The following is a 57,671-nucleotide window of genomic DNA, read 5'->3' as shown; positions in this document are numbered from 1 at the left end:
GCCACCAGCGTGCCGGGGCCGACCCCGCGCTGGCCCAGCAGCGCGGCGAGCCGGGTGGCGGCGGCGTCGAGCTGGGCGTACGTCAGTGTCCGGTCACCGTCGACCAGGGCCGGCGCGTCCGGTGCGGCGGCGACCCGCGCGGCGAACAGGGCCGGCACCGTCACGGCGGGGTACGCCCGCCCGGTGGCGTTCACGGCGCGGGTGACCCGGTGGAGTTCGTCGTCGGGCAGCACCGGCAGGTCCGCCACCGGGCGGTCGGGGTCGGCGGCCACGGCGGTCAGCATGGTGCGCAGGTGCCCGCCGATCCGCCGTACGGAGTCGGAGTCGATGGCCGCCGGGCTGTGCTGGAGGCTCACCGTGACGCCCGTCGGGGCAGCCACGATCTGCACGTGCAGGGCGTTGCGGGCGGCGCCGCAGAACAGCGTCCACTCGACCTCGCTGGCCACGCCGGGGAACACCGGTTCCGCGCCGCGCCGCCGGTACGCGACGCTGACCGGGGTCAGTGCCGGGGCGGGCCGCAACCCTGACACGGCGTGGGCCAGCGGCACCGCGCGGTGCCGGTACACCTCGCGCAGGCGGGCCCGGACGGCGCGGGCGTGATCGCGGAACGTGCCCCGTGCCGGGGCGACCGCGACGGGCAGCTCGTTGACGAACAGCCCGACCCGGGCGGCCTGGTCCGGGGTGCGGGTCGACAGGGCCACCCCGACCGGCGCGCCCCGGTTGCCGTACCGCTCCAGCAGGGCGTGCAGCACGGCGAACAGCAGCTCGAAGCGGGTCACCCCGATCGACCGGGCGGCCCGGTCGACGCCCTCGACCAGGTCGGCGGGCAGGTCCAGGGGCACGGCTTCGCCGGGTTCCGCGCCGGTGGGCAGCCGGCGCAGGCCGGGCAGGACGACGTCACCGGGGCCGGACCAGTGCCGTGCCCAGTGGTCGCGGGCGGCGGGCAGGTCGGCGGCGACGCGTTGCTGCTCGGCGGCGGCGAGACCGGCGTACCCGTCGGCGCGTGACGGCGGCGCGGCCGGACCACCGGCGCGGGCGGCGGCGTACGCGGCGGCCAGGTCGCCGACGAGCACGTCCTTGGACATGCCGTCGAAGGCCAGGTGGTGCGCGGTGACCAGCAGCAGGTGGGTGCCGTCCGGGCCGGTCAGCAGGGTGAACCGGGCCAGCGGGCCGGTGGTCAGGTCGTGCGGACGGGCGATCTCCTCGGTGACCCGGGCCTCGGTCCACTCCCCCACCGCGACCACCGGGCGGCTGTCCGCCGGAGCCAGCTGGGCAACGCCGTCGTCGTCGGTGACGATCCGGGCGGCCAGGACCGGATGTTGTTCGGTCACCGCGGCGCACGCCGCGACGAGGGCCCGTCGGTCGAGGTCGGCGGCGAACCGGACAGCAACCGCCATGTGGTACGCCGTGCCGGCCACCCCGGCCTGCTCGGTGAACCAGACGGCGTGCTGCGCGAAGGTCGCCTCGGCGGTGCCCACATGTGCTCCTCTGGTCGTGCTGGTGGTCAGTTGTCGAAAAGGTCGGTGAGCTGCCGCTTGAGCACCTTGCCGCCCTCGTTGCGGGGCAGCCGGTCCAGCAGCAGCAGCCGGGCTGGCAGCTGGTGGTCGGCCAGCCGGTCGGCGAGGAATCCGCGCAGCACCGGCAGGGACAGCCCGGCCGGGCCGGCCGGCGGTCGGGGCACGACGGCGGCGGCCACGGCAGAGCCGAGCACCGGGTGCGGTACGCCGACGACGGCCGCCTCCGCCACCAGCGGGTGCTCGTGCAGGGCGGCCTCGACCTCGATGGTGGAGACCTTGAACGCGCCGGTCTTGATGACGTCCTGGTGCCGGTCGGTGAGGTACAGGTAGCCGTCGGCGTCCATCCGGCCGACGTCGCCCATCCGGACCCACCCGTCGCGGAACGTCGCCCGGTTGGCCGCCTCGTCCCGGTAGTACGCGCGGGGGTGACGCGAGCGCAGCCACACGTCGCCGGTAGTCCCGGCGGGCAGTGGGTTCCCGTCGGCGTCGGCGACCATCAACTGCCCACCGACCGGCCGCCCGACGGCGTCCCGACGGGACGGGTCGTAGATCATCGTGGTCTGGGCCGGGGCCGCCTCGGTCGAGGTGTAGTAGTTGACCACGGTGGCCTGCGGGAACGCCTCGGCCAGCCGGGCCGCGACCGCCGGGGCGAGCGGGGCGGCGGTGGAGCCGACGAGCTGGACGCCGCTGGTGTCGCGCCCGCCCAGCGCCCCGGAGTCGAGCAGCTCGACGGCGATCGACGGGACGACGAACACGGTCCCGGTGCCGGGTGCCTCGACCAGCCGGGCGAACCGCGCCGGGGTGAACCGGGGCAGGGTGAGCGCGGCGGCCTTCGCGGTGAGCGCGTTGACCAGCATGGTCTGTCCGGCGTTGGTGCCGATCGCGAACGCGTGCAGGAACCGCCGCGAGTGGGCCAGCGCCAGCCGGCGCGGGTGGGTCGGCGCGCCCACGGTGAGGTTGGCGTGGCTGGCCGCCACCCCCTTCGGGCGGTCCGTGGTGCCCGAGGTGTAGAGGATCTGGGCGAGGTCGCCCGGGCGAGGCCCGGCGGGGGCGAGAGCGGATCCGGGACCGGCGAGCAGGTCATTGGCCGTCCAGGTCGGCACGCCGGGCGGGACCGGCGGGGCGGGGGTGGCGTCGCCGTGCACGACGGCGCTGGCCGCGCAGTGGGTCAGGGCGTACCCGAGTTGCCCGGCGGCGAGCCGGTCGGACAGCGGCACGGCGACACCGCCGGCCCGCAGCACCCCGCAGTACGCCACGGCGAACCGGGTCCAGTCGCGGGCGCCGAACAGCAGCCCGACGCGGTCGCCGTGGCCCAGTCCCCGCTGCCGCAGCGCGGCGGCGACGGCGTTCGCGCCGGCGGACCACTGGGCGAAGGTCAGCGTCGCCACGCCGTGCACCTCGACCGCGACCTGGTCGGGGTGCAGGCTGGTACGCCAGTCGAGCAGCTCGGGCAGGGTACGCGGCGCGGGTGCGGCCCCGCCGGTGACCGTCGCGGCAGCCATGTCAGGCGGCCTCCCGTCCCGCCGTGGCGGCCGGCACCCGGCGGTCCGGGGCACCGGCGACCCGGGCCCGGCGCTCCTCGATGCCGACCAGGTCGTCCGGCGGCGCGTCGGGCACCTCGTCGTCGAACCGGGCGAGGGTCGGCGTGAGCAGCGACACCAGCGCCGTCAGCACGATGCACAACCCGAACAGCACGTACAGCAGGCCGTGGCCGCGCCCCGGACCGACGCCGATCACCACGCCGACCGTGGTGGCCAGCGCGCCGTCGGGCAGCAGCGTCGGCTCGGCGACCCGGGCGGCGAACGGTGCGACGACACCCCAGCCCAGCGGCAGCGTGGACTGCGCGACCATCTGGTTGAGCGCGAAGACCCGACCGTGGACACGCGCCGGCACCTTGGTCTGGATGATCGTGTGGTAGACGCCGTTGACGATGCCGAGGGCCAGGTACATGCCGAACGCGCCGGCACCGATGAGCAGCAGGTTCGGTCGCAGCCCGGTCAGCACGGCGGCAGCCCCGATGCCGCAGGTGCCCAGCAGCACCCCGCGCATCCGGTGCCGGCGGGGGCCGCCCCAGACCAGCATCACCAGGCCACCGACGGCCGCACCCACCCCGCCGGCGAGCGCGACCCGGGCCACCTCGGCCAGGTCGGCGAAGCCGAGCACCAGCGGGGAGAGCAGGAACAGCACCGGGAACAGGAAGAAGTTCAGCGCCGCGAAGAACGCCAGCATGGCGCGGAACTCCGGGCGGCGCAGCGAGTAGCGCAGGCCGGCGACGATCTCCGCGCCGATGCCCTCGCGCCGTCGCAGCGCCAGGGTGCGCGGGAACCGCACGACCGCCAGGACCCCGATCGCGAACAGGTACGACGCCACGTCGATGAGCAGGATGCCGCGCAGTCCGACGGCCTGCAACAGGGCCACGGCCAGCAAGGGCACGGTGAACTGGGTGAGGCCGACGGCGGTCTGGGTGAGACCGTTGGCATGGCCGAGGTAGCGCTTGGGCACCAGTTGCGGCACCGCCGAGACGAACGCGAGGCGCTGGAACGCCAGCGCCACCGACAACCACGCCGTCAGTGGGTAGAACTGCCACACCTCGGCCCGGTCGGCCAGCACGAGCCCGACCATCACCGCGTTGGCGCCGCCGGCGGCGGCGTTGGCCAGCAGCAGGACCCGCCGCCGGCTGGAGCGGTCGACCAGCGCCCCGGCCAGCGGCGCGACGAGCAGGCCGGGCAGCAGGCTGAGCACGGCGAACAGCGCGAACCGGGCGAGCGACCCGGTCTGGGTGTAGATCCACAGTGGGATCGCGAAGGTGGTCAGAGCGGTGCCCAGGCCGGAGACGATCTGCCCGGCGGCAACCAGCCCGAAACGGCGCATGCTGGGCGGCGGCGCGGCGTCCGCCGGGGTGTCGGTGCCCGGTGGCGGAGGGCCGGCGGGCCGGCGGGAGACGGCGGCGAGCTGCCAGGCGGGCCGGGTGGCGTCCGGGTCGGTCGGCGCGGGTGGCGGCCCGTCGAGCCGCCGGTGCACGTCGGTGACGATCTCCGCCAGTTCGGCGGCCCGGTACTTGAGGAAGTAGTGCCCGCCCTCGTCGACCACCGCCAGCGCGGTGCGGTCGGTGAGGAAGTGCCACTCCCGGTACCGTTCCTCGTGGTAGTCGGTGCTGCGGTCGCGCTCGCCGACCACCGAGATGACGGGAGCCCGCAGCGGGGTGACCCGCTGGCGTGTCAGCTCGGTGAAGTAGTCCTCGGAGACCTCGGCGTCGTGCCGCATCGCCCGGATCAGGAACCGGACCTCGTCGGGCGCGAGCGACCCGACGGCGGTGCCCTGCGCCTGCAGCCAGGTGCGGTAGATGCGGTCGCTGCGGAGGCGTTCGGCCAGTCGCAGCCGCAGCAGCGGGCCTAGCGGCCCGCCGGCCGGTCGGGCGAACGGGAAGACCGCGCCGAGGTACACCGCCAGCAGGTCCCGGCCGGCGGCCTCCAGCCGGCGGGCGACCTCCACGGCCAGCGCGCCGCCGGGGCCGCAGTGTCCGTAGAGGATCAGCGGGCCCGCCACCCGGGCCAGGATCTCCGCGACGACGTCGGCGGCGACGTCGGCGATGGGCGCGGGCTCGTCGGCGAGGCCGATGTCGTGGCCGGGCATGGCCACCGACAGCAGCCGGTACCCGGCCGGCAGCGCGTCGGCCAGCGGTTGGTACACCACGGCGCTGCCCCCGCCGTACGGGACGCAGACCAGGGTGGCGACCCGCCCGGCGGGCGGCGCCGGCGGGGTCAGTTCGTGCAGCAGCCCGCCGGGTCCGGCCTCGGCCCCGGCGACGAGGGCGGCGAGCTCGCGTACGGTGCGGTGGCGGAACAGGTCCATCACGCTGACCGCCGGGGCGTCGACGCCGACCACGGCGGGCAACTCCCGGCGCAGCCGGGCCACCACCCGGGTGGCCAGCAGCGAGTGCCCACCCAGGTCGAAGAAGTCGTCGGTGGCGCCGACGTCGGCCACTCCCAGCACGCTCTGCCAGATGCCGGCCACCAGGGCCTCCACCGGCCCGGCCGGGGCCACCCGCTCGCCGTCCGGCGGCGCGTCGCCCGGCTCGGGCAGGGCCCGCCGGTCCACCTTGCCGTGCTCCTGCAACGGCAGCCGGTCCAGGACCATCCAGCGGGTCGGCACCATGTGCTCGGGCAGCCGGTCGGCGAGGTCGCGGCGCAGGCGTGCCGGCTCCGGGCGGTTCGCGCCGGGCGCCGGCTCCAGGTACGCCACCAGCCGGTCGTCGCGCAGCAGCACCGCCGCCTGCCGTACGCCGGCGCAGTCCCGCAGGGTGGCTTCGATCTCCCCCAGCTCGACCCGGTAGCCGCGGATCTTCACCTGGTGGTCGTGCCGGCCGAGGAAGACCAGCTGCCCGTCGGCGTTCCAGCGCCCCCGGTCGCCGGTGCGGTACAGGCGGGCGCCCGGGGGGCCGTACGGGTCGGGCACGAACCGTTCGGCGGTGAGGTCGGGCCGGTTCAGGTAGCCGCGGGCGAGCCGGTCGCCGCCGAGGTACAGCTCACCGGGCACGCCGACCGGCACCGGACGCATCCGCTCGTCGAGCACGTAGACGCGGGCGTACGGCAGGGGCCGCCCGATCGGCACCGGGCCGGCGCGCGGGCCGTCGGCGACCACCTCGTAGGTGGCCACGCCGACGGTGGCCTCGGTGGGGCCGTAGTGGTTGAAGACCCGGACCCCACCGACGGCGGCGAGCGGAGCGACGCGCTCCAGGTCGGACGCCTCGCCGCCGAGGATCAGCGCGCGGGCGGGCAGCAGCTCGGCCGGCTCGGCGTCGGCGGTGAGCGCCGCCAGGTGCGAGGGGGTGATCTTCAGGTAGTCGATGCGCCCGGCGCGCAGCCGCGCGGCCAGTTCGGCGCCGGTGCCGCGGCGCGGCAGCAGGTGCACCGCGCCGCCGGTGGCCAGCGCCAGGTAGAACAGGGTGACGCTGAAGTCGAACGACATGGACTGCATCAGCCCGTACCGGGCGGCCGGAACGACACCGAACCGGTCGGCCACCCCGTCGAGGTAGCGCAGCACCTGTCGGTGCGCCACCGCGACGCCCTTCGGCGTGCCGGTGGACCCGGAGGTGTAGATGACGTACGCGAGGTTCTCGCCGGTCGTCCCGGCCTCCGGTGGGGTGTCGGGTGCCGCCGCGGCCTCGACGGCGAGCCCGTCGAGGCACACCGCCGGGGCGTCGGCGGGCAGCCGCTCCCGCAGCTCCGCGTCGGTGAGCACCACCGTCGGGCGGGCGTCGGCGAGCATCACGGCCAGCCGGGCGGCCGGCTGCTCCGGATCCAGCGGCAGGTACGCGCCGCCGGCGCGGAGCACTCCGAGCAGCGCCGCGGCCAGGTCGACGGACTGCTCCAGCAGGACCCCGACCAGCCGGTCCGGACCGACGCCCCGGGCGCGCAGCAGGTGGGCCAGCCGGTTCGCCCGCCGGTCGAGCTCCCGGTAGGTGAGCGTGTCCGCCCCCCGGACCACGGCCGGCGCGTCGGGCGTGGCGGTGACGAAGGGGGTGATGAGGTCGGCCAGGGTGTCCGCCCGGCCGGTGACACCGGCGCCGGCGGGTGGATGGTCAGCCTCGGCGTCACCCCGCCCCGACCGGGCGAGCGCGAGCATCCGGTCCCGCTCGGCGGGGCCGAGCAGGTCCAGGTCGACGACGGGCAGGTCCGGCCGGGCGACCGCGGCACGCAACAGCGTCTCGAAGCTGTCGGTCAGCTGGCGAACGGTCGCGGCGTCGAACAGGCCGGTCTGGTAGACGACCATGCCGCGCAGGCCGTCCGGGGTCTCGCTGACGTAGAACGACAGGTCGAAGCGGGCGGTGGCGGCGTCGGTGCCGACGCCCTCGGCGTGCAGGCCGGCGGGCCAGTGTTCGCCACCGCGGGCGTAGTTCTGCAGGGTGAACAGCACCTGGAACACCGGGGAACGGCTGACGTCGCGGGCCACGTGCAGCTCCCTGACCAGCCGTTCGAACGGGATCTCCTGGTGCGCCAGGGCCCGGACCACGGTGGTGCGGGTGCGCCGCAGCAGGGCCGCGAAGCTGGGCTCGGTGGCCGGGGCGTCGGCGGTGGCCGCGACCGGGGAGAGGTCGGCACGCAGGGCGAGGGTGTTGACGAAGAGACCGACGAGGTTCTCCAGTTCGGGCACCACCCGGCCGGCGACCGGGGACCCGATGGCGAAGTCGCGCTGGCCGCTGTACCGGAACAGCACGGCCTGCAAACCGGTGAGCAGGGTCATGTAGAGGGTGGCCCGGTGGACGCGGCTGAGCCGGCGCAGGCCGTCGGTGAGCTCGGCGTCGAGGGTGAAGCGGTGGGTGTCGCCGGTGTACGACTGCACGGCCGGCCGGGGCCGGTCGGTGGGCAGCTCCAGCGGGGGCACGCCGACCAGCGCACCGGTCCAGTACGCGAAGCCCTCGCCGGTGGCCGGGCCGTCGAGCCGGTCCCGCTGCCACGCGGCGTAGTCGACGTAGCCGACGGCCGGTGCCGCAGGCGGGGCGCCGCCGTCGCGCAGCGCGGCGTAGGTGGCGGCGACCTCGCCGAGGAGCAGGTTCAGCGACCAGCCGTCGCTGACGATGTGGTGCGTCGCGAGGTGCACGAGGTGCTCCTCGTCGCCGAGCCGCACGACGAGGACGCGCAGCAACGGGGCGTGGTGGAGATCGAAGGGGGTGGCGACGGACGCGGCCACCAGCGCGCGGGCGGCGGCCTCCGACGGCGCCGCGGTGACGGTGACCGGCACCCGCACCCGCGGGAGCACGTGCACGACGGGTTCCCCGTCGGCGTTCTCGGTGAACCGCATGCGCAGGCTGTCGTGCCGGTCGGCGGTGGCGTCGAGGGCTGCGCGCAGCAGGTCGACGTCGAGCGGCCCGCGCAGCCGGGTGGTCGAGTGGATGACGTACGCGGCGGTGCCGGGGGTGAGCTGTTCGGTGAACCAGATCCGTTCCTGGCCGAACGACAGGCGGGGGTCTGCGGCAGGCCGGGTCGCGGTCGGCGCGGGGGCGGGGCTCCGCGGCGGTACGTCGACGTTGGTCACGCGGTACCTTCTCGGTGCGGTGACGGACGGGAGCCAGTAGTGTGCATGCCGCAACCAACGCAATGGATCGGCTGATCGGTCCACTGTGGAAGACATGATCGAGCGATCCGGCCGGGGCGCCGGCCGTCGTACGGTCGGGAATGCGATTCACCGACGTGGTGGTGCCCGCCGAGTGGGCGTCGGCGGCCCTCGTGCCCGCCGAGTTCACCGGCGCCGGGGCCCAGACGGCGCCGCTGACCTGGGCACAGCAGGTGCTGTGGCGGTCGATCAGCCGGTTCGGTTCCAACCACCGCTTCCTCAACCTGCGGCGGACGGTGGCGCTGTCCGCGCGGGCCGGCGTGGACGTGGCCGCCGCGGCCCGCGCGGTGGGCGAGCTGGTCGGCCGCCACGGCGCGCTGCGCACCCGGCTGCGGATCCGCGACGGCGAGCCGCGCCAGGAGACGGCGGTGGCCGGGGTGCTGCCGCTGCTGGTGCACCCCGGTGTGGAGGACGGGTCAGGGGCCGCCCGGGAGGCCGCCGGCCGCCTCGGCGACGTCGCGTTCGACCATGCCGAGGAGTGGCCGCTGCGCGTCGCGCTGGTCACCGTGGACAGCCGGGTACGGCAGGTCGTGGTGGTGTTCAGCCACACCACCGTGGACGCGCACGCCGCCGAGGTGGTGCTCCGCGACCTGCGGCTGCTCCTGCTCCGGGGCGCCCTGTCCACGCCACCCGGCCCGCAGTCGGCGGAGGTGGCCCGCCGCCAGCACGGGGCCGACCGGCGCCGCTCGGAGCGGGCCGTGGCGTACTGGCTGCGGGAGTTCGCGCGCCTGCCCGACCAGCCGTGGGCCCCGACCGGGCCGGGGCTCGACCCCCCGCTGCGCCGGGGCGTCCTGGTCTCCTCCGCCATCGGCGCCGCCGCCCGACTGATCGCCGCCCGGCGGCGGGTCAGCGTGTCGGCGGTGCTGCTAGCCGGGTTCGCCGCGGTGGCGGCCCGGGACTCGGGCCGCGAGCTGTGCGGCCTGTTCCCGATGGCCCACAACCGGTTCCGTGCCGAGTACGCCGACGCGGTCGCCAACCTCGGCCAGATCGGCTTCTGCGTGGTGGACCTGACCGGGCGTCCCGACTTCGGCGAGCTGGTGTCCCGTGTGTGGGCCGCGTCCCTGGACGGTCTGCGGCACGCCTACTACGAGCCGTCGGCGCTGCGCCACGCCTTCGCGGCCCGGGGCGTCGACATCGACTCGGCGTTTCGGCCGTACTACTACTTCAACGACGTCCGGCTGCCCACCGGCGGCGCCGACCGGGCGCCTCGGGCGACCCGGGAGGAGCTGCGGGCCGCCATGGCGGGCAGCACCTTCTCCTGGACGGCCGGCCTGCACCAGGCGTCCTGGCACCTGCTGACCCACGTGGTCGACGAGCCGGCCGGGGTCGGTGTCACGCTCACCGCCGACACCCGCCACCTACCGATGGACGCCGTCGAGCCGTTCCTGCGCGGGCTGGAGGAGCTGCTCGTCGAGGCGGCCTTCACGGTGGTGCCGTGGCCGTGGTCGGCCGCCCCCGCCGGGGTTCCGGCCGCCGCCGGCCCGGTCGCCCCCGACACGACGGGCGCCGAGCAGGTGGCGTACGCGCCGTTCCACCACGGACGCGCCGCGAGCGCGCCGCTGACCTGGGGGCAGCGCGCCATGTGGCGCACCGTCGAGGAGTTCCGTTCCCCCGCCGCGTACCGGGTGCTGGGCCTTTCCCGCACCCTGGCGGTCGCCGCACGGGCCGACGTCGACGTGCCCCGGGCGCTGCGTGCCGTCGGCGCGCTGGTCGCCCGGCACGAGTCGCTGCGTACCCGGTTCCGCCTTCGTGACCGGGAGCTGCACCAGGAGGCGGCGGCGACGGGCCGGCTGCCGGTCCTCGTCCATGCCGTGGCTCGTCCGGTCGACGACCCGGACGGCGGGCGTGCCGCGGCCGCGCTGACCGCCAGGCTGCGCGAGCCGCGTTTCGACCACGTCGCCGAGTGGCCGCTGCGGGTCGCGCTGGTCACGGTCGACGACCAGGTACGGCAGCTCGTCGCGGTGTTCAGCCACTCCGTGGTGGACCTGCACGCCGCCGACACCGTGCTGCGTGACCTGCGGGTGCTCCTGCTGCGCGGGACGTTGGACACGCCGCCCGGCCTCCAGTCGCTGGACCTCGCCGAACGGGAACGCCACGTCGGGGTACGGCGCTCGCAGCGGGCGGTGGCGTACTGGGTCCGGCAGGTGGCCGGCCTCACCGGGAACCTGGCCGAACCGGAGCAGTCCTCGGCGGCGGCCCGGCACCTACGTGGTTCGCTGGTGTCCGTGGCGCTGCGCCACGCGGCGGCTCTGGTGGCGGCCCGGCACCGGGTGAGCACCTCCGACGCCCTGCTCGCGGCGACCGCCGCCGGGTTGGACGCGGGCGGGCGGGACGCCTGCGGGATCGTCGTCATGGCCAACAACCGCTTCCAGCCCGACCACGACCGCGCCGTCGGCACCCTGAACCAGATCGGGTTCTGCCGGGTGGACCTGGCCGGCCGGCCCGGCTTCGCCGAGTTGCTGTCCCGCGCGCGACGCGCGGCCCTGGACGCCTACCGGCACGCCTACTACGACCCGGCCGGGTGGGAACGCGCGGTCACCGACCTGGGCCACGATCACCGGAGCTTCCTTGCCCCGTTCTGCTACCTCAACGACGCCCGGTTGTCGCGCCCCGCCCGCCCCTCGACCGCCGGCCCGGACGAGGCCGGCGTGCGGACCATGGTGGCCCGCAGCGTCTTCCGGTGGTTGCCGGAGCTGGCGGACTTCCCCTGGCGCTGCCGCCTGCAGGTGCGCGACGCCCCCGGCGCGGTCGAGCTGGTCGTCACCGCCGACACCCGGTACCTGCCGGAGGCGCGGGCCGAGGGGCTGCTGCGTGGCGTCGAGGCGCTGCTGGTCGAGGCGGCCTTCGGCGATGTGCCCTGGCCGTGGTCCGCGGGCACGGCGACCTCGGCGTCGGCGGGGCCGTCGGGCCGGTGACGCCGAACCGGCCGGCCGGTTCGCTGGTCGGTGGCCCGAACGCCGACGCGACCGTCCCGGGCCGCCGGTCGCGGCCTGTCGAGGGGGTCGGTCAGGCGCCGACGTAGGCCGCGAGGTGCTCGCCGGTGAGGGTGGAACGGGCGGCGACCAGGTCGGCCGGGGTGCCCTCGAAGACGATCCGGCCGCCGTCGTGGCCGGCTCCGGGACCGAGGTCGATGATCCAGTCCGCGTGCGCCATGACCGCCTGGTGGTGCTCGACGACGATGACCGACTTACCGGAGTCAACGAGGCGGTCGAGCAGGCCGAGCAACTGCTCGACGTCGGCGAGGTGGAGGCCGGCGGTCGGTTCGTCGAGGACGTAGACGCCACCCTTGGCGGCCATGTGGGTGGCCAACTTGAGCCGTTGCCGCTCGCCCCCGGAGAGTGTGGTGAGCGGCTGCCCGAGGCTGAGGTAGCCGAGCCCGACATCGGCGAGCCGGTCGAGGATGGCCGACGCGGCCGGGGTGCGGGCCTCGCCCGCACCGAAGAACCCGGCGGCCTCGGTCACCGACATCGCGAGCACCTCGCTGATGTCGCGGCCACCGAGCCTGTACTCCAGCACCGCCGCCTGGAACCGCTTCCCCTCGCACTCCTCGCAGACCGTCGCGACACCGGCCATCATCCCCAGGTCCGTGTAGCTGACGCCGGCGCCGTTGCAGACGGGGCAGGCACCCTCGGAGTTCGCGCTGAACAGTGCCGGCTTCACGCCGTTGGCCTTCGCGAACGCCTTGCGGATCGGGTCGAGCAGTCCGGTGTACGTCGCCGGGTTGCTGCGACGCGAGCCCCGGATCGTACCTTGGTCGACCGACACCACCCCCGCGCCGGCCGGGATCGACCCGTGCACCAACGAACTCTTGCCGGATCCGGCGACGCCGGTGACGACGACGAGCACCCCGAGCGGGATGTCGACGTCGACGTCGCGCAGATTGTGCGCGTCGGCGCCGCGGATCTCCAGGGCTCCGGTGGGCTCGCGTACGGTGGCCTTGAGGGTGGCCCGGTCGTCGAGATGGCGGCCGGTGAGCGTGCCACTCGCCCGCAACCCCGCGACGGTGCCCTCGAAGCAGACCGTACCGCCCGCCACGCCGGCGCCGGGGCCGAGGTCGACGACGTGGTCGGCGATCCCGATCGTCTCGGGCTTGTGCTCCACGACGAGCACCGTGTTGCCCTTGTCGCGCAGCCGTAGCAGCAGGGTGTTCATCCGCTGGATGTCGTGGGGGTGCAGGCCGATGCTGGGCTCGTCGAAGACGTAGGTGACGTCGGTGAGCGAGGAGCCGAGGTGGCGGACCATCTTGGTGCGCTGCGCCTCGCCGCCGGACAGGGTGGCCGACGGCCGGTCGAGCGAGAGGTAGCCCAGCCCGATCTGCACGAACGAGTCGAGGGTCCGCCCGAGCGTGGCGAGCAGCGGCGCCACCGACGGCTCGTCGAGGCCGCGCACCCACTCGGCCAGGTCGCTGATCTGCGTCGCGCAGGCGTCGGCGATGTTGACGCCGCCGATCCGCGACGACCGGGCGGCCTCGCTGAGCCGGGTGCCGCCGCACTCGGGACAGGCGGTGAAGGTGACCGCCCGGTCCACGAACGCCCGGATGTGCGGCTGCATCGCCTCCCGGTCCTTGGTCAGGAACGACTTCTGAACCTTGGGGATCAGCCCCTCATAGGTGAGGTTCACGCCCTCGACCTTCACCTTGGTCGGCTCCCGGTGGAGGAAGTCGTGCATCTCCCTCTTCGTGAAGGCGCGGATCGGCTTGTTCGGGTCGAGGAAGCCGGACTCGGCGTAGATCCGTACGGTCCAGAAGCTGTCCGTCTTCCAGCCGGGGATCGTGATGGCCCCCTCGGCGATCGACTTGGAGTCGTCGAAGAGTTGGGTGAGGTCGATATCGGAGACCGCGCCCCGGCCCTCGCAGCGCGGACACATGCCGCCGGTGACGGAGTAGGTCTTCCGCACGGTCTGGCGGTCACCGCGCTCGACGGTGATCGCGCCGCTGGCCCGTACCGAGGCGACGTTGAACGAGAACGCCTGGGGTCCGCCGATGTGCGGCTGCCCGAGCCGGCTGAAGAGGACGCGCAGCAACGCGTTGGCGTCGGTGGCGGTGCCGACCGTGGACCGGGGGTCGCCGCCGATCCTCTCCTGGTCGACGATGATCGCGGTGGTCAGCCCTTCGAGGACGTCGACCTCGGGCCTGGCCAGCGTCGGCATGAAGCCCTGCACGAAGGCGCTGTAGGTCTCGTTGATCATCCGCTGCGACTCCGCGGCGATGGTGCTGAACACCAGCGAGCTCTTGCCCGAGCCGGAGACACCGGTGAACACCGTCAGCCGGCGCTTCGGAATCTCGACGCTGATGTCCTTGAGGTTGTTCTCCCGTGCGCCGTGCACGCGGATCAGGTCGTGGCTGTCGGCGTCGTGCGGCGTCGACGACCCCGGGTCCGGCCTCGTGGCCATGCTCATCGTGTCTCCATCTGTGTTACGCGGGCCACTGTGGCGGTCTCCGTCGGCCTCACCCGGGCCGGTCCTGGACGTTGCGCGCGGTGCGTCCGGTTGTCGGCGCGGTCGCGGCGATGATCCGCCGTCCGACTGGTCACCGGACCGCTCAGCGCAGCTCCTGGATGCGGATCAAGTTACCCGCGGGGTCGCGGAAGGCGCAGTCACGGATGCCGTACGGCTGCTCGGTCGGCTCCTGGACGACCTCGGCGTCGCCGGCCTGCACCTTCTCGAAGGTGCCGTCGAGGTCGCGGGTGGCCAACAGGATCCAGCCGTAGGTGCCCTTGGCCATCATCTCCGCGATGGTGCGGCGCTCATCCTCGGTGACGCCGGGGTCGGTGGCCGGCGGCGCCAGGAGGATGGACGTGTCGGGCTGACCGGCGGGGCCGACCGTGATCCAGCGCATCCTGCCCTGTCCGACGTCGGCGCGGACCTCGAAGCCGAGGGTGTCGCGGTAGAAGGCCAGGGACGCGTCCGGGTCGTCGTGCGGCAGGAAGCTGGTGTGAATGGTGATGTCCATGGCGGTCAGGCTAGGTGCGGGCGCGTGCCCCCCGCTTCTTGATTCCTGATCGGTCTGGTCACCTGTTTCGCCACGCACGACGGCATGCCCGCCGTGGCACGGGCCGCCTCCCGCCGGTAGGTGCTCGGCGGCACACCGACCAACTCGGTGAAGCGGGTGCTGAAGGTGCCCAGCGACGCGTAGCCGACCGCGAAACAGACCTCGGTGACGCTGAGATCGCCCCGGCGCAGCAGCGCCATCGCGCGTTCGACGCGCCGCGTCATCAGATAGGCGTACGGCGACTCACCGTAGGCGAGCCGGAACTCGCGACTGAGGTGCCCGGCCGACATGTTCACCCCGCGGGCGAGCGCCTCGACGTCCAACGGCTGCGCGTACTCCCGGTCGATCCGGTCGCGGACGCGGCGCAGCCGCGCGAGGTCGCGCAGGCGCTGCGCCTGCGCCGTAGGGCCCCTGCTGGTCACCCGCGACATCGTGCCACCTCGTACCGCCATCGCCCGCGCCCCACCCCGCACTGTCACCCGCGCGTACGGCCTCCCCGGTGGCCGCGACACTCGTGTCGCGGCCACCGGGGACGCCGTCGTCAGGCCGTGCCGGCACACGGGTTCCGGTCGTGGTGACCCGGTGGGCGCGTCAGTGCCAGGTCGCTGATCCACACGTCCCGTGGCGCCGGTGCGCCCTCACCGGTTCCACCAGCGACCTGGGGCTCATCAGGCAGGTGGCCCACCTGGTGCCGCGGTGGTGCATGAACTCCACCGGCTCCCGCCAGCCCCGGTGCGTGAACAGCACGGTCGTGTGGTCGCCGTCCTGGCGGAGGTCCCCGCCCTTCGTGTCGTCGGTCCACCAGCCGGCGAGGCCCCCGACGGTCGTCAGCGCGTCGTACACCTTCTCCGGCGTCGGGTCCTGGCCCCCACCCTGTGCCGAATGTCCGGCATCCCTACTCTCCCCGGTCCGGTCGGTCTCGCTGTTGGTCCTGCTGGCTGCGCTGGATCGCCTCGGCGATCCGCTTGATCCGCCGCAGCCGGGCATCCCACGCCGACCCGACCGACGACAGCTGCGCCGCCGCGCGGGCGAGCTGCGCCTCGTCCACCCGGTACCGCTTCTCCCGGCCCGCCGGCGTCGCCCGGACCAGGCCGACCCGGTCGAGGACGCCGAGGTGCTTGGCCACCGCCTGACGGGTGACCGGCATCTGCTGACTCAGCGTGGTCGCGGTCCCGGCACCGTCGACGAGCAGCAGATCGAGCACAAGCCGCCGGGTCGGGTCCCCGATCGCGGACCAGAGGTCGTCGTCGACCTTCTCCGCCACCGCGGGGCTCACCGCCGCACCTCCAGGGTCGCGACGTACGGCGCCAGCCGCGACAGGTAGAAGTCCCAGCCGGTGAGGTGCCCCTGGTACTCCTGCTCCAGGACGGCGACCTCCCAGCCCATCTCGCGGAAGCCGGTCTCGGTCATCCTCAGCAGCGTCCCACCGCCCGACGGGGTCAGGTCGAAGGTGACCAGCAGGGAGTTGCCCTCGGCGGCGACCTCGTCGGCGGGGTGGGTCCAGCGGAAGGAGAACGTCCTCGGCGGTCGCGCGTCGACGACGGTGAACGGCACCACCGTGCCGCCGGCGTCGCGGTCGCCGAAGACGATCTCCCCCACCGACCCGGGCGTCGGGTCGTACCGGGCGTCGTCCGGCCACCACCGCTTGAGGTGGTCGGGGCTGCTCACCACCTCGAACACGATCTCGGGTGAGGCCTCGACGTAGATCTCGCGCTCGATGCTCCCGAACTCCATGACACCCTCCTGCAACGTTTGGTTGCTCATGACCGTACCCGGAGAACCGACCTAGAGCAACCATCGGTTGCACATTCACCTCCGTCAGCCGTCCGTGGCGAGTGCCTCCATCGGGCTCAACCGCGCGGCGCGGCGGGCCGGAAGCAGTCCGGCCAGTGCGGTGAGAGCAGTCAGGACCGCCACGGTGGCGGCGAGCTGACCGAACGGAATCTCCACCGGCACGGTGCTGTCGAAGGTCTTGATCGACATCGCGGCGTACGGCAACCCCAGCAGGACGCCGAGCGTGGCGCCCAGCACGCCGTACAACGCCGCCTCGGTGGTCAGCATGGCGGTGAGCCCGCCCCGGGACATGCCGACCGCCCTCAGCAGCCCGGACTCGCGGACCCGCTCCACCACCGACAACGCGGCGGTGATGCCCACGCCGACGACCGCCACGGCCACCGTGAGGCTGATCAGGGCCAGGAGAACCAGGATCAACACGTCCGTCTCCTCGCGCGTCTGGTCCCGCTGGTCGGCGAGCACCGCCAACCGGAGTCCCTGATCAGCCGGGCTGATGGCCGCCAACGCCTGGTAGGCCGCGGTGCGGCCCTGCTCCCCGGGGCGTGCCGCGTCGGCCAGCAACCCGGTGGGGCCGCGCGGGACACCGAGCTGGTCCAGGTCGGTCGGGCTGACGATGATCCCGGCTCCCAGCGGGGTGGCGTCAAGGATCACGGCGACCCGGACGTCGAGCGTGCGTTGGCCCAGCATGATGGTGACGGAGTCGCCGGACCGTACCCCTGCCGCCCGGGCCACCGCCTGGTCCATCGCGACACGTCGTGAGCCGACCGTATCCGGCGCGTCCGTCGCCGGTCGGGCCTGCGGCTGGCCCGGCTCCGAAGCGGGTCGCGGCTCCGGCTGCGGTCCCCGGGCCCCGAGCTGACGCAGGTCGAGGTCGGTGGCCATGACATCGGACCTCGACGCGCCGACCCGGACCGTGGCGGTGCGGTACGGCACCACAGCGGTCAGTTCCGCACGCGCCCGCGCCGCCTGGATGACGCTGTCCGGCACGACGGCGCCGTCGTCGGCGACCACGTTGAAGTCCTCGGGGGCCACCGAGGCGGCCTGCCGGTCCGCCGCCGCCTGCGTGGTGGCCCCGACGACCAGGGTGAGGGCGATGAGGGCGACGCCGAGCGCGACGACCGTGCTGACGGCCGCGGCGCGGCGCGGCGCGGCGCCCACCCCGCTGGCGGCCAGCCGGCCGGTCGCTCCCCGTTGCCGCAACGGCCAGCTCACCACCGCGAGCACCGGCCGTACCACCACCGGCCCGAGCGCGATGAGGGCCAGGAACGCCAGGACGAACGAGCACAGCACCAACATCAGCACCATCGTGCCCTGGCCGGGGCTGCGGCTTCCGTTGAGGGAGGCCGCGGCGACAGCGCCGCTGAGAACGGCCCCGCCGGCGAGGAGCGCGCCGACGACGGCGCGGACGCCGCCGATCCCCCGCCGGCCGGCGGTCGTGCTCGCCGTGCGCAGCGCTTCCAACGGCGCGACGCGGGCCGCCGCGAACGCGGGCGCGAGCACGGTGAGCATCGTGACCAGCACCGTGCCGGCCACCACCGCGACGGCGGTGCCGACCGGGAAGCCGGGCCGGGGCACGTCGATGCCGAAACCGCGCAGCACCAGGGGCACGAGCAGCCCCAGCGCCGAGGCGGCGAGCACCCCGAGCACCCCGGCCACCATCCCGGTGAGGGCCCCCTCGGCGGCGAGGGCCCTGGCCAGCACGCGACGGTCCGCGCCGACGGCCCGCAGCAGCGCCAGCTGGCGCAGGCGCTGGGCGAAGACGATGCGGAACGTGGAGGCGGTCACCAGCGCGGCGGCGATGACGGCGAGCACCACGAACAGCGACATGGCGACGAAGACGACGTCGATGTCGACCAGCGTCTCCTTCTGCTCCCTGACGCGGGCCTGCGCACCCGTGACGATGCTGTCGCTCGCGTCGGAGTCGACCACCGCCGCCAGGCCCGCCCGCACGGCGTCCAGGGACACCCCGGGCGCGACGCGCACGTCGATCTGCCTCCACCGGTCCACCACCGCCAGCTGGGCGGCGAAGGCATCCGTGGTGTACGCCGCCTCCAAGCCGTCGTCAGCCGCCTCCACCAGGCCGGTGACGGTCGCCCGTACGCTCCTGCGCGGAGCGTCGGGGTCACTGGTGTCCGGGGCATCGAGCCGCAGGCTCACCACCGTCCCGACGGGCAGCTTCAGCCGGTCGGCGGCACGCCGGGTCACCGCCAGCTCGTGAGGCGCGCTCGGATACCTGCCCCGCGTCAGGCGCACCTTGGCCAGCGGGCCGCTGCCCGGGTCGGCGTTGACCTGGAGGTAGGCGGACGAGATCCGCTCCAGTTCGACGTAGCCGTCCACGCGGCCGACCGCCTCGGCCACGCCCGGCACCGCGCGGACCTTCCGCAGCGTGTCGAGTGTCGGAGTGGCCGTCACGACCAGGTCCGTCGTCGCGGGGGTCTGGCTGAGCCGCTCCACGGCCACCTGCCGCACGACCTGATGCGACAGGGCCGTACCGAAGACGGCGCACGCCGCGATGGTCAGCGCCATACCGGTCAGCAGCGCCCGGGCGGGGCGGCGCGCAAGTGCGCTCAGTTGGGTACGCAGAATCATGCCGGCACCGCCAGCCGGCGCAGGGCCTCGGTCACCGACCGCGGGTCCGGACTGTCGATCTCGCCGGCGATTCGGCCGTCGGCCAGCACGACCACCCGGTCCGCGTACGCCGCGGCGCCCGGATCGTGGGTGACCATCACGACGGTCTGGCCGAACTGCCGGACGGACCCGCGCAGCAGTTCGAGCACCTCCGCTCCCGTCCGGGAGTCCAGGGCACCGGTCGGTTCGTCGGCGAAGACCACGTCGGGCTCGGCGACCAGCGCGCGGGCCAGCGCCACCCGCTGCTGCTGCCCGCCGGACAGCTCGCTGGGCCGGTGACCCAGCCGGTCGCCCAGGCCCAGCGCGGTGACGAGGTCGTCGAAGCGGGCCGGGTCCGGCCGTCGCCCGGCCAGGTCGAGCGGAAGCGTGATGTTCTGTCGCGCGGTCAGCTGCGGAAGGAGGTTGAACGACTGGAAGACGAACCCGACCCGTTCGCGGCGCACCCGGGTGAGCACCCGGTCGGGAAGAACGGTCAGGTCCGTGCCACCGAGCAGCGCCTGCCCCGACGTGGCCTGGTCGAGCCCGGCCAGGCAGTGCATGAGCGTGGACTTCCCGGATCCGGAGGGGCCCATGATGGCGGTGAACCGGGCTCGGGCGAAACTGACCGTGACGCCGTCCAGCGCGCGCACCGCCGTCTCTCCTACGCCGTACACCTTCACCAGATCGACCGCCGCGACGGCGACGGCCGCGCCGGACCGGGCCGACGGGACTTGCTGAAACGACTCGGTACGCACCGTTCCTCCGTATCCTCGGGTTGTGTCGCCAGTAGCCTGCCGGCCGGTGCGCCGCACCCACATCCGTCGACAGGCAGGACCGGACCCGGCCTCCCTCTGCCTTTTGGCTGATCCACGAGCCGACGCACGGTGCGTACGCTGACCCGGCGATGGCACGTGATGACGGCAGGACCTGGCTGTTCTGGCTGACCCGACTGGCGATGCTGCTGATCGGCGCGGCTCTGATTCGGCACGACGTCGAGCAGCGGTCGCTGCCGCTGATGCCCGCCTCCCTGGGGCTCGCGGCGGCCGCCACGCTGGTGTGGGTGCCGCGCCACCAGCACCACGCCCGACGCCTGTCGGTGCGGGCCCTGCTGTTGTTCGGCGGCTCGCTGGCGGTCACCGCGCTCTCGCTCCTGCCCGGCCTGCGGGGGGTGGGCGGATTCTGGGGCGCCGCCGAGGCGGTGGGGCTCCTGCTCTCCCTGCTCGTGGTCACCCGCCGGGGGGCCGGGCGGCTCACGCTGGTGGCGGTCGTCGCCGGCGTGGCGGCCATCGCGGCCCAACCGTTGCGGGTGCCCCAACCGGAGTTCGTGAACAGCTTTGACTACAACATCGACTACGGGATAATCGCCATGGCGGTGGTCGGCGTGGGCAGCTACCTGCGTTCCCTGGACACCGAGCGGAGACGCCGGCTCGTCGACGTGCTCCACCGCCAGCGGGCGGAGTTCGCGCGCGACCTGCACGACTTCATCGCGCACCACGTCACCGGCATCGTGGTACAGGCCCAGGGCGCTCGTCTGATCGTCCGCCAGGACCCGGATCGGGCCGCCCACGCGTTGGCCCAGATCGAACAGGCCGGCGCGGAGACCATGTCGGCCATGCGCCGGATGGTCGGCGTGCTGCGCAACTGCGACGACCGGAACAGCCGTGGTGTCGCCAGCCGGGACGACCGCGACGCGTCGCCGATCACCCCGCTGGCCCGGACCGCGGACCTGGCCCCGCTGATCGAACGGTTCAACGCCTCGGGCGGTCCGCCGGTCCGGCTGCGGGTGGACGGAGCCCTGGACGGGCTTCCGGTGGACGCGGACTCCTCCGCCTACCGGATCGTCCTGGAGGCGCTGACCAACGTACGCCGGCACGCCAGCGGCGCGAGCGCGGTCGACGTGTCCCTGCACCGTACGCCGGACTGGCTCCTGGTGGAGGTGACGGACAACGCGGCGGCGTCGGGCCGGGCCGGGCCCGGCGGTTTCGGCCTCCTCGGCCTCGGCGAGCGGGCCCGGGCGCTCGGGGGCCGGCTGCACGCCGGGCCGGGCGTGACGGGAGGGTGGACCGTGGAGGCTGCGTTGCCGTTGCACGCCCGGCGGGGCACATGACGATCCGGGTACTGGTCGCCGACGACCAGGCGATGGTCCGCGCCGGCTTCGGAATGATCATCGGCGCGCAGCCGGACATGGAACTCGTCGGCGAGGCCGCCGACGGCGTCGAGGCGGTCGCCCTGGCCCGCCGGTTACGCCCCGACGTGGCACTGCTGGACATCCACATGCCCCGAATGGACGGCCTGGACGCGTTGCGGCTGCTCACCGGCCCCGGCGTCGCCGACCCGATCCGGGTCGTCGTGGTCACCACCTTCGACCTCGACGAGTACGTTCACACCGCGCTGCGCAACGGGGCGTGCGGGTTTCTCCTCAAGGACTCGGGGCCGGCGTTGCTCGTCGAGGCGATCCGCGCGGCCGCGTCCGGCGAAGCCATGATCAGCCCTTCGGTCACCGTGCGTCTGCTCGCCCACGTCAACCGGTCCACGCCGCGCGGCGGTGACACCGGCACCCTGTCCCCCCGCGAAACCGACGTGGTGAAGCTCGTCGCCCGCGGCATGACCAACGCCGAGATCGCCGCGCAGTTGTTCATCTCCGTCGGCACGGTCAAGACGCATCTCGCCAGCGTGCAGGCCAAACTACCGGCCCGGAACCGGGTGGAGATCGCCGCGTGGGCGTGGGAGCGGCGCCTCGTCGGGTAACCGGCAGGATCCCGCAACGACGCTGACCAGACGTGCGACTTTCGCCGACGTCGAGGCGCTCCGCGCCGTGCACACGCCGCCTTCGCCGGGCGGACGCGTCGGACGCCGTACCCGTGGAAGATGGCCGGCGATCCCGTCGCCGCCGGTCTCGGCCCGCTCGGCGTGCCGCCCGGACGGCAGCGGCACGGGCCGGCCCCGCGCATGCACGCGGTGCTCGCCGCGAGGCGGCCGGGGATGCGCGGGAGTTCGGGTACGCCCCGGGTGTTCCGCGACCTGCAGGACGTTAGGGCAGGTCAACGTGGTGGCGGTGGGCCGCCATGCGAACATGTGTTCGTGTCGACCGAGGCCACCATCCTGCACGCCGACCTGGACGCGTTCTACGCGTCGGTCGAGCAGCGCGACGACCCCCGGCTGCGCGGCCGGCCGGTCATCGTCGGCGGGGGCGTGGTGCTGGCGTGCAGCTACGAGGCGAAGGCGCGCGGGGTGCGCAGCGCGATGGGCGGGCGGCAGGCCCGACGGCTCTGCCCGGACGCGGTGGTCGTACCACCCAGGATGGCCGCCTACACGGCGGCCAGCCGGGCCGTGTTCGAGATCTTCCGGCGCACCACGCCGGTCGTGGAGGGGCTCTCCATCGACGAGGCGTTCCTGGACGTGGGCGGGCTGCGCCGGCTGGTCGGCCCGCCGCTGGAGATCGCGGTAGGGCTGCGGGCCGAGGTCCGCGAGCGGGTCGGCCTGCCGATCACGGTCGGGGTGGCCCGGACGAAGTTCCTCGCCAAGGTGGCCAGCGGCGTCGCCAAGCCGGACGGGCTGCTGCTGGTGCCGCCGGACGGTGAGCGGGACTTCCTGCACCCGCTGCCGGTGGAGCGACTGTGGGGCGTCGGCCCGGTCACCGCGGCGAAGCTGCGCGAGCGGGGCATCCGTACCGTCGGGCAGGTCGCCCGCCTCGGCGAGGCGACGTGTGTGTCGCTGCTCGGCGGCGGCGCCGGGCGGCATCTGCACGCCCTGGCGCACAACCGGGATCCCCGACCGGTGCAGGTGGGCCGCCGCCGGTCCTCGATGGGCGCGCAGCACGCGCTGGGCGGCGGGCCGAGGACCCCGGCCGACCTGGACGCGATCCTGTCCGGCCTGGTCGACCGGGTGGCCCGGCGGCTGCGGGCCGCCGGCCGCTCCGGTCGCACGGTGGTGCTGCGACTGCGGTTCGCCGACTACACCCGGGCGACCCGCTCGCACACCCTGGGCAAGGCCACCGCCCAGACCGCCACCCTGCTCGACACGGCCCGGGCGCTGCTGCGGGCCGCGTTGCCAGAGATCGACCGCCGGGGCGTCACGCTGGTCGGCGTCTCGGTCGGCAACCTCGACGACGCCCCGGTGCAGCCGGAGCTGCCGTTCGCGCCGGATCCCACCGTCGACCTCGACGCGGCCGTCGACGCCGTGCGCAACCGGTTCGGGTCGGCGGCGCTGACCCGGGCCGCGCTGCTCGGCCGCGCCCCCGGGCTGGAGATGCCCCGCCTGCCCGACTGACGCGACCTTTCCCCGCGACCTGCCCTCGGGCATCCTTGGTGGATGGGAGAGGTGCTGCCGATGCCGGGCTTCGGTGACCTGTTCACCGACCTACGGGCCGACGATCGGACGATGCGGGTCAGCTTCCACCCGGAGCGGGCGGTTGTGGTGCTGTCGCTGTGGCGCGGGGCCGTCTGCCGGGGCTCCTTCCGGATGGCCGTCGAGGAGGCGGGCCGGCTGCGGGCGCTGCTGGAGGCGATCGAGGCCGCCGCCGGGCCGACGGCCGACGGAACCGTCGGGGGCGAGGAGGCAGCGGAGGCGACGGAGGTCGTCCAGACCGGCGACATCGCGGGTACGGCGCGCCGGGTCGCGTCGCCGGTCGTGCCGGTGCCCCGGGTCGCCTGACTCCGGCGCACCACCGTCCCGCCGCCGCGCCGGGGTGTGACCGGCCGCCGCCGTGCGGCGACCGTCAGCGGCTGCTCCGCCGGGTGCCGAAGGACTCCATGGTGGTGGCCTTCTTCGCCGGCGTCCGGCTGGCGGTGGTCCGCGCGCGGGCCGGTGTGGCCTTCTTCGCCGGCGTCTTCTTCGCGGGCGCCCGCGTCGCGGGCGCCTTCCTGGCACGCGCGGGGGTCGCCGTGGCGGCCACGTCCTTCTTCCGCGCCGCCCGCGCCGTCGTCGTGGTGGGCTTCTCCCCCGGCGACCTGGCCGCGCTCGCCCCAGTGGCCCGCCTGGTGGCGGTCGCGGTCTTCTTCGCCGCCGCCGCGCGGTTCGTCGGGGCCTTGCGCGCGCCGGTGGCCTTCCGGGCGCCGGTGGGCCGGCTGCCGGCCGCGGTCGCGTTCCGTCGCGCGTCGGCCATCGTCGTTCCTCCTCGGTGTGTGCCTGCCGGGGTGCCGGCCGACGGGTTCGTCCGCCGCCCGGCGCCGGTGTCTTCCCCCACTCCCGCCAGCCAAACGCGCTGCTGGTCGGGGCAGGTGCGCGGTGCTGCGCTGGTGGCCGGGGTTGTCCTGGCCGGCCCCGGAGGCCGGTGGCGGGTCCGGTGGTGTGCTGGCCACCACCGGACCCGCCGGCCCGCCGCCCGGGGGCGCGGGCGGGCCGGGATCACCGCCGGAACTGCACCGACCAGGTGCGCGAGCGGGAACCGTCCTCACTGGTGACCGTCACGGTCGCCGTCCGGTTGCGGACGTCGGCCTGGCGCACCGTCACCTCGGCGTACGGGTCGACGGTCACCGCGCTGACCGACGGCAGCGCCCCCTTGGCCACCACGTAGACGGTGTTGCGGTCGGGGTCGAACCCGACGGCCGGTTTGCCGTCGAGCAGGATCGCGGAGGCGCTGGCGTCCGACGACGTGCCGGGCCCGTGCGCGTAGGTCTCGATCTCGCTGATGGTCATGTGCCGGTTCGGGTACGCGGTGAGCACGATCCGGTACGCGTCGGTGAGGGTGGGCGGCACCGGGGCCTCGACCACGGGCCCGGTCGGGGTGCCGGTCGGGACGGTGACCGGGTTCCCGGCGTCGACCCAGTTGCCCTGCGGGTCGCGGACCTGCACCCGCAGGCTGTCGGGGTAGCTGTCGCCGCCGTCACGGTAGAAGTGGGTCACGACCCGGGTGAGGGTCTTCCGCTCCGGCAGGGTGACGGTGAGCGTGTCACTGGTGTTCTTGTTCTCCGGCTTCCAGTTCGACCAGGCCTTGTCGGCGAGGTTGCCGTTGGTCAGGCCGGCCGTGGAGTAACCCGGCTCGGTGAAGGTGGCGGTGACCGTACCGGTCGGGGTCTTCCGCTCGACCGGTACGGTGACCTGGACCCGGACGGTGGCCGGCAGAATACGGCCGTCACCGGCGTCGGCCTGCCCCTGGACGGTCACGACGCCGAGCTTGTCGTACGCCCCGGCGGGCGGGGCCTGCCAGGTCACCGGGCGGTCGACGGTAGCGCCGCCCCGGGCCACCGCGGTCACCGTCGCCGGCAGCTCCGGTTGGCCCCCGGGGATGGTCTTGGCCCGGGTCGGTTCGGTGCTGACGAGGGTGTCGACGACGACGGTGGCCAGGGCGGCGTGGGTGCGCCCGAGCACGTCGGTGGCCTGCCCCCGGACGGTGACCGTGCCTGGCTTCTGCCAGGTCCAGGCGGCGGGGAGCCGCCACCTGACGGGAAGCGTGCCACGGGAACCGTCGCGGTGGATCGGGACGACGGTTGCCGGCAGCGTCGGCACGGTGCCCGGCACGGTGAACGCCCGGGTGGGTTCGATCCCGAGGACGGTCTCGTCGACGATCCGCCACCGCTGGTTGGCTCCCGAGTTGGCCAGCCAGGTGGACACGGCCGCGCCGTCCTGGGTGGCCTGGCCGCCGACCTCCAGCAGCCGCCGGGTGGCGACGTTGACCAGGGTGTACGTCCCGTCACCGGTGGTGGAGAGGATCCACTGGGCCGCCGGCGCGGGTTCGGCCAGCGCGGGGACGAGGGTGACGGCCCCGTCGACGACGGCGGCCTGCCGGTCGCCCCGGGCGGTGGTGAGGGCGTAGCGGTCCCGGTTGCCCTGTCCCTGGGTGAGCTTGGTGAGCCGCCACAGCTGGTCGGCGTTGCGCGGGTCGTCGGTGCGGATCACCGCGCCGGAGGTGCTGCCGGACGGGGCGAGGGACCGGCCGCTCTGCACACCACGGAGGCGGTAGACGTGGCCGTCCTGGACGAGCGCGGCGTCCTTGGCGACGCCGGACACCCCGGCGACGAGGAACGTCGTCACGGACTGGGCGGGCACCTCCAGCCGGGCGGCACGGTCGCGGACGGCGACCGGGGCGCCGGTACGCAACGCGCCGTCGGCGCTGGTGACCACCGGGGTGACGGTGGCGTCGGGGGCGACGGTGCCGAAGGCCGACAGGTCGAGGTGGACGGTCCGGGCCTGGGTGCCGGAGTTGACGTGCACGACGGTGGCCCGCTTGCCGGCGGAGACGGCGGCGATGCTGGCGGTGTCGCCGACGGCGATCAGCCGGTCGCCGGGGCGGATGTGGTGGGTGAAGTTGCGGACCGTGTGGAACTTGGTGTTGGTGTAGATCGGGCAGGTTTCCAGGGTGTCCGTGGAAGTGCAGTCGAACGACAGTTGGATGCTGCCCCAGTTGGACCCCTGCGGGAACTCGCCGCCGGGTTTCATGTTGTCGTAGTCCTCAACCGGCTGCCAGAACACCCAGGCCGACGGCTCCAGTTCCCGCAGGTCGTCGATGATGTGCTGGGCCATGCCGAGACCGGGGGCCATGTTGGTGAGGCTGTGCCCGTTGCCCCAGGAGCCCTCCACCTCGCTCATCCACAACGGCTTGTCCTCGCCCTTGGCGATGTCCCGTACGGCGGTGCGCTGCCCGGTGCCGTAGGTGTGCACGTTGAGCTGGGCGACCTGGTCGCGCACGTCGTCGCCGTAGGCGTTCCAGTTCGTGAGGAACGTGCCGGGGTTGGTCTCGTCCATGGCGGAGATGATGGTGTCGCTGCCGGCGGCCCGCAGTTTCTCCGCCAGCGCGCGAATCACCTGTTGTTGCAGTTCGGGGCCGGCGTGCGCGCCCTCCTGCCGGCCGCCGACGGGGTTGCCGTCGGCGCCGAGGCGGGTGCCCCAGTAGTTGGTGTTCGGCTCGTTCAGCGGATCGATGGTGTCGACCGTGATGCCGTGCGCGTCTTCGAGGTGCTCGGTGACCCGGACCAGGTAGGTGGCGAAGTCGTCGACCTTGTCGGCTCTGATCTGGTCCTTGCTGGAGTCGAACCCGCCGGAGACGTACCCGCTGACGGTCTGGAACCACGGGGGCGAGTTGCTGAAGGTCTCCCAGTGGGTGATGTCGGCCTTGATCCGGTCGATCCACCAGCGTTGCGTCCGGTCGGCGTCCCAGTTCCAGTGGTTGGGGTCGTCCGGGTTCCACCAGTCCTTGTCGGCCCGGGTGGTGCCGGCGGGGGCCTTCCACCAGCCCTGCACGGCCCCGCCCCGGCGCAGGTAGTCGGGGACGTCGGGGGCGTTGCCGCCGCCGACGTTGTAGCGTGCGATGTTCAGGTTGAGACCCTGCGGGCCGAACACCAGGTCGGCCAGCTTCTCGCGGACCTCGTCGGGGTAGTCGCCGGTGGCGTTGGCGAACCAGATCAGGCTGGTGCCCCAACCTTCGAACTCCTGCCCCTGGTACGAGGGGTCGGGTCGGACGGTGACCGTCGGGTTCTGCGCGGCGGCACTCTGGGCGGCGCCGACGGCGGGGGTGGTGACGGCACCGGCGGTGAGGGTGCCGGCGGTGACGATGACGGTGGTGACGGCCGCGGCGAGCCGTCGGACCGATGGGTGTCCCTTCACGGTGGGCGGGTCTCCTTCGTTGTGCGGAGCGCCGGTGGCCGACGGCCGGGCGGCCAGATGTTCGCGCAAACATCACGACCGGAGGAGGAGGTGCCAGGAGGGTCTCAATGGACACCGACCGGCAATGTTTACGTAAACATCGGTGCCGGGATAGTGTCAGCCGACTACCGGCCCGTCAAGACGTCACCGCCACGCCGATTTCCCTGGCGGACCGGCCCGGACCGTGAGGAGGCGACGGGGGGATGAGCACGACCCGGCCACCGGAGACGTCGTCCGGTCCACCCGGTACCGGCCCGCCCGCACCGCCGCGTCGTCGACGCGTCTCGATGGCCGACGTGGCCCGCCTGGCCGGTGTCTCGTCACAGACCGTCTCGCGCGTCTCGACCGGCCACCCGGGCGTCGTCCCCGCCACCCGCGAGCAGGTGCTCACCGCGATGCGGCAGCTCGGCTACCGTCCCAACGGCGCCGCGCGGGCCCTGAAGTACGGCGAGTTCCGGACCATCGGTGTCGTGCTGTTCACCCTGGCCACCACGGGCAACAGCCGCACCCTGGAAGCGATCGCCACGTGCGCCGCCGAGGCGGGCTACGTCATCACCCTCATCCCCGTCACGACCCCCACCCAGGACCGGGTCAACGGCGCGTTCACCCGACTCGGCGAGCTCGCCGTCGACGCCGTCATCGTCATCATGGAGGTCCACCTGCTGGACACCGCGACGGTGGTCCTGCCGCCGGACGTCCACGTCGTCATCGTCGACTCCGACGCCGGTGAGCGTTACTGCGTCGTCGACACCGACCAGGCGCACGGGGCCCGCCAGGCCGTGCACCACCTGCTCGACCTCGGGCACCGGACGGTGTGGCACGTGGCCGGGCCGCCGGAGTCCTTCGCCGCCGAACGACGCGCGCTGGCCTGGCACGGAGCGCTGCGGGAGGCCGGACGGCCGGTGCCCCCGCTGCGCCGGGGCGACTGGTCCGCCGAGGCCGGCTACCGGGCCGGGCTGGAGCTGGCCGAGGAGCCGGAATGCACGGCTGTGTTCGTCGCCAACGACCAGATGGCCCTCGGCGTGCTCCGCGCGTTCCACCAGCGAGGCCGGGTGGTGCCCCGCGACGTGAGCGTGGTGGGCTTCGACGACATCGCCGAGGCGGGCTCGTTCATCCCGCCGCTGACCACGGTCCACCAGGACTTCGCGGAGGTCGGCCGCCGCTGCGTCGAGGCGGCGCTGCGGCAGGTCCGCACCGGTTCGACCGGGACCGGCACCACGCTGGTGCCCACCCGGCTGGTGCTGCGCGACAGCACGGCCCCGCCCCGACGACAGCGCTGACGCCCGAACTCAATCGGTGGGTCGCCCTCCGGCGGGCAGCTCGACCACCCGGGTGGCCCAGCGGGCCATCAGGCTGGCGTCGTGGGTGACGAGCAGAACCCCTGCCCCGTGCCGTCGCTGGTAGTCGGTGACGACTGCGGCGAGGTGTGCCTGGGTGGAGGCGTCGAGCATGGCGGTGGCCTCGTCGCAGAGCAGGTAGGCGGGCCGGTGGACGAGGGCGCGGGCGAGGCAGGCCCGTTGCAGCTGCCCGTCGCTGACCGCGTGCGGACGGCGGGCGAGCAGGTCCGGCGTGAGGCCGACGAGGTCGGCCAGTTCGCTCGCCCGGGCGCGGGCCCGCTCGCGCGGGGTGCCGGTCGCGCGGAGCGGCTCGGCGATGACGTCGGCGAGGCTCAGCCGCGGGTCGGTGGCCGCGCGAGGGCTCTGGAAGAGGATCGCGACCCGGGTACGGACGGCGGCCGGGAGCCGGTGGCGGACGCCCGGGAGCCGCTGGCCGTCGAGGGTGACGTGGCCGCTGTCGGGGGCGCGCAGCAGGGCCAGGACCCGGGCGAGGGTGGACTTGCCACTGCCGGACGGACCGCGCAGCCCGACCGTCTCGCCGGCGGCGATCCGCAGGTCGACCCGGTCGAGGACGCGCTGCCGGTCGTAGCGGACGGTGATCTGGTGGGCGACGAGCGCGCCGGTCATGCCGAGGCTCCCAGCGGGTGGTGGCAGGCGGCGCGGCCCGGGCCGTGCGGCATCGGGGGCGGTGGTGTCCGGCAGATGTCGGTGGCGCGGTCGCAACGCGGGGCGAAGGCGCAGCCGGGAGGCAGGTCGGTGAGCATCGGCGGATGTCCGGGTACGGGCCGGAAGGCCCGCTCCGGCAGGGCGTCGAGCAGCCCGGCCGTGTACGGATGGATGGGGGTGTCGAACAGGGCCTCGGTGGGCCGGTGTTCGACGAGGCGGCTGGCGTACATGACGGCGACCGTGTCGGCGACCCGGCGGGCGGCGGCCAGGTCGTGGGTGATGAGCAGGACCGCCGCGCCGGTGTCGCAGCGACGTCGCAGCAGGTCGAGAGTGTGGTCGACCAGGGGCCGGTCCAGGCCGGTGGTGGGTTCGTCGGCGAGCAGCAGCGGCGGATCGGGGGCCAGCGCCAGCGCGGTGACGAGACGTTGCGCCATGCCACCGGACAGCTCGTGCGGGTACCGGTCGAGGTCGGCGGGGTCGAGGCCGACGTCGACAGCGAGGCGGTCGGCGGCCGTCGCGGCGTCCCGACGCGAGTGGTCGTGGGCGCGCAGGGTCTCCTCCAGCAGGCGCCGGCCGGTACGTACCGGGGTCAGCGCGGTGGCCGGGCTCTGCGGCACCAGCCCGAGCGCACGGCCGCGCACCTGGCGGGCGAGACGGCGCTCGCCGCAGCCGAGCAGGTCGACCGGTTCCCCGGCGGGTGGGTGCAGGCGGGCCTGCCCGGTGACGGTGGCGTTGCCGGGCAGCAGGCCGAGCAGGGCGTGGGCGAGCACGGACTTGCCGCAGCCGGACTCCCCGACCACGGCGAGGAGTTCGCCGGGGCGGACGGTCAGCCGCAGGTCGGTGACGGCGTGCACCACGGTCTCGCGGAGCCGGAAGCGGACGGTCAGCCCGTCGACGTCCAGCAGGGTGGGCCGGTGCTCGCCGTGGGCGGTGGTCGTGGTGGCCGGTGCGGTGGTGGTCACAGGTGCAGCTCCGCTCGTACGCGGGGGTCGAGGCGGTCGCGCCACCGGCCGGCGAGGGCGGCCAGGGCGAGGGTGACGGCGACGAGCAGCAGCCCGGGGACCAGGCTGGCCCACCAGGCGCCGGTCAGCAGGGAGCGCTGCCCGTCGTTGATCATGTTGCCGAGGGAGGCCAGGTGCGGGGGCAGGCCGAGGCCGAGGAAGGACAGCGCGGTCTCGTGCCACACGGCGTGCGGCACCATCAGCGTGGTGGCCAGCGCGAGTCGCGGCAGGACGTGGGGCAGCAGGTGGCGGGTGAGCACCCGGGCACGGCTGGCGCCGCCGGCGACCGCCGCGTCGACGAACGGGCGGGTGCGCAGGCTGAGCAGTTCCGCGCGCACGATGCGGGCGGTGGACAGCCAGTGGGTCAACCCGATGGACAGGACCACCGCGCCGAGGCTGGGGCGCAGCATCGCCACGATGAAGATCCCCAGCAGCAGGTGTGGCAGGGCGGCGATGGTGTCGACCACCCGCATCAGCGCCCGGTCGACCCGGCCGCCGCAGGTGGCGGCGACCGTCCCGACGAGGCCGCCGACCACGGCGGCGACCACCGCCGCGACCGCCCCGACGAGCAGCGACACGCGCAGCCCGTAGAGGCTGCGGTGGGCGACGTCGCGACCCAGGTCGTCGGTGCCGGCCAGGTGTTCCCAGGAGGGGGCGAGCCGGATCCGGGCCAGGTCCACCGCGCTCTCGTCGAGTGGCCAGAGCAGGGGCGCGGCCAGGCAGGCGGCGACCGCGCCGACCAGGACGACCGAGGCGAGGGCGATTCCGGGCCGGAACGCCGGTCGCCGGAGTCGGGCGGGCAGGGCGAGGTCAGTCATCGAGGCGTACCCGGGGGTCGGCGGCGGCGTAGGCCAGGTCGGTGAGGAGGTTGGCGGTCAGCACCACGACGGTGGTGGCGAGGGTGGTGGCGGCCAGCAGCGGGAAGTCGCCGCCCAGCGCCGCCTGGACGGTGACCGCGCCGAGGCCGGGCAGGGAGAACACGGTCTCCACCAGCACCGCGCCACCGACCAGTTCGGGCAGGTGGGTGCCGACCAGGGTGAGGAACGGCAGCAGCGCGGTACGCAGGGCGTGGCCGAAGAGGACGGTGCGGCCGGGCAGGCCGCGGGCCCGGGCGGCGAGGACGTGGTCGTCGCGCAGGCTCTCGGCGACCGTGTCGCGCACGAACAGCACGAACCAGGGCGCCTGGGAGACCGCCAGCACGGTGACCGGCAGGACGAGGTGCCGGGCAACGTCGGCGGGGTGGGTTCCGGTGGCGGTGACGTCGGTGAGCCCACCGGCCGGCAGCCACCCGAGGGCCAGGGCGAACACGGCGATGGCGGCCAGGCCGAGCCAGAACACCGGCATCGACTGCACCGCGTACGCGCCGGCGCGGAGAGTCCGGTCGAACCAGCCGCCGCGCCGGTACGCGGCGAGGGTGCCCAGCAGCAGGCTCGCCGCCAGCACCAGCGCCAGGGCGGCGCCGACCAGCAGCAGCGTCCAGCCGGCGCGCGCGGCCAGCACGTCGGTCACCGGTTCGTGGCGGCTGGTCGACCAACCCAGGTCGCCGCGGAGCAGGTTGCCGACCCAGCGGGCGTACTGCACCGGCAGCGGGTCGTCGACGCCCCAGTTGGCGCGGATCTGTGCCAGGTTCTCCTCGCTGGTGGTGAACGCCGCCGCGCCGGCGTACTGCTGGGCGGGGTCGATCGGGGAGGCCGCGCCGAGGACGAACATGCCGACGCTGGTCGCGGCGAGGACCGGTACGGCGACCATCAGCCGGCGGCGGACCACCGCGCCGGCGCCCGCCAGCCGCCGGCGACGACGGGACGAGGTGGCGGCGGTCGCGGTCACGAGGTCTTCGTCCAGGTGTGGATGTTCCACCAGAGGCTGTTGGCCACGTCGTGCTCGTGCGGCTCGACCCGGGGCGTGACCCCGGCGACCGTGTCCCGCACCACGTAGGTGTGCTGAAGGTAGGTGAGGAACACCCACGGCACGTCGGTGGCGAGCTGCTGCTGGAAGATGGCGTAGGCGGCCCTGCGGGCGGCCGGGTCGGCATTGTCGCGCCCGTCCTGCAACGCCTTGTCGACCACGGGCGACCGGTAGGAGCCGGGGTTGAAGAAGCCCTGGCCGGCGAAGGCGGAGCCGAACAGCTTGTAGGAGACGAAGTCCGGGTCGTACGGGGTGCCGTAGCCCATGACCAGCGCGTCGGTGCGCATCCTGGGGGTGATCGCGTCCCAGGTGAGACCCTCGGGGGTGATCCTGATGCCGATCTTCTTGGCGTCGGCGGTGACGGCGAGGGCGAGTTCCTTGCGCAGGCTGTCGGTGGCCGGGTACATCAGGGTGAACGCCGCCGGGCGGCCGTCGCGGACCCGGATGCCGTCCGGGCCGGGCCGCCAGCCGGCGGCGTCGAGAGTGGCGGTGGCGGTGGCCGGGTCGGCGGTGGCGGTGCCGGTGGTCGACGGCGCGGCGAACTCCGACGAGGGCGGGATCGGCCCGAACGCCGGCTCCCCCGCCCCGCCGAGCACACCGGTGACCATCGCCTGGCGGTCCACCGCGGCGGTCAGCGCCCGGCGCACCGCCACGTCCCCGGTGACCGGGTTGCCCATCGGCAGCATCACCCCCCGGTAGTCGGCGGTGGGCACCCGCTCGACCCGGTAGCCGGCCTGTCGGTCGAAGCCGGAGGCCAGCTTCGGCGCCAACTCCGCGGCGTCGAACTCCCCGGCCCGCATCCGCTGGGCGCGGACGTTGTCGTCGGCGACGAAGGCCACCACGACTCCGGAGTTGGCGGGCCGGCCGCCCCAGTACGCCTCGTTGGCGGCCAGGACGAGCCGGTCGCCCGGCGTCCACGACGTCACCCGGTACGGGCCGGTGCCCACCGGCCTGCGGTTGAAGCCGGCCTGGTTGATGTCCTGCCCGGCGAGGGCCCTGGCCGGCACGATACCGAGGGTGAGCCGTTGCAGGAACGGCGCGTAGGCGTACTTCAGTCGGAACACCACGGTGGACGGATCCGGCGCGGCGACCGAGGCGAGCACGTCCAGGTCGGACCGGAGCGTGGAGTCGACCTTCGGGTCCAGCACGGCCTGGTAGGTGAAGACCACGTCCTGGGCGGTCAGCGGGCTGCCGTCGTGGAACCGTACGCCCTCGCGCAGGGTGGCGGTGACCGTCCGCCCGTCCGGCGACACGGTCGGCAGCTCGCGGGCCAGCGCCGGGACGGGCCGGTTGCGCCCGTCGCGGGCGACGAGACCGTCGAAGATCAGCGAGCCGCCGTCGACCCCGTAGTTGAGCACCGGGTTCAGCGTGTCCGGCTCGCCGGCGGTGGCGACCACGAGGGTGCCGGCACCGCCGGCCGCCGGTGAGGTGGCCGCCGGGGACGAGCAGCCGGCCGCCACCAGGAGAGCGGCGACGACCAGGGTCGCCGTGCGGCTGGACAGAGGGGTACCCATCAGATGCTCCCGTGAGTGGTCAGGTGGTGGGCGGTGCGGCGGCCCGGCCCGGCCGCGCGTGCGCCCGATCATCGCGTCGAAGGTTGATCATCTGGTGCCAGCATCGCGTAGTTGCCACAACATTGCAACAAGCGGTGTGGTGGGCGCGGCGAGGACCGTCGGCGGACCGGGAAGGAGCGGGCCGCGCGGGCCGGCGCGCCGGAACCGCGAGACGCCGCGCCACTCATGCATTAACATCCATCCATGGGTGCTTCGCGAGCGGTATTCACGTTTCTGGGAGCGGCGGGTCTGACTCTCGCCCTGACAACATCCGCCGGCGCCGTGGCCACCGGGCCGGCCGGCCCGCGCGGTCCGGCCGGCCCGGTGGCCACCTCGGGCAGGGCCGCCGTCGCCGTCACGCCCCGCCCCGCCCACGGCGGGGTGTTCCGCGACGAGCGGGGCCGCGAGGTCGTGCTGCGCGGCTTCAACGTCTCGGGCAGCACCAAGCTGTACGAGAACAACCTCCTGCCGTTCCGCAGCCGCGCCGACGCCGCCGTCTCCGCACAGGCCATGCGGGACCTGACCGGGGCGAACACGATCCGCTTCCTGATCTCCTGGGAGGGGGTCCAGCCGGCTCCGGACCGGATCGACACCGGCTACCTGGACCGGGCGGTCGAGCAGATCCGCGAGTTCACCGACCGCGGTTTCTACGTCCTGCTCGACTACCACCAGGACCTCTACTCCGCGCACCTGTTCCACCGCGACAGCTGGTACACCGGCGACGGGGCACCGGCGTGGGTGATCCGGGCCGGCGGCTACCCCCGCGAGTCGTGCGGGATCTGCTTCCTGTGGGGGCAGAACATGATGAACAACGCCGCCGTGCGCCAGGCGATGGCCGACTTCTGGCGCAACCGGACCCTGCGTACCGAGGCCGGTGAGATCGGCGTCCAGGACGCGTTCCTCACCCAGGCGACGGCGGCCATGCGGCATCTCGCGCAGCGGCTGCCGGCCGCGTCGTTCCGCAACATCATCGGATTCGACCCGTTCAACGAGCCCTTCGACGGGGGTATGGAGAGCCGATCCGGCGCGGAGTGGGAACGCACCCACCTGCTTCCGTTCTACCAGCGCTTCCGCACGGCGATGGACACCGCCGGCTGGGCGGCGAAACCGGCCTTCGTCGAGCCCCTGGTCTTCTGGAACACCGGCTTCTTCGAGCAGGGCGGGCTACCGGAGTCCCCGCCGCTCGGCGCGCGCTTCGTGTTCAACAGCCACTACTACGACGGCGCCCGGATCACCCTGGACCCCTCCCCCGCCACCGACGGCACGTACGCGGCGGCGATGAACCGGATCCGCAGCCGGGCCGGCGACCTGGCCACCGCGCCGTTCGTCTCCGAGTTCGGCAACAAGCTCTCCGGCCACGGCAGCGACCGGACCCCGTGGATGCTGCGCGCGATGTACCAGGGCATGGACGCCGGGGTGGCCGGAGCCCGGTGGTGGGCCGACCCGCGCGCGGGCGGGACGGTGCTGTCGGGCACCCAGTGGCAGTGGGACATCTACCACGACCGGCACCGCGAGCTGATGAACGGCAACCCGGACAAGGTGCAGACCGACGGGGACGCCTGGAACGACGAGGACCACTCGGTCGTCGAGCTGGACGACGCCGGGACCGCGGCACTCCGGCTCGACCGGCGGCTGCTCGACCGGCTCTACCCGAGTGCGGTGGCCGGCGACACCCTCGCCTTCGCCTACGAGGACCTGGCCCGCTCCGGCTACGGCGGCGCCGGACAGCAGCGGGCCTGGCTGACCCCGCCGGCGACCATGCCGGCGGTGTCGGCGCTGGTGGCCGGCCGACAGTACGGTGTGCTGGTCTGGCGTCAGCCGGCCACCCGCCCGAGCGGTCCGACCGAGCTGCACCTGCCCGCCTCGTTCCCGGCCGCCGGCACCGCCGTGGTGAGCGACGTCGCCACCCTGCACGGCGTCCCCGGCACCGGGCCGGTGACGGTCGCCCGGGAGGTCGGCGCGCGTACCGCGCAGCGCCTGCTGATCGACGCCCCCGACTCCCCCGCCGGGACGGTGCACGTCGCACTCGTGGTCGGTGCCGCGTCCGGAGCACCGGTGACCGCCGAGCAGCTCGCCACGGCCCGCTCGGAACTGCTGCGCTGGCGGGACAGCGTGTTCGCGCCCGCTTCCCGCCGGTAGGCCGCCTGCCGGGTCCCGCCCGGGCGTGCCCGGGGCGACGTGGGGTCGCCCCGGGCACGCGTCTGCTGGTCGGCCGGTTCAGCGGCGCACTGTGGTCGGCGCGCCCAGGGTGGCCGGGGCGATGGTGATCTTGTCGATGTCGGGGGCGTAGGCGTCCGGGTTACCGAAGACGAGCGGGCCGTCGGCGGTGGAGAGAGTCACCGGGATGGTGCGCTCCAGGAAGCTGTTCCACGCGTAGGTGTAGCGGAAGTAGGCGTACGCGCTGCCACCGCCGTTCTCCGTGACGTTCAGCCGACGGTCGATGACCTGCGGGTTGTAGTCGTGGCTGCCGCCGAGTTCGGCGTTGGCGTAGGTGACGACGATGTCGTAGTCGCCGGGCCGGTCGAAACCGGGCCGGCGCGGCACCTGGAAGGTGTTGGCGGCGCCGTTGCCGACGTGCCCCAGGCCGGCCAGCCCGGAGGCGTTGCTGCCCGACGCCTCGGTGTAGCGGGCAATGCTGACGGCACCCCGGCGGATGACGTTCTCCGCCTCGACCGTGACCGCGGCGGTGTCGGCCCCGGCGGCCCGGGTGGTGGTCAACCCCTGGAGCAGGATCCCCTTGGTCGAGCGGATCTCGACCTCGTTGATGCCCTGGCTGAGGTGCAGACGCACGGTGGAGCGCCAGCTACCGCGGCGGGGTGCGGCGACCGTGGCCACCCGGCGGCCGTTGACCGTGACCTCGGCGGCCGTTGCGGCGGTGCTGCGGTAGTCGAGGCTCAGGTCGTGATAGCCGGTCTCCCACGCGTGAACGTACGCGTCGGCGCGCGCGCCCGCCCCGCGGATGTCGGCGTGGCCGCGGGCCCCGGGGCTGCGGTAGGTGAGCCGCGCGCCGCCGGTGTAGCGCAGGGTCGAGGCCGGATAGCTGGTGGGCTCGCCGTCGGTGACGTCGGTGAGCAGGAACTTGTCCAGGGTGATGTCGGCGTTCGGCAGCAGGGAGGTGCCGTCCAGGCTGGCCCGCAGCGACAGTGTGTGCCGGCCGGCGGTCAGCGGGATCGTCACCTCGGCGCTGCCCCGGTACTGCCATTTCTGGTACGACGTGAGGGCCAGGTTGGCGGTGTACTGCACGATCGTGGGGTTCGCGTCGTCGACGAAGAGCGCGTGGCGGCCCGGCACGCCGGGTGCCCCGCCGATGACCTGGAAGCGGTAGCGACCGGTGCGCGGGACGGTGACCGTCCAGTCGGCCTTCGAGGTCGGCCGGTTGAACGAGCCGACGTCGCGGCCGCCGGAGGCGAGGAACTTCCACCCGCCGCCGCCCCGGGGGTCCTGGTCGTACACCGTGGCCGAGGTCAGGGTGGTCTGCTCCGCCTCGGCGCTGGCCGTCCAGACACCACCGGCGACGAGGGTGCGGTCCTGCGCGGGGGTGATGAGCACCTGGTAGGCGGCGTACCGATCGTAGGTGGGCACGTCGAGGTTGATCGTTTTCCGGTCGAGCCGGACGCCGTCGAGGACCTTGACCACGCGAGGGGTGCCGGCGACGCCCTCCGCGCCGGACAGGGTGATCTCGCGGACCTCGACGTCGACGCGCGAGCCGAAGACGCGGGGGTCCAGACCGGACAGGCGCAGCGACACCGGCTTGCTGCCGCCGCCGTACAGCACGGTGGCCCGTTTGTTGGGGACGTCGACGGCGCCGATGCCCTGGAGGGTGTCCACCGTGTCGAGGGCGGGTGGCGTGACGGCGACGGTCCGGGCGCCCTCCAGGTCGCCGTACCACTTGAACATCCACCAGCCCGCGTTCGCGGCGTTGGCGCGCGCGCTGTTGTCGCTGAGGTTCCCGGCGTAGTTCCAGTACGCGGTCTGCCCGTCGATCTTCAGGTCCTCCATGATGGACAACCACTGGATGAGCTGCCCGGGGGTGCCCATGTCGCGCAGCGTCCCCCACTCGGTGATGTTGACGTGGATCGGGTCGAGCCCCAGGTCCTTCTCCAGCTGCCGGTAGTCGGCGTAGTGGGAACGGAAGGTGCCCAGGTTGTCGATGCCCAGCTCGTGCCAGATGAACACGTCGGGCAGGACGGCGTTGGCCTTGGCGTAGCGCAGGAAGTCGGCGGAGCGTTCCGGCTGCCACCGGGTGTCGCCGGGGCCGCCGATGCGCGCGTGACCGAGGCCGTGTCGGGCGTAGACCTTCTGGATCGTCTCGTAGGTGGCCTTCCAGTCCGCCAGGAAGGTCTCCCGCAGCCCACCCCAGTCGTGGTACCAGTTGCCGCCGTCGGGCTCGTTGAAGGGGATGAACACGTAGTCGCGGGGGCGGGCCGAGGTGGTGGCGACGGCTTCCGTCACGAACTCCACCACCTCCAGGTAGTCCCAGACGCCGTTCGGCGTGTCGGTGTACGTGCCGTCGGCCTGCCGGTAGGTGCGGCTGTCCCCGGGCCGGCGACCGCCGTGGTACGGCCAGTCCGGGTAGTAGTCCTGGACGTAGATGTACATGTCCTTGCCGTGCTTGCGGAAGAAGCCGTCCTCGACCTTGATCGCGTCACCGCTCGGGTGCTGGGTGCCGTACGGCGCCTTCTGCGAGGTGTTGGTGATGTGCGCCCCGTTGATCAGCGCCTGGGTGGGCGCGCCCTCGTCGCCGAAGCCGTAGAGGGTGCCCGTCGCGCCACCGCGGAACGCGCCGGTGGTGCGGGCGAAGTCGACACCGAGCACGTCGCTGCTCGCGTCGGCGGCCTCGGCGGGTGACGGTATCGGGGTGGTGGCGGCCAGCGTCAGGCCGGCCAGGGCGGCCGTGAGCCGTACGAAGGTGTGCATGGTTCTCCCTCTACTTGACGGCACCGCTGGTGATGCCGGAGATGATCTTCCGTTGGGCGACGGCGAGCACGGCGATCAGTGGCAGGCTCATGAGGATCACGTAGGCGAAGATGAGGTGCCAGTTGTTGAGGTAGAGGCCGGCACTGGCGACGCGGAAGAGGTTGAGCGGCAGGGTGTCGAGCCGGCCGCCGACGACGAAGAAGGCGTAGAAGACGTCGTTCCAGACGTACAGGCAGACGAGGATCGTCGCGGTGGCCAGCACCGGCCGCAGCAGCGGCAGGACGACCCGCCGGAACACGGTCAGCGGGCCGGCGCCGTCGGTCTGCGCCGCCTCCTCCAGCGACGTCGGGATGGTGCGCACGAAACCGGTGACGAAGAAGATCACCGTGGACAGGTAGATGCCCAGGTAGACGCCGATCATCCCGACGACCGTGCCGGCGAGGCCGAGCTGGCGCAGCAGGAGCACCACGGTGACCACGGCGGGCGGCAGGATGATGCCGCTGATCGCGATGGCGTACAGGACCGCGGTGAGGCGGGTCGCCCGGCGGGCCAGCACCCAGGAGGCCATCGACCCGCAGAGGAGCACCCCGACCACGGTGGGCACGACGACCAGCAGGCTGCCGAGAAACGCGGCGGGGACGTCGGCGTCGGTCCAGACCTGGCGGAGGTTGTCCCACAGTTGCCAGTCGTCGGGCCACGACAGGTCGGGGGTGATCGCCTCGCCCTGGGACTTCGCTGCGGTGACCAGGACGAGCCAGAGCGGGACGCCGATCAGGGCCACCACGAGAGCGGCGGCCACCACGGGCTGGAGCCGGGTCCAGATCCGCGCGTCGCTGATCCCGGTGCGTTGCCGGGCGGGGAGCGTACGGTGGGGCGCGCCGTCGGTCACAGGATCTCCTCCCGTTTGCGCAACCGGTGGATGACGGGGAAGGCCATCAGGGCGACGAGCAGGAACAACACCAGGCTCATGGTGGTGGCCTGGGCGAACAGGCCCTGCCCGAAGGTGCGGTAGATGAAGATGTTGAGGATCTCCGTGGTGCGGGCGGGGCCGCCGCCGGTGGTGGCCTGGACGATGTCGAAGCCGTTCATGGAACCCAGCAGGGCGGTCGCGACGTTGAAGGTGACCGCGGGCGCGAGCAGGGGTGACCGGACGGCCCAGAAGGTGCGCCACCGTGAGGCGCCGTCGATGCGGGCGGCCTCCATGACGTCCTCGGGGATCGTCTTGAGGCCGGCGAGATAGATGAGCATGGACAGCCCCATCCACTTCCAGGAGTGGATGAGCGCGACCACGACGATGGTCCAGGTGTTGTCGGCGAGCCAGGCGTGGTCGAACGGCTGCCGCGCGACGGCGCCGATCAGCTGGTTGACGCCGCCGTCGGGCTTGAGCAGCGCCTGGAAGAGGTAGCCGACGGCGAGGGCGGACATCAGCACGGGGATCAGGAAGAAGACCCGGGCGACGCGGTTGAGTCGGGTGTCGCGTTCGAGCAGGACGGCGAGGGCGAAGCCGAAGACGTTCTGGAAGACGGCCACCAGCGCCGCGTAGACGACGGTGATGCGCAGAGCGCTGAACAGGGTACCGCTGGAGGCGAGGTCGGCGAAGTTGTCGAAGCCGACCGGGTTGATCTCGCTCTTGAAGCCGGACCAGTCGGTGAAGGCGTAGACGAAGTTGAACAGGGTGGGCAGGACGAAGAAGACGAGCAGGATGGCGAACGCGGGCACGAGGAACCACATCGGATGCGTCCGCCGGTGGATGGTTCCCGTGGCGCGGCGCCCGGGGCGGGTCGATGGCGGTCGCGGACCGAGCCGGTCCGGCGCCGGCGCGTGTACTGCCGTGGGCATCGGGTGGTGGGCTCCTTGACTCCTGGCGCACGCAGGCGCGCGGCGGCGCCTGCGTGCGCCGAGCGGTGCGCGGCCGGCTAGAAGCCGGGCGCGCCTGCGGCCTTGGCCAGCTGGGCGAACTGGTCCTGGGTGGCCTTCGCGGCCTGCTCCGGGGTGGTGGTGCCGGTGATCATGTCGGCGAGGTTGAGGAACAGGTCGGGGTTGGCGACGGCCTGTGCCTGCATGGAGCCGACCGACGCCGGGAGGGCGGCGTGCACGTCACGCAGGGCCTGGGGCACCCCGGCGGGATCGGGTACGGCGGTCTGCAGGGACACCGTGTTGCGGTCGGCGAGGAAGTCCGGGTAGCCGGGGCCCATCCAGTACGCCAGCAGCTGCCGGGCTGCGGCCTCCCGCTTGGCGTCGCCGGTGGCGAAGGCGACCAGGGCGTTGGACTGGTCGGGAATGAAGGTGCCGACGTTGCCCGACGGAGAGATCGGGAAGAAGCCGATCCTCTTGTCGAGGGTCGCCGTGTCGGCCTTGGCCTGCAGTTGCCCGAAGAAGGAGTTCACCTGCACGACCATGGCGGCCTTGCCGTCGAGCAGCGCGGCACCCTGGTCCTCGAACTTCGCCGTCTTGATGTCGGGGTTGAACAGCCCCTCGTCGACCAGCGCCTTGTACTTCTTGATGGCGCCGAGCACGGTCGGGTCGGTGAACTTCTCCTGTCCGGTGTTGATCCGCTCCCAGAGCCCGCTCTTGGCCGCGTCGGCGAGCTGCACCTGCACCCACCACTGGGTGGCCCACCGGTCGGCGCCCATCTCGTAAAAGGGGGTGACGCCCTTGGCCTTGAGTTGGCGGGCCAGGGCGACCATCTCGTCGAAGTTCCTCGGCGGGACGGTGACGCCGTGGGCGGCGAAGACCTCCTTGTTGTAGTAGACACCCTCGACCGCCGGGCTGGTGACCAGGGCGGCGTAGCGGGTGTCGTCGAGCAGTCCGGTGATGTCGCGCAGCTGCGGCGCCATCGCCGGCAGCCACGGCGCGTCGGTGAGGGGCTGCAGGTTGCTCCTGGCGTTGATCGCGGTCAGCATCGACGCGGTGGGCTGCCAGAAGGCCAGGTCCGGCTTGTCGCCGGTGGCGACCTTGGTCTGGATGCCCTGCTCGTACGGGTCGGGGATGGTGACCACCTCGACGCTGGCCCCGGTCGCGGCCTGGAATCCCTCGATGACCTTCTTCGGTACGGTGTTGCTGTTCTGCGCGGCCCAGATGGTCAGGGAGACGCCGTCGAGCCGGCCGGTGGGGGCGGGCCAGGAGACGGTGGTGTCGGCGGGGCGATCGGCGGTGGGGTCGCTACAGGCGGCGAGGCCGAGTGTGAGTGCCGCCGCGACGGCGACGGTGCTGGTCCATCGCTTCATCGTGCTGAACCTTCTCTCGTAATGGTGGGGGCCGAGCTGCCGGGAGGCGGGCCGGTCAGGGTGTGGGTACGTCGGTGGTGATGCGGAAGATCCGCGCGGTGAACGGTTCCGGGCGGGTGGGTGTCACGGTGAGCGTTCCGGTGCCGGGCGTCCAGGTGCAGGTCCAGGGGGGCAGGTGACGCGGGTGCAGCAGCTCGACGGTGACCTGCTGGCCGGTCAGGTGCGGCAGGCGCAGCGTGGCCGACGGGTCGCCGCCGTCGCGCCGCCACACCCCCAGGTAGGTGACGTTCCGGCGACGCAGTGCGAGGCTGAGCCACGGGTCGCTCCAGGCGGGCAGGCCGAGCGGCCACAGTGGCACCGTGTCCGCCAGGTCGGCGCGGATGCCCCGGTACGCCTCGACGGCGTCCCGCACGGCACGGAGCTGGTCGGGGCGCATGGAGTCCAGCCGGCCGGAGAGGTAGAGCCGGCCGAGCATGCCGGTGCAGAGGGTGAAGGCGAGCTGCTCGTCGGGCATGTCCGGCTGGGGGTACGCCCAGCTGGCGGACTGTTCCGGTAGCACGGACATCGGCGCCGCGACGGCGATCGGCGGGTAGTGCCGGTAGTCCTGCTGGTCGCTGGTCGACTGGAGTTGCATCCGGGACAGCAGGGCGTAGTCCATGCGCATGCCGCCGGAGGCGCAGTTCTCCAGGATCAGGTCGGGGTGGCGGTGGTGCAGCCGGTCCAACCAGTCCAGGTGCGCGCGGTTGTGAGCCAGCAGGCCGCCGCCGACGCTGTCGGCGTCCAGATCGGTGCCGGCGCCGGGGTCGATGTTGTAGTCGAGTTTGAGATAGCCGACGCCGAGCTGCTCGACCAGCCGGTCGACGACCTCGTCGAGGTGGGCGACCGCGGCGGGATGGCGCAGGTCCAGGTGGTAGCGGTCGTGTTCGACCAGCCGGGCGCCGCCGCGTTGCAGGAACGCCTCCGGCGGGAGCTTGCCCGCCATCGGGCTGCGTACCCCGATCACCTCGGGTTCGAGCCAGAGGCCCGGGACCATGTCGCGGTCCCGGATGCGGGTCAGCACCTCCTCGATGCCGCGGGGGAAGCGGGTCTGCGACGGCTGCCACTCGCCGACGCTGTCCCACCAGGTGAGGTCGTTGTCGTACCAGCCGGCGTCGACGCAGAAGACCTCGGCTCCGGCGTCGGCGGCCGCGTCGACCAGCGGCAGCAGCTTCGCCGTGGTCGGGTCTCCCATCAGCGTGTTCATGTAGTCGTTGAAGACCACGGGCAGCGTCGACCGGTCGCGGTGCGGGCGGACCAGGGTCCGCCGGTGGCCGGTGAGGGCGGCGACCGCACCGTCGAGACCGGCGGAGGATACGGCGACCGACACCGGCACGGTGGTGAAGGAGTGGCCGGGTCGCAGTGGCTGCTGCCACTGGTGGTCGATGTCGGTCGGGCCGAGCAGCGCGATGTACGCCCCGTCGAGCCGTTCGCCGACCTCCCACCGCCAGGGTCCGTTGTGCTCGATCTGCCAGAGCCAGGCGTGTCCGCCGTCCCGGTCGACGATGCCGCCGGTGGGCAGGTGGGCGCCGGTGGACCAGGTCCCGGTGCTGACCACGGCGAACCGGCCGCGACCGTCCTGGCGGTGCATCGCCAGGTTGAGGTCGGCGGTGACGGTGTCGCGCAGCGGGTGGCGGGTCCACCGGCCCTCGCCGAGCCACTCGCTGTCGCCGCGGACCAGGTCGAGGTTCTCCATCGGGTGGCCGGGGAACCCGGCGGCGAAGGACGTGATCCCGAGCAGCGGCAGCGGTTGCGTGCCGTGGTTGGTCACGGTGGTGCGTACCTGCACGGCGCTGGTGCCGTCGGCCGAGCGGAACAGGGTACGCGCCAGCAGCCCGGTCTGTTCGTCCCGCAGGTCGACGCGGAGTTCGTGCCACTGTCCGTCGCGCCGCTGCTGGCTGCCGGCGTAGACCATGCGTCGGCCGACAGCGGTCTCGGAGAAGCGTTGCGAGACCCGGGCCCGGCCCGCGCCGGCGATCAGCAGCTCCACCAACGGCTGGGTCGCCCGGGTGTGGTGTCGCCGGTCGCCGTCGGACAGGGCCCGGACGGCGACCGGGCCGTCGCCGGAGATGTCGATGGTCAACTGCAACGCCCGGTGTCCCCACACCAGACTGGTGTCGCGCCAGCTCACTGCCTGCTCCTGTCGTTGGTCGAACTCGTGACCGCGTGTCGGGCGGTCGGGACCGGGCTCCGGTGACGGCAGCCGCGGTTGCCGTCGGCGCTGGTCGCGTGGTGGGCGACTCGGGTTCTGGTCGGTGTCATGGCCGTCGCTCGCCTCCCTCCGCGTTCGCGTGGCGTGCAGGAGCGGCGACACCGGGGCGAGGCGCCCACGGTGGCCCCGCAGCGGGGCCGGGTCTTCTCAGGGCGGGCCAGAAGTGAGCGCTCACCTCGGGCGTGATGACGAGTGTGACCGGTCACACGGCGCACCGGAAGTAGCCGTTACAGTTCTGTTACCAGCAGGTGTCCTACCGCCCGCGCGGCGGTGCGGTCGACTCACGGATCACCAGGCGGGGCGCCTCGGGCGTCACCGCGGACGGGACGACACCGGTCAGCTCGGTGGCGAGCGCCGCCAGGCAGGCCCGGCCCAGGCCCGCGAAATCCATCCGCACCGTCGTCAACGCGGGCGTCCAGTAGGCCACCCCGGGGACGTCGTCGAAGCCCACGATGCTCACGTCCCCCGGCACGTCCCGACCCGCCTCGTACAGTGCCCGGCGTACCGCGAGCGCGGTGTCGTCGTTGCCGCACAGGATCGCCGTGACGTCCCCGTCCGCCGCCAGTCGCCGGCCCGCCAGGTACGCCGAACGGGGATCCCAGTCGGCCGGCAGGATTCCCGGCACCGGGGCACCGGCCTCCTCCAGCGCGCCACGCCACCCGGCCTGGCGCGCGCTGGCGACCGTCTCGGAGGGGATGGCGACGTGGTGGACCGTGCGGTGCCCCAACGACAGCAGGTGCCGCGTGGCGTCGGCCGCGGCCTGCCGCTCGTCCAGGAAGATCATGGTGCGCTCGCTGCCCGCCACCCCACCGGCCTCCGTCGCCGCGACCGCCGGCACGTCCGGCGGCAACGCCCGCAGGACGTTGGCGCCGGCCGAGTCGAAGGCGACCACGACCACGCTGCCCGCGCTGGGATCGCTGACGTACTCGACGGCGTGGCGCACATCGACGTCCTGGTCCGACTCGACCACCCGGACACCGACGGCCAGACCAGCCAGCCGGGCGGCCTCCTCGATGCCCTGCAACGTGCTGGCGTACCCGTACAGCATGGTGTTCGCGGTCACCACGGTCACCGCGTTCGCCCGCCCCAGGCCGAGCGCCCGGGCGGCCCGGTTCGGCCGGTACTGCAACCGGTCGATGGCATCGAGCACCAGCCGGCGGGTGTCCGGCCGCACCTTGGGCGAATCGTTGAGCACCCGCGACACCGTCTGGTACGAAACTCCCGCCGCGGCCGCCACGTCACGGATACTCGGAACGGCATCCCGCCGCTGCCGGGCCGGCCTGCCGGAAGACGGTCGCATCACCGCACCAGCATGATCGGTCACCCCGCGCCGGGTCAAAGCAACCGACATCCCCGCCCTTTCCGGACGAGCGCCGCCCGACCAAGGAGCTGCCACCGTGACCGCCGACCATCCGCACCGATCAGCGCTGGACGACCTACGGGCGAAGCGGGACATCCGGCTCGCCCTGCGGCACTTCGACTCCCTCGCGCCGGTGACCGTGCGCCAGATGCTGGGCCGGTGGCGCGGAGTCGGGCTGGAGACCCGCCACCCGATGGACGGGCTGCTGGAGCGCTCCGGCTGGTACGGCAAACGGTTCGAGACCGCCGAGGCCGCTCACCCGCTGCTGTTCCGCACGGCTGGCGGGGGTGTCGCGAGCCTCGACCCCGCGTTGATCCCGCTGGGCCCGCTGCTGCGCTTTTCCCGACTGGCCCGCCTGCCCGTCGCGGCGAGGGCGTTCCGGCTGGTACGGCCGTTGCTGACCACGACGAAGCCGACGGCCCGGCTGCGGATGACCGAGTACCGGGGCGTGGTGACCGCCACCATGTGCTACGACAGGCTCCCCGTCCACGATGCCTTCCGGAGGATCGACGACGACACCGTCCTGGGCGCGATGGACATGCGCGGCTCCCCCCATCCGTTCATGTTCGTCCTCACCCGTGACGAGGCGCGGTGAGGGCCCACCCCGGCGGCGGCCGGGGCTGTGTCAGTGGCCCCGGTAGAGGGCGTCGACGTCGGCGGCGTACCGCTCGACGACGACGTCACGTTTGATCTTGAGGGTGGGGGTGAGTTCCCCGGCTTCCTCGGTGAAGTCCTCGGGCAGGATGCGGAACGTCTTGATCTGCTCCGCCGTCGACACCGTCTCGTTGGCCCGGTCGATCGCGGCCTGCACCTCCTGGCGCAGCTCCGGGCTGTCCCGTAGCTCGGCGACGGAGGCGTCCGGGCGGTGGTGGGCGGCGCGCCACCGGGCCCAGGCCCGCGGGTCGATGGTGACCAGCGCGGCCGGGTACGGCCGGCCGTCCCCGACGACCAGGCACTGGCTGACCAGCGGATGGGCGCGGACGGCCTCCTCCATCGGGGCGGGCACGACGTTCTTGCCCCCCGCGGTGATGATGATCTCCTTCTTGCGGCCGGTGATGCGCAGCCAGCCGTCGTCCCAGCTGCCCAGGTCACCGGTGTGGAACCAGCCGTCGGCGGTGAACGTCGCCCCGGTGGCGTCCGGGTTGTTCCAGTAGCCGGGGAAGACCACGTCTCCCCGGGCGAGGATCTCCCCGTCGTCGTTGACGCGCAGCTCCACGCCGGGCAGCGGCCGACCCACGGTCCCGATCCGTTGGACCGACGGCGGGTTCACCGTCAACGCCGGTGACGTCTCCGTCAGCCCGTACCCCTCCAACACGGTGATCCCGGCCCCCCGGTAGAAGTGCCCCAGCCGCTCGCCGAGCGGCGCGCCGCCGACGATCGCCGTCCGGCACCGTCCACCCAACGCCGCCCGGATCTTCCGGTACGCCAGCAGGTCGAAGACGGCGTGGGCGAGCCGCAGCGGCAGGCCGGGGCCACCCGGGGTGTCGCGGGCGCGGCTGTGGCGCACCGCCACCTGTGCGGCCAGGCCGAACAACCGGCCCTGGTGCGCGTCGGCCGCCTTGTCGCGCGCCCGGTTGTACATCTTCTCGAAGACCCGGGGCACCGCGAGGATGAACGTCGGGCGGTAGGTGCGCAGCTGTTCGATCACGCCGGCGACGTCGGCGCTGTGCAGCAGCGTGGCGCGGGTCTGCACCATGCCCACCTGGATCAGCCGGGCGAACGCGTGTGCCAACGGCAGGAACAGCACCGTCGACGCCCCCGGATGCAGCACCGGTGACAGCACGTCGACGGCGGCGGTGACGTCGCAGTGGATGTTGCGGTGGGTCAGCACGCATCCCTTGGGCCGGCCCGTCGTCCCGCTGGTGTAGACGATCGTGGCCATGTCCGCACCGGTCACCCGGGCACGTCGGGCGTCGACCTGGTGGTCGTCGACGCCCCGGCCGCGGCCGGCGAGGGCGATCAGGTCGCCGGCGTCGATCTGCCAGACCTCACGCAGCGCCGGCAGGTCCGGCCGCAGGCCGGCGAGCATCTCGGCGTGGCCGGGTTGCTCGACCACGCAGCCCGTCGCCCCGGAGTCCGCCAGGATCCAACCCACCTGCTCCGGGCTGGCGGTGTCGTAGATCGGCACGGTCACCGCGCCGATCGCCCACAGGGCGTAGTCGACGAGCGTCCACTCGTAGCGGGTGCGGCTGAGCAGGGCAACCCGGTCACCGTGTGCCACGCCGGCGGCGAGGAGACCACGGGCCAGGGCCAGGACGTCGTCCCGGAACTGCCCGCACGTCACCGGCAGCGCGCTGCCGTGGACCGGCCGTCGGGCGGGCCACGCCCGGGACACCGGCGCCGGGCGGACGAACTGCACCGCTTCGGGGTCTTCCCGGGCGTTGATCCACACCTGCTCGGCCAGGCCCGGTGTCCCGGATCCGACGGGCGCAACCGCCGCCGCCACGTCCTGCATCGTCTTCCCCCTCGCCGCCCGCGGCACAGGCCGGACCGCCGTACGGGTCTGTCCCCATCGTGGCGACCTCGTCGCGGTTGGCTGCGGGAAATGGCGAAAGTGCTCCCGGAGTGGCCGACGACGGGTAGTGCGCCCGGCGCGCACCAGGGCAGCCCGTGGGCCGGCCGGGTGCGCGCCGGGCCGGTCTCAGCGCAGCGTCCGGAAGAACGCGCGCAGGTCGTCGACGAAGAGGGCGGGCTGCTCCATGGCGAAGAAGTGCCCGCCCCGGTCGTACTCGGTCCAGCGCACGACGTGGTGGTCACGCTCGGCGAGTCGGCGGACGGTGAAGTCGCGGGCCGTGGCGACCAGGACCCCGGTGGGTACGTCGCCGCGACCGGCCTCGTCGCCCCACCCGGCGGCGGTGATGTCCTCGTAGTAGATCTGGGCGGCGGAGCCGCCCGTGCCGGTCAGCCAGTAGAGGGTGACGTTGGTGAGCAGACGGTCGCGGTCGACGGCGTCGTCGGGCAGCCCGCCGTCGGGGTGGTCGGTGAGCCGCTGGAAGTGCTCCACGATCCAGGCGAGCTGGGCGGCCGGCGAGTCGTGCAGTCCGTACGCCAGGGTGTGCGGGGACTTCGCCTGGATCTGGAGGTAGCCGTCGTTGTACTGCGCCATCTCCTCCAACCGGCGCTGCTCGACCTCGGTGAGGCCGTCCAGTTCCCCCTCGGCGCCGGTGGGGAAGGTGAACAGCGCGTTGACGTGCACGCCGATGACCCGGTCGGGGGCCTGCCGGCCGAGCGCCGGGGCGACCCACGAGCCGGTGTCGCCGCCCTGCACGCCGTAGCGGTCGTACCCGAGCCGGGCCATCAGCCGCCCGAGCGCGCCGGCCATCCGCTGCGTGCCCCAACCGGGTCCGGCCAGTGGGGCGGAGAACCCGAACCCGGGCAGCGACGGCACCACCAGGTGGAACGCGTCGTCGGGGTCGCCGCCGTGGGCCCGTGGGTCGGCCAGCGGGCCGAGGGTGTCGAGGAACTCGACGAACGAGCCCGGCCAGCCGTGCAGCAGCAACAACGGCGTCGCGTCCGGTTCGGGTGAGCGGACGTGCAGGAAGTGCAGGCGCTGGCCGTCGACCTCGGTGACGTACTGCGGAATGTCGTTGAGCGCGGCCTCGTGCTTACGCCAGTCGTACCCGGTCCGCCAGTACCCGGCCAGCTCCCTCAGGTAGGACACGGGGACGCCGCGCTGCCAGCCGACGTCGGGCAGCTCCGGCCAGCGGGTGGCCGCCAGCCGTGTCGCCAGGTCATCCAGGTCGGCCTCTGGGATCGCGATGCGGAAGGGGCGGATACCGTCAGATGTGGTCGTCACGGCACCGACGTTAGGAGCCACTCAGGTCAGAATCGGTCCCAACCGTCTGGCAGTCTCGCCGCCATGGTGAGGTCCTCGGCGCGGCTGCTCCAACTGTTGTCCCTGTTGCGGTCCCACGGGCACCGGTCCGGCACGGAACTGGCCGGCCGGCTCGGCGTCACCGTGCGCACGATCCGGCGGGACGTCGACCGGCTCCGGGAGCTCGGCTACCCGGTGCACGCCAGCCAGGGCCGCGCCGGCTACCGGCTCGACGCCGGGGCGGTCCTGCCGCCGCTGCTGCTCGACGACGACGAGGCGGTCGCGGTCGCGATCGGGTTGCGCACCGCCGCCGCCAGCGCGGTGACCGGCATCGACGAGACGGCGCTGCGGGCGATGACCAAACTGGAGCAGGTCCTACCGGCCCGGCTACGCCACTGGGTCACGACGGTGCAGCACGCCACCGTCCGCGCCGGGCATCCCGGGCCGACGGTCGGTCCGGGCGTCCTGGCCACGATCTCCGCCGCCTGCTACCGGCGGGAACGGCTGCGGTTCGACTACACCGACCACCACGGCGGCCGGTCGACCCGGCTGGTCGAGCCGCACACCCTGGTCAGCTTCGGGCGGCACTGGTACCTGCTGGCCTGGGACACCGGGCGCGGCGACTGGCGGTGCTTCCGGGTCGACCGGCTCCGCCCCTGGACCCCGACCGGCCCACGCTTCGTCAATCGGCAGCCACCCGGCGGGGACGCGGCGGCGTACCTGGCGCGGCAGTTGTCCGCCGGGCCGTGGGCGGTACGGGCGAGCGTCCCCATGCACGCGCCGGCCGCCGTGGTGGCCGAGCGGCTCTGGCCCGGCATGGGCACGGTGGAGGCCGTCGACGCCACGCGCTGCCTGCTGCACCTCGGTGCCGACACGCCCGGGGACCTGGCGTGGATGGTGGCGGTGATCGGCGTCGACTTCACCGTCACCGGACCGCCCGAGCTGGTCGACGCCGTACGCGAGCTCGGCGACCGGTGCCGGCGCGCCGTACCCGGAGGGGGTGTGGACGGTGGCGTGGGTCCGCCGTGACCGCGCCGGTTTGTCGGGGGGGCCGGTTAGCGTGCGCGGCATGACCGCTCCCGCAGATGTCGCGCCCGAGCTCCTCGACCGGCTGCGCCCGATCTGCCTCGGGCTGCCGGAGGCCTACGAGGAGCCGGCCTGGGTGGGGGTGCGCTGGCGCATCCGCAGGCGGACCTTCGCCCACGTGCTCGCCGTCGGTTCCGACCACGAGGTGGCGGGTTGGGGAGCAGCCACGACCGCCGAGCCGGCCTGTGTCCTGACGCTCCGGGCGCCGGTGGCCGAGGTGCACGCCCTGGTCGCCGGCGGCCCCCCGTTCTACCGGCCCGGCTGGGGCGACGACGTGCTGGGCATGGTCCTCGACGACCGGACGGACTGGGACGAGGTCGGGGAGCTGCTGACCGAGAGCTACTGCCTGCTGGCGCCGAGGAGGCTGGCGGGCCAGGTCGCCCGGGTGGCGCACCGCCCGACGTGAGGGGCCGGCCCGGGCCGGCTGTCGAGGAGCGTGGTGCGTGACCTCGGCGGGGTGAGAACGGACGGCACGCGCAGGGCATCGTCAAGCGCCGCGCGGCGTGCCGCTCCGCTGCCCGGTCCCGGCGGCCGGGTCGGCGCCGCCATCGACGTGCGGGTCCCACGGCTGTTGGAGCTCTACCGGTACGCGCAGGTGTTGTCCCTGATCGAGGGTCCACTGCGGATCGCCAGCACCGACTTCCCCGATCGGCGCTGGATGTTGGACCTGGCCGAGTGCAACATCGTCAAGGCGCTCGCCGTCCCTTTGACATCCTGGCTGGTGAGTTCGTCGCGCGCCACCCCGAGCGGACCGGGTCGGACCACTGCCACCGCCGGTGGGCGTGTTGACACGGTCGGGGCCGTCGATTCGCGACGCGGGCCGAACTTCGGCGCGTCCGGGGTTGACGAACCAGACAGGACCGTTCGCGCCAAGGAGGCCCCGATGTTCACCCGTCCCGCTGTCACCGTCACGCTCACCCTGACGGCGGCGCTGCTCGCCGGCTGCGCAGACGAGCCGGTCGCGCCGATCACCGGCCAACCCGCCACCGAACCGACCGTGTCGTCCACCGTCGTCGCGACGACCGTCGCGAGCACGCCCGCGCCGCCCACCACCCGCTCCGCCGCCCCGCGCGACACCGGGACGCGCCCGCGACCCGGCACCCCCACCCGAGCGACCCGCCCGACGACACCGCCGCGCACCACCTCGGCCTGTCTCGGCCCGGTCGTGTACGAGATCGACGGCGCCGACACCGCCGACCGGCCCCGGTCGCTGTGCATCGGGGTTGGCGGGGTGCTGCGCGTCCGCGACGTCGGCCCGGAGGAGTTGACCGCGACGCCGCCCGGCAGGGCGGTCTGCCGCTACGAGGCCGGCATCTACACCTGCCAACTCGTCGAGACGGGCACGGTGTCGATCACCCTGACGTATCCGAGCGCGCACACGATCCGGGTCGTCGTCCGGTGACCGGTGCCGCCACGCGGGCGGTCATCGCGCCCGCAGCGTGATCCCGGCCAGCAGGTCGTCGACGAAGGTCGCGCTCGCGGCGTCCGGCGGGGTCACCTGCACGTACCCGAGCGTGGCGCCACCGGCGAGCAGGGCGGCGGCCTCGACGATGACCGGTTTGCCGGTCGGGCACGCGGCGTACCGGACGATGGTCCACTCGACGTCAGCCCGACGGACGGCCCGCACCGGGTCGGCGCGGCACCGTGGGTGGGTGTGCCCGGCGAGGAAGTCGGCGGCGTCCGTGGCCGCCTCCCGGCCGTCCGACAGCCCGATGAACGCTCCGGGCACCTCCGGATCGGTGACCCAGTGCGCCGGGTCGGGTGAGATCACCATGGCCGGCGCCAGGCCGCCGCCGGCTGCCGGGCGTCCCGCCCAGCCCGCGCCCTCCGCGCGCCAGCCGGGCGGCAGGCGTACGCTGATCCGCCCGCTGGCGTCCGTGGCCACCGGATCGGGCCGGTCCCGCCAGGCGTCGACCGCCACCGCTCCCGCCGTCGCGCCGGCGGCCAGGACCAGCGCGGCGACCGCCGTGCGCCGGTTGCGCCGCGGGCGGCGGTCAGGCCCGGCGCGGCACGTGGCCGTGTCGGCCAGGGCCCGCGCGAACGCGTCCGCGTCCCGGTAGCGGGCGGCGGGAGCCGGTGCGGTGGCCCGGGCCAGGACGGCGGCCACCCCCGGCGGCGGGCCGGCGGCGCCGAAGAGCCGCAGGCCGAGCCGGCCCATCCCGTACACGTCGGCCCGCTCGTCGACGGTCGACGACGGGTCGTCCTGCTCGGGGGCCATGTAGCCGGGGGTGCCGGCGCGGGCGGTGAGCCCGGACGCGGCGGCCATCGCCTTGGCCAGGCCGAGGTCGGCGACCACGATCCGTCCGCCCGACCAGGCTTGCGCGTCGGCGGTGGGTACGGCGGGCGGCTCGGGCGGCGTGTGCTCGCCGGTGGTGGCGGGCGTGGTGTCGCCGGGTCGCGGCGGGCAGAGCAGCACGTTGCCCGGCGTCAGGTCGCGGTGCACGATGCCGTTGGTGTGCAGGTCGGCGACCGCGGCGGCCACCTGACGCAGGATGCCCCACGCCGTGTCGGCGGGGATGTCACCCGCCTCCAGCAGGTCGCGCAGGCTCCCACCGGCGGCCCATTCCATGACGATGTACGGCCGCCCGTCGGCGAGTTCGCCCACCGTGTGCACGCGGACCAGCCGTGGGCTGTCCACCCGCCGCAGCAGTCGGGCCTCCAGGCTGAACCGTTCCCGGATACGCAGGTCGTTGGCCCAGTTCTCGGCCAGCACCTTGATCGCGACCCAGTCCCGCAGCCGGGGGTCGAACCCGAGCCACACCGTGGCGAACGCGCCCGCGCCCAGCAGGCGCTCGATCCGGCATCCGCCGATCTCGACCGGTCGTGCACCGGAGGGTGGTTGCACAGGTGCACGCTACCCGGCACCGCCCGCCCACGCGCGCCGCCGCCGGGCAGGCGGACCAGCCGGCGGGCGGGCACGACTCCCACACGCCGGCCGGCGCGGTACCGCCGGCACGGCGCGAGGGTGCGGTCAGGTACGGGACAGGGCACGGTCGCTGACGAAGGACTGGAGACCGAACTGGCGGGCGCGGCGTTGGGCGAAGTCGCTCAGCCCCGGACTGTCGGCGTAGTCCAGGCTGTACAGGTCCAGTTCCAACTGGAGCAGTTGCTCGGCGATCTGGGCGTGGAACTCCAGCACGTCCGGTGGCCACGGGGCGTAGCCGTCGTCGGTCCAGCGGGCCGAGAACGACTCGAAGACGATGCCGTCGACGAGTTCGGCCAACCGGGGCAGCATGCCGAAGCCCCGGTTGGCCAGCAGGTACGCCGGCTTGGCTTCCTCCCGCACGGCGGCGATCAGGGTGAGCAGGTGCGGCACGTCCTCGGGGTGGGTCAGCTCGACGTTGAGCGTGTCCAGGAAGAGCCCGGCGAAGCCACCGGCGATCGCCGCCTTCGCCGAGCCGACCACGTGTGCCACCCAGAGCGGATGGTCGACGTGGACGAACGCGCCGCCCCAGTCCGGGTTGCGCTCCCGGCGCTGCCAGGGCGCGGGCGGTCCCTGGTCCTCCGACAGCGACAGGTAGCCGAGGGTCTGCACGCCCTGTTCGGCGAGGTGTCGCAGCTCGGCGGGCCGGTAGAAGCCCGGTTGCAGGACCACCCGCAGATAGCCGGCGAGGTCGGCCAGCCGCCCGTCGCCGTAGTAGAAGCAGATGGGGCGTCGGCTCATCACGACCGCCCGTGCTCCCGGTACCAGGAGAAGGTGGTCCGCACGCCCTCCTCCAGGCTGACGGTCGGTTCGTAGCCCGTCAGCGCCCGCAGCCGGGACAGGTCGGGGCAGCGGCGGGCGACCGAACCGGGCGGCGCCGCCGTCGCCTCGACGGCGGGGCTCGTTCCGGCCACGCTGAGGACCAGCTTGGCGAGGTCGCCGATGTTGGTTTCCTCGCGGTCGTTTCCGATGTGCACGATCTGCCCCGCCGCGGCCGGGTTGGCCATCAGCCGCAGCATGGCCTCGACCGCGTCGTCCACGTGGCAGAAGGCCCGGTACTGGTCGGCGCCGGGAACGGGGAACGGGTCCGTGCCGCGCAGGGCGCGCAGGGACAGCTCCGGGATGACGTGGTCGGCGCCCATCCGCGGGCCGTACACGTTGTGGAAGCGGCCGACCACGGTCTCGAAACCCCGGGCCCGGGCGGTGTGCAGGAAGGCGGCCTCACCGAGCAGTTTGCTGGCCGCGTAGGCGAACCGGGGCGCCGTGATGTCGGAGATCATCGTCGGTACGGTCTCGGGTGTCGGCACCGGCACCGCCCCCGCGCTCACGCCCCCGGCGTAGACCTCGCTGGTGGAGGCGAAGAAGACCCGCTCGCCGGGGGCCACCCAGTCGAGCAGGTGCAACGCGACGAGGGTGTTGGTCCGGACCACCCGGGCCGGGTCCTGTTCCACGTTGCGAACGCCGACGACCGCGGCGAGCAGGTAGATCTGGTCCCAACCCGACGGCAGGGCGGCCCAGGTGTCCGCGGCGGTCAGGTCGGCGGAGACCACCCGCACGGCCGGGTCGCCGCGCAGGTGGTCGAGGTCGGCGTCGTCGCGGCCCCGCGAGAAGTCGTCGACAATCGTCACGTGGTGCCCGTCGGACACCAGGCGGCGGGCGAGGTGCAGGCCGATGAACCCGGCCCCGCCGAGCAGGAGGGCCTTCATGCCGGCGTCACCTCCCCGACGGCGACGGCGGGTGCTGCCGGCGCGTCGACGGTCGCCGGCACGGCGGACGGCAGGTATCCGAGGCCGGCGTAGCGGATCCCGGCGGCGGTGACCGCGTCGGCGTCGAGCACCCGCCACGAGTCGTAGATGAACGCCGGTCGGCTCCCGCCGAGCAGCTCCGGGATCCGGATCGCCCGGTAGTCCGGGTGGTCGTTGATGATCAGGACGGCGTCGGCGTCGGTGAACGCCTTGTCCAGGCCGACCGGCTCGCCCCCGTACTGCCGGATCACGTCGTCGGTCACCATCGGGTCGTGGCCGAGGACGGTGACGCCGGCGGCGGAGAAGACCCGCATCATGGTGGCGATCGGGGTGCCGCGCATGTCGTCGGTGGGCGGCCATCCCTTGTACGCCCAGCCGAGCACCGCCAGTCGCGCCCCGTGGCTGCGCCCGCGCGCCTGCGCCAGCATCCGGACCACGGTCTCCCCCACGTGGACCGGCAGGTACTCGTTGAGCTGGCGGGCCCTGCCGACGAGGAACGGCGCGCGGTCGCCGGCACTGTCGATCATGATGTACGGGTCCTTGGAGAGGCAGCCGCCGCCGACGTATCCCGGCTTGGCGAGGTCCGGGCGGGGGTAGTCGAGGTTCGCCGCCCTGATCACCTCCAGCGGATCGAGGCCGTGCCGTTCGGCGATGAGCGCGACCTCGTTGCCGAAGGAGTAGATCAGGTCGGTGTGGCAGTTGTTGGAGAGCTTCACCAACTCGGCGGTCTCCAGCCCGCTGACCGGAACGAGGGTCTGTGCCAGGCCGCCGAAGAACTCGATCCCGGCGGCGAGGCTGGCGGCGTCCAGGCCGCCGACCACCTGCGGCAGTTCGACGAGTTCCCGCAGCGCCTGGCCCTGGATGGTGCGCTCCGGCGCCATCACCAGCCGGACCTGCTCACCCCAGGCGGCGCGCAGTTCCGGCAGCACCACCCGGCGGCTGGCCCCGACCGGCACCGTGCTGCGGACCACGACCAGCGTGTCCGGGCGGCAGGTGGCCGCGACCGCCCGGGCGGCGGCGGCCAGGTTCGCCAGGTTCGGCCGGTGTGTGATGTTGTCGACCGGCGTCGACACGCTGATCACCGCCACGTCGACGGTGTCGCGTGGCAGCTCGGCGCCGACGTGGATGTCCCGGCCGACACGGGCGGCCAGGATGTCCTCGACACCGGGTTCGAAGATGTGCGGTCGGCCCCGGGACAGCGACGCCAGGACCGCTGGCGACACGTCCGCGCCGTGCACCGTGAAGCCCTTGTCGGCGAGCGCGACGGTGAGCGTGAGCCCCACGTAGCCCAGGCCGACTACCCCGACCTTTGTGCGCATGCGTCTGGTCCTTTCTGCTGGAGGGGTGGTCCGCGAAGCGGACCGTCCGTCGCCGGTGGCCGGTCCGGCCGTCCGCGACGGCGCGGCTCAGCCGCAGGGGGCGGTGAGCCGGTCGAGCGCCCGGACGGTGACCGTGCCGGCGAACCGTTCCGCGCGGTACCGGCGGCAGGCCGCCCGCACGTGCTCGGCCCGTACGGCGTAGTCGACGGCGAGCACGAACTTGCCCGCGTCGCGCAGCGCCCGGGTGTGCGCCAGGTTCTCCGCGCACCAGTCCCGGGTGCACGGCTCGTCCATGGCCAGGTAGAAGAGTTCCTCCATGCCGATGCCGTCGATGGCGGCGGTGTAACCCGGCTGCTCGCGCAGTTCCGGGGAGTTCTGCGGGACGATCAGGAAGCCGGGGCGGCGCGCCTTGGCGTACGTGCTGATCCGGACGATCAGGGCGGTCATGTCGGCGGCGAGCCGCGCCCGGCCACGGCCTCCGGTGCGGGCGAGGGAGATCTCCTCGTACGCCAGCGGGGTGTCCAGGTAGACCCCGTCGAAGCCGGCGCGCAGCGCCTGGTCCACCCGAGGCCTGACCACCCGGTCCCACCACCGGGGATCCCAGTAGCGCACGAAGTACTCGCCGGGCCAGTCCGTCCACTCGTTGGCCAGCAGGTCCGGGGCGGTCCGGCGGATGACCGGGTACTCCGGGCGGAAGTCCTCCAGGCTGCCGATCTCGAAGTACGCCAGCACCCGCTTACCGCCGCGGCGCAGCGCACCGACCTCGGCGGCGGTGAACCAGTCGGTGTGCGCGTCCCGGGCCAGGTCGATGACGACGAGCTGGTACGGCCCGCGGGCAAGCGCGTCGAGCCGGCCGCCGGCGTACCCCTGTAGCTGGTACGCCCAGTTGGTGGCCGTCCCGCTCGGTGGCGGTGTGCGGACGGCGCCACCCGGCACGGCGGTGCCGGCCGGGGCGGGAACGGTGCCGGCC

At 73.7% G+C, this 57,671-nt stretch carries 41 protein-coding genes and 1 pseudogene (1 of these 42 running past the window's edge); 12 read left to right on the top strand and 30 right to left on the bottom strand.

Annotated elements, in window-relative coordinates; all coding sequences use genetic code 11:
- The 3 genes in view from E1165_RS06120 to E1165_RS06110 are tightly spaced (at most 26 nt apart) and all read right to left on the bottom strand, a layout consistent with a single transcriptional unit that may run on beyond the window.
- On the bottom strand, positions 1-1,478 hold the 5' portion of the coding sequence (locus tag E1165_RS06120) for a non-ribosomal peptide synthetase (protein ID WP_207916658.1). It extends 1,618 nt beyond the left edge of the window; 1,478 of the gene's 3,096 nt are visible here — the first part of the coding sequence; the start codon lies at positions 1,476-1,478; its stop codon lies beyond the left edge, outside the window.
- A gap of 26 nt (positions 1,479-1,504) precedes the next feature.
- Positions 1,505-3,019: a class I adenylate-forming enzyme family protein gene (locus tag E1165_RS06115; protein ID WP_165945156.1), complete on the bottom strand. Its 1,515-nt coding sequence runs from the start codon at positions 3,017-3,019 to the stop codon at positions 1,505-1,507.
- 1 nt (position 3,020) lies between these two features.
- Positions 3,021-8,552, bottom strand: a complete 5,532-nt coding sequence (locus tag E1165_RS06110; protein ID WP_243704615.1) for a non-ribosomal peptide synthetase/MFS transporter — start codon at positions 8,550-8,552, stop codon at positions 3,021-3,023.
- Positions 8,553-8,692: 140 nt separating this feature from the next.
- Here E1165_RS06110 and E1165_RS06105 point away from each other — a divergent pair, with 140 nt between their 5' ends.
- Entirely contained in the window at positions 8,693-11,545 is a 2,853-nt protein-coding gene (locus tag E1165_RS06105) for a condensation domain-containing protein (RefSeq protein ID WP_132388556.1), read from the top strand.
- Between the two features lie 91 nt (positions 11,546-11,636).
- Here the strand turns inward: E1165_RS06105 and E1165_RS06100 are convergent, their stop codons facing one another.
- From E1165_RS06100 to E1165_RS06065, 8 genes are all read right to left on the bottom strand, one after another.
- Complete coding sequence (locus E1165_RS06100; protein ID WP_132388554.1) at positions 11,637-14,027, bottom strand: excinuclease ABC subunit UvrA; 2,391 nt, start codon at positions 14,025-14,027, stop codon at positions 11,637-11,639.
- A gap of 142 nt (positions 14,028-14,169) precedes the next feature.
- The gene (locus E1165_RS06095) at positions 14,170-14,580 is read right to left on the bottom strand and encodes a VOC family protein (protein ID WP_132388552.1); all 411 of its coding nucleotides are present in this window, start codon (positions 14,578-14,580) and stop codon (positions 14,170-14,172) included.
- 5 nt (positions 14,581-14,585) lie between these two features.
- A complete protein-coding gene (locus tag E1165_RS06090; protein WP_132388550.1) occupies positions 14,586-15,050 on the bottom strand; it encodes a helix-turn-helix transcriptional regulator in 465 nt (154 codons plus the stop codon).
- Between the two features lie 160 nt (positions 15,051-15,210).
- Entirely contained in the window at positions 15,211-15,462 is a 252-nt protein-coding gene (locus E1165_RS06085) for a hypothetical protein (RefSeq protein ID WP_243704614.1), read from the bottom strand.
- A 52-nt stretch (positions 15,463-15,514) separates the two neighbouring features.
- The gene (locus E1165_RS06080) at positions 15,515-15,895 is read right to left on the bottom strand and encodes a helix-turn-helix domain-containing protein (RefSeq protein ID WP_132388548.1); all 381 of its coding nucleotides are present in this window, start codon (positions 15,893-15,895) and stop codon (positions 15,515-15,517) included.
- Entirely contained in the window at positions 15,892-16,353 is a 462-nt protein-coding gene (locus E1165_RS06075) for an SRPBCC family protein (RefSeq protein ID WP_132388546.1), read from the bottom strand. Before E1165_RS06075 ends, E1165_RS06080 begins: the two co-directional genes overlap by 4 nt.
- Positions 16,354-16,437: 84 nt before the next feature.
- Positions 16,438-19,002, bottom strand: coding sequence for an ABC transporter permease (locus E1165_RS30470; protein WP_132388544.1), 2,565 nt, complete (start codon positions 19,000-19,002; stop codon positions 16,438-16,440).
- Positions 18,999-19,775 carry an ABC transporter ATP-binding protein gene (locus E1165_RS06065; RefSeq protein WP_243704613.1) on the bottom strand — a complete coding sequence of 259 codons (777 nt, stop codon included), beginning with the start codon at positions 19,773-19,775 and terminating at the stop codon, positions 18,999-19,001. The genes E1165_RS30470 and E1165_RS06065 overlap by 4 nt, the downstream gene beginning before the upstream one ends.
- Before the next feature lie 149 nt (positions 19,776-19,924).
- Here E1165_RS06065 and E1165_RS06060 point away from each other — a divergent pair, with 149 nt between their 5' ends.
- The 5 genes from E1165_RS06060 to E1165_RS06040 all read left to right on the top strand — a co-directional run bounded on the left by E1165_RS06060 (position 19,925) and on the right by E1165_RS06040 (position 24,422).
- Entirely contained in the window at positions 19,925-21,127 is a 1,203-nt protein-coding gene (locus tag E1165_RS06060; RefSeq protein ID WP_132388540.1) for a sensor histidine kinase, read from the top strand.
- Positions 21,124-21,768: a response regulator transcription factor gene (locus E1165_RS06055; RefSeq protein ID WP_132388538.1), complete on the top strand. Its 645-nt coding sequence runs from the start codon at positions 21,124-21,126 to the stop codon at positions 21,766-21,768. Before E1165_RS06060 ends, E1165_RS06055 begins: the two co-directional genes overlap by 4 nt.
- A gap of 333 nt (positions 21,769-22,101) precedes the next feature.
- On the top strand, positions 22,102-23,289 hold the full coding sequence (gene dinB, locus E1165_RS06050; protein ID WP_132388536.1) for a DNA polymerase IV: 1,188 nt from the start codon (positions 22,102-22,104) through the stop codon (positions 23,287-23,289).
- Positions 23,290-23,331: 42 nt separating this feature from the next.
- Positions 23,332-23,673, top strand: coding sequence for a hypothetical protein (locus E1165_RS06045; protein WP_132388534.1), 342 nt, complete (start codon positions 23,332-23,334; stop codon positions 23,671-23,673).
- An 83-nt stretch (positions 23,674-23,756) separates the two neighbouring features.
- Entirely contained in the window at positions 23,757-24,422 is a 666-nt protein-coding gene (locus E1165_RS06040) for a hypothetical protein (protein ID WP_132388532.1), read from the top strand.
- Here the strand turns inward: E1165_RS06040 and E1165_RS06035 are convergent.
- Positions 24,367-27,561, bottom strand: coding sequence for a glycoside hydrolase (locus E1165_RS06035; RefSeq protein WP_132388530.1), 3,195 nt, complete (start codon positions 27,559-27,561; stop codon positions 24,367-24,369). The two genes, E1165_RS06040 and E1165_RS06035, sit on opposite strands and share 56 nt — an antisense overlap.
- Before the next feature lie 242 nt (positions 27,562-27,803).
- Here E1165_RS06035 and E1165_RS06030 point away from each other — a divergent pair, with 242 nt between their 5' ends.
- Positions 27,804-28,880, top strand: a complete 1,077-nt coding sequence (locus E1165_RS06030; RefSeq protein WP_243704612.1) for a LacI family DNA-binding transcriptional regulator — start codon at positions 27,804-27,806, stop codon at positions 28,878-28,880.
- Between the two features lie 9 nt (positions 28,881-28,889).
- On the opposite strand, the gene E1165_RS06025 is transcribed toward E1165_RS06030, so the two are convergent.
- The 5 genes from E1165_RS06025 to E1165_RS06005 are packed head-to-tail and all read right to left on the bottom strand — an operon-like array spanning position 28,890 to position 34,023.
- Positions 28,890-29,564: an ABC transporter ATP-binding protein gene (locus tag E1165_RS06025; protein WP_132388528.1), complete on the bottom strand. Its 675-nt coding sequence runs from the start codon at positions 29,562-29,564 to the stop codon at positions 28,890-28,892.
- Positions 29,561-30,565, bottom strand: coding sequence for an ABC transporter ATP-binding protein (locus tag E1165_RS06020; protein ID WP_243704611.1), 1,005 nt, complete (start codon positions 30,563-30,565; stop codon positions 29,561-29,563). The genes E1165_RS06025 and E1165_RS06020 overlap by 4 nt, the downstream gene beginning before the upstream one ends.
- Positions 30,562-31,422: an ABC transporter permease gene (locus E1165_RS06015; RefSeq protein ID WP_132388526.1), complete on the bottom strand. Its 861-nt coding sequence runs from the start codon at positions 31,420-31,422 to the stop codon at positions 30,562-30,564. Before E1165_RS06015 ends, E1165_RS06020 begins: the two co-directional genes overlap by 4 nt.
- Positions 31,415-32,431: an ABC transporter permease gene (locus E1165_RS06010; RefSeq protein WP_132388524.1), complete on the bottom strand. Its 1,017-nt coding sequence runs from the start codon at positions 32,429-32,431 to the stop codon at positions 31,415-31,417. The genes E1165_RS06015 and E1165_RS06010 overlap by 8 nt, the downstream gene beginning before the upstream one ends.
- Positions 32,428-34,023: an ABC transporter substrate-binding protein gene (locus E1165_RS06005; protein ID WP_132388522.1), complete on the bottom strand. Its 1,596-nt coding sequence runs from the start codon at positions 34,021-34,023 to the stop codon at positions 32,428-32,430. The genes E1165_RS06010 and E1165_RS06005 overlap by 4 nt, the downstream gene beginning before the upstream one ends.
- Before the next feature lie 243 nt (positions 34,024-34,266).
- Here E1165_RS06005 and E1165_RS06000 point away from each other — a divergent pair, with 243 nt between their 5' ends.
- A complete protein-coding gene (locus E1165_RS06000; protein ID WP_243704610.1) occupies positions 34,267-36,201 on the top strand; it encodes a cellulase family glycosylhydrolase in 1,935 nt (644 codons plus the stop codon).
- 78 nt (positions 36,202-36,279) lie between these two features.
- On the opposite strand, the gene E1165_RS05995 is transcribed toward E1165_RS06000, so the two are convergent.
- From E1165_RS05995 to E1165_RS05970, 6 genes are all read right to left on the bottom strand, one after another.
- Positions 36,280-38,979: a hypothetical protein gene (locus E1165_RS05995; protein ID WP_132388520.1), complete on the bottom strand. Its 2,700-nt coding sequence runs from the start codon at positions 38,977-38,979 to the stop codon at positions 36,280-36,282.
- A gap of 10 nt (positions 38,980-38,989) precedes the next feature.
- Entirely contained in the window at positions 38,990-39,868 is an 879-nt protein-coding gene (locus E1165_RS05990; RefSeq protein ID WP_243704609.1) for a carbohydrate ABC transporter permease, read from the bottom strand.
- Positions 39,865-40,818: a carbohydrate ABC transporter permease gene (locus E1165_RS05985; RefSeq protein WP_207916655.1), complete on the bottom strand. Its 954-nt coding sequence runs from the start codon at positions 40,816-40,818 to the stop codon at positions 39,865-39,867. Before E1165_RS05985 ends, E1165_RS05990 begins: the two co-directional genes overlap by 4 nt.
- A 77-nt stretch (positions 40,819-40,895) precedes the next feature.
- The gene (locus E1165_RS05980) at positions 40,896-42,206 is read right to left on the bottom strand and encodes an ABC transporter substrate-binding protein (protein WP_132388518.1); all 1,311 of its coding nucleotides are present in this window, start codon (positions 42,204-42,206) and stop codon (positions 40,896-40,898) included.
- Positions 42,207-42,261: 55 nt separating this feature from the next.
- The gene (locus tag E1165_RS05975) at positions 42,262-44,373 is read right to left on the bottom strand and encodes a glycoside hydrolase family 36 protein (protein ID WP_243704608.1); all 2,112 of its coding nucleotides are present in this window, start codon (positions 44,371-44,373) and stop codon (positions 42,262-42,264) included.
- A 334-nt stretch (positions 44,374-44,707) separates the two neighbouring features.
- Positions 44,708-45,754, bottom strand: coding sequence for a substrate-binding domain-containing protein (locus tag E1165_RS05970; protein ID WP_132388574.1), 1,047 nt, complete (start codon positions 45,752-45,754; stop codon positions 44,708-44,710).
- A 97-nt stretch (positions 45,755-45,851) separates the two neighbouring features.
- Here E1165_RS05970 and E1165_RS05965 point away from each other — a divergent pair, with 97 nt between their 5' ends.
- Positions 45,852-46,409 (top strand): DUF4334 domain-containing protein, encoded by a 558-nt coding sequence (locus E1165_RS05965; protein ID WP_132388516.1) that lies wholly within the window; start codon positions 45,852-45,854, stop codon positions 46,407-46,409.
- Positions 46,410-46,439: 30 nt separating this feature from the next.
- Here E1165_RS05965 and E1165_RS05960 read toward each other — a convergent pair whose 3' ends face one another.
- On the bottom strand, positions 46,440-48,269 hold the full coding sequence (locus E1165_RS05960; protein WP_132388514.1) for a long-chain fatty acid--CoA ligase: 1,830 nt from the start codon (positions 48,267-48,269) through the stop codon (positions 46,440-46,442).
- 186 nt (positions 48,270-48,455) lie between these two features.
- Positions 48,456-49,589: an epoxide hydrolase family protein gene (locus E1165_RS05955; protein ID WP_207916664.1), complete on the bottom strand. Its 1,134-nt coding sequence runs from the start codon at positions 49,587-49,589 to the stop codon at positions 48,456-48,458.
- Positions 49,590-49,673: 84 nt separating this feature from the next.
- On the opposite strand from E1165_RS05955, the gene E1165_RS05950 reads away from it, so the two are divergent.
- The 3 genes and pseudogenes from E1165_RS05950 to E1165_RS05940 all read left to right on the top strand — a co-directional run.
- Positions 49,674-50,657 carry a YafY family protein gene (locus tag E1165_RS05950; RefSeq protein ID WP_132388510.1) on the top strand — a complete coding sequence of 328 codons (984 nt, stop codon included), beginning with the start codon at positions 49,674-49,676 and terminating at the stop codon, positions 50,655-50,657.
- Between the two features lie 40 nt (positions 50,658-50,697).
- A complete protein-coding gene (locus E1165_RS05945; RefSeq protein WP_132388508.1) occupies positions 50,698-51,120 on the top strand; it encodes an MmcQ/YjbR family DNA-binding protein in 423 nt (140 codons plus the stop codon).
- Positions 51,121-51,276: 156 nt separating this feature from the next.
- A pseudogene (locus E1165_RS05940) lies at positions 51,277-51,417 on the top strand (aminoglycoside phosphotransferase); the annotation flags it as partial.
- Positions 51,418-52,137: 720 nt separating this feature from the next.
- On the opposite strand, the gene E1165_RS05935 reads toward E1165_RS05940, so the two are convergent.
- The 5 genes from E1165_RS05935 to E1165_RS05915 form a co-directional block, all read right to left on the bottom strand.
- Positions 52,138-53,559 (bottom strand): serine/threonine-protein kinase, encoded by a 1,422-nt coding sequence (locus E1165_RS05935; protein WP_243704606.1) that lies wholly within the window; start codon positions 53,557-53,559, stop codon positions 52,138-52,140.
- 126 nt (positions 53,560-53,685) lie between these two features.
- Positions 53,686-54,378, bottom strand: coding sequence for a hypothetical protein (locus E1165_RS05930; protein ID WP_243704605.1), 693 nt, complete (start codon positions 54,376-54,378; stop codon positions 53,686-53,688).
- A complete protein-coding gene (locus E1165_RS05925) occupies positions 54,378-55,343 on the bottom strand; it encodes an NAD(P)-dependent oxidoreductase (protein WP_132388504.1) in 966 nt (321 codons plus the stop codon). The genes E1165_RS05930 and E1165_RS05925 overlap by 1 nt, the downstream gene beginning before the upstream one ends.
- Positions 55,340-56,701, bottom strand: a complete 1,362-nt coding sequence (locus E1165_RS05920; RefSeq protein ID WP_132388502.1) for a nucleotide sugar dehydrogenase — start codon at positions 56,699-56,701, stop codon at positions 55,340-55,342. The genes E1165_RS05925 and E1165_RS05920 overlap by 4 nt, the downstream gene beginning before the upstream one ends.
- 87 nt (positions 56,702-56,788) lie before the next feature.
- Positions 56,789-57,671 (bottom strand): endo alpha-1,4 polygalactosaminidase (locus E1165_RS05915; RefSeq protein WP_207916652.1); only part of this gene is annotated, 883 nt, incomplete at its 5' end.

Origin of the sequence: Micromonospora sp. KC723 (assembly GCF_004348595.1) — a bacterium.
Classification (GTDB): Bacteria; Actinomycetota; Actinomycetes; order Mycobacteriales; family Micromonosporaceae; genus Micromonospora.
The sequence above is the reverse complement of the archived record's forward strand: the minus strand, read 5'-3'. Positions and strand labels throughout refer to the sequence as shown.

Excerpts from the sequence above, each read along its gene's own strand:
- E1165_RS06115 (WP_165945156.1), bottom strand. The coding sequence starts at position 3,019 with ATGGCTGCCGCGACGGTCACCGGCGGGGCCGCACCCGCGCCGCGTACC.
- E1165_RS06105 (WP_132388556.1), top strand. The coding sequence starts at position 8,693 with ATGCGATTCACCGACGTGGTGGTGCCCGCCGAGTGGGCGTCGGCGGCC.
- E1165_RS06100 (WP_132388554.1), bottom strand. The coding sequence starts at position 14,027 with ATGAGCATGGCCACGAGGCCGGACCCGGGGTCGTCGACGCCGCACGAC.
- E1165_RS06095 (WP_132388552.1), bottom strand. The coding sequence starts at position 14,580 with ATGGACATCACCATTCACACCAGCTTCCTGCCGCACGACGACCCGGAC.
- E1165_RS06090 (WP_132388550.1), bottom strand. The coding sequence starts at position 15,050 with ATGTCGCGGGTGACCAGCAGGGGCCCTACGGCGCAGGCGCAGCGCCTG.
- E1165_RS06075 (WP_132388546.1), bottom strand. The coding sequence starts at position 16,353 with ATGGAGTTCGGGAGCATCGAGCGCGAGATCTACGTCGAGGCCTCACCC.
- E1165_RS30470 (WP_132388544.1), bottom strand. The coding sequence starts at position 19,002 with ATGATTCTGCGTACCCAACTGAGCGCACTTGCGCGCCGCCCCGCCCGG.
- E1165_RS06060 (WP_132388540.1), top strand. The coding sequence starts at position 19,925 with ATGGCACGTGATGACGGCAGGACCTGGCTGTTCTGGCTGACCCGACTG.
- E1165_RS06055 (WP_132388538.1), top strand. The coding sequence starts at position 21,124 with ATGACGATCCGGGTACTGGTCGCCGACGACCAGGCGATGGTCCGCGCC.
- E1165_RS06045 (WP_132388534.1), top strand. The coding sequence starts at position 23,332 with ATGGGAGAGGTGCTGCCGATGCCGGGCTTCGGTGACCTGTTCACCGAC.
- E1165_RS06030 (WP_243704612.1), top strand. The coding sequence starts at position 27,804 with ATGAGCACGACCCGGCCACCGGAGACGTCGTCCGGTCCACCCGGTACC.
- E1165_RS06025 (WP_132388528.1), bottom strand. The coding sequence starts at position 29,564 with ATGACCGGCGCGCTCGTCGCCCACCAGATCACCGTCCGCTACGACCGG.
- E1165_RS06015 (WP_132388526.1), bottom strand. The coding sequence starts at position 31,422 with ATGACTGACCTCGCCCTGCCCGCCCGACTCCGGCGACCGGCGTTCCGG.
- E1165_RS06005 (WP_132388522.1), bottom strand. The coding sequence starts at position 34,023 with ATGGGTACCCCTCTGTCCAGCCGCACGGCGACCCTGGTCGTCGCCGCT.
- E1165_RS06000 (WP_243704610.1), top strand. The coding sequence starts at position 34,267 with ATGGGTGCTTCGCGAGCGGTATTCACGTTTCTGGGAGCGGCGGGTCTG.
- E1165_RS05995 (WP_132388520.1), bottom strand. The coding sequence starts at position 38,979 with ATGCACACCTTCGTACGGCTCACGGCCGCCCTGGCCGGCCTGACGCTG.
- E1165_RS05985 (WP_207916655.1), bottom strand. The coding sequence starts at position 40,818 with ATGCCCACGGCAGTACACGCGCCGGCGCCGGACCGGCTCGGTCCGCGA.
- E1165_RS05980 (WP_132388518.1), bottom strand. The coding sequence starts at position 42,206 with ATGAAGCGATGGACCAGCACCGTCGCCGTCGCGGCGGCACTCACACTC.
- E1165_RS05970 (WP_132388574.1), bottom strand. The coding sequence starts at position 45,754 with ATGCGACCGTCTTCCGGCAGGCCGGCCCGGCAGCGGCGGGATGCCGTT.
- E1165_RS05960 (WP_132388514.1), bottom strand. The coding sequence starts at position 48,269 with ATGCAGGACGTGGCGGCGGCGGTTGCGCCCGTCGGATCCGGGACACCG.
- E1165_RS05950 (WP_132388510.1), top strand. The coding sequence starts at position 49,674 with ATGGTGAGGTCCTCGGCGCGGCTGCTCCAACTGTTGTCCCTGTTGCGG.
- E1165_RS05945 (WP_132388508.1), top strand. The coding sequence starts at position 50,698 with ATGACCGCTCCCGCAGATGTCGCGCCCGAGCTCCTCGACCGGCTGCGC.
- E1165_RS05930 (WP_243704605.1), bottom strand. The coding sequence starts at position 54,378 with ATGAGCCGACGCCCCATCTGCTTCTACTACGGCGACGGGCGGCTGGCC.
- E1165_RS05925 (WP_132388504.1), bottom strand. The coding sequence starts at position 55,343 with ATGAAGGCCCTCCTGCTCGGCGGGGCCGGGTTCATCGGCCTGCACCTC.
- E1165_RS05920 (WP_132388502.1), bottom strand. The coding sequence starts at position 56,701 with ATGCGCACAAAGGTCGGGGTAGTCGGCCTGGGCTACGTGGGGCTCACG.